This window comes from Microvirga sp. GN3, assembly GCF_055792825.1.
The window spans coordinates 1-45169 of the sequence record NZ_JBVVAK010000054.1; the positions used below are offsets into that span (position 1 = coordinate 1).

Sequence of the window (45169 nt, forward strand, 5' to 3'; positions counted from 1 at the left end):
CCCAGCAGACAGAGGCCGCCATCGGCTGCGCCGTCCTCAACCGCATGCTGGCATGCGCACGCCCGAAATCCGTCCGTCGCATTGGAACCACCGCATAAACGACGGCATCAAAGACCATAATCCGTGAAATTCACGACCCCTGCACCAACGCCAAGGAAAAGCTGTCTTTGGTTTATAATGCCGGTGCTTATGGAGCCCTTAGTGAAAGAAAGCGGCATTCCTGCAGAAGCCTCTGAGGCAAGCGCAAAGCTCGAAGCCGCCTTGGCACGATTCGAAGAGGGTTTTCGGCGAAGCCGAGGCGGGTGAGGGTAGGGCAAAGCCAGATTCTGAAACCGCAAAGAGGGGCAACAATCCATGACAAAACCCATCACGTTTGCTTACCTATGTCCGAAATGCGGAGCTGGACAAGCCACCCTACCACCCAAGATCGAAGCCGCAGGCATTGTGCGGTGCGTCCAGTGTGGCCGACAGCATGGGCACCTTTATGAGGTGCAAAAGGAGTTCGCCAGCAAGGCCCGCGAGGAAAGCTCTCAGAAGATGCAGCAGATCTACCGAAACCGCCCCACAGGGAAGAACCGCTCGCACTGAGAGGGTTGAACAGTCCTATGCCTGACGAGCTGCGCTCGCCGATCAAGCACCACCTCGTGCTCCACAAGCGCGACCCGGAGCGGCGCGTGGCGCGGTTCTACTCGCTCATGATCGAGCGGGACCTGTTCGGCGTCGTACGCCTGGTCCGCAATTGGGGCAGGATCGGCACCAGCGGGCAGGAGAAGGTTGAGATCCATGCCGACGAGTTGGAGGCGGGCAAGGCGCTCAAGGCGATCGCGAAGCGGCGACGGGGCTATCGTGATTTGTGAGACGGAAATTCCGTCATCGAAGACGGCTGCGCCATACCGTTCGACGGGATTTTTGCCGGCGAGGACGAGCAGGGCAGGCGCTGGAAGCCGTCGCCCGGGCGAAGCGGCGGCGAGGGTGCTACGGTCGATTAGACCTTGCGTGCCACCACGCCGCAAGGATTGCCAGCGGAAACGAAATCGGCCAGAGGGCATGAGCGAGCAGAAATAACCCCAGGTTGGGCTTTACATCGGAATCGTCGCTAGCCACCAGACTAATCCAGCCGAGGGTGCAGGCCACGGCTAGGTAGCTCAAGAACAAGAACGTAATCAACTTGTCCTCCCCACTTCCGATGCTATTGCCCTCTCGATGCACGGGATCTGTTCGCGACTGTCTGCCTAATGCGCAACTGAGGCAGGATCGGGGCCAACGGCCAGGAGCTGATCGAGATCTTCGCCAACGAGATCGCGGCCGGCGCGGCGCTGGAGGCCGTCGCCGCAGCGAAGCGCCGGCGGGGGTATCGGGACCTATAACCCATATGAGGTCGTGCGAACTCCGAAAAGACTTATTGAATAAACCTGTATGGACGGCGCCTGCGTGGCAAGGGGATTTTGGTGTTCTGACGATCTGGTCGTGGGCAGCCATGTGTCCGGCCTTGTGATGCGGCCTACCTGACCACGGGCCTTGATGAAGTTCGCGGATCAGGTCCCTAACATTTATGCTGCGTCGGAGCGCAATGGCCTATCATGGGTTTGTCTGATCCCCGGCTCGACCGGTCCGTCATCACACTATCACCACCTCCACCAACCTTGCAAACCTCTCATCCGGCTCCAGCAACAGCTTATGCGGCCGCTGCGGTTGGAGCCCGATAGCCCTGGGTCCCCTGCAAAACGGCCCAAGCGACCCGGGCCAATTTGTTGGCGATGGCAATCTTGACGATGCCGGCTGGGCGACGGGCCAGGAGCGCGTTGATCCATCCCGCGGACACTGAAGCTTTGCCGCGGGCATGCCGCAAGAGTGTCGAGGCCCCGAGCACGAGAAGCCGGCGCAGATATCGATCTCTTTGTTTAGAGATGTGCCCCAGCCGCACCTTGCCGCCTGTCCCGCTCTGTCGTGGTACCAGCCCAATCCAGGCTGCCAAGTGCCGGCCCGAGCGGAAAGAGTTCGGATCCGTGATGATGGCAGCAAGGGCGCTGGCGCTGATGATGCCGACGTCAGGGATTGTCTCGAGGCGCTGGCTCAACTCATTCGTGCGATGCCAAACCAGGATCTCCCGCTCAACCTCAGTGATCCGGCCATGGGCCTCCTCAAGTTGCGCGATGATCAAGCGGATGCAGCGCCACGCCAGCTCCGGCACGGCAGCCCCTCGTGCCTTCTCGGCCACCTCCCTGAGCTTGGGAACGCTCGGCAGCCCTTGAGGAGCAATGATGCCGTATTCGGCGAGGTGGCCACGCAGAGCATTGACCAGCATGGTCCGCTGCCGCACGAGGAGCTCGCGGGTGCGATGGAGCATCAGCACAGCCTGCTGCTCTGGGCTTTTGATGGCCACATAGCGCATGGTCGGGCGGGTCACGGCCTCGCAAATACCCGCAGCATCAAGTGCGTCGCTTTTGCCGCGTTTGACATATGGCTTCACATAGGCTGCGGGCATGAGCCGAACCTCGTGACCGAGGGCCGCCAGCTCTCGTGCCCAGAAGTGGGCAGTGGAACACGCCTCCATGCCAATCAGGCAGGGCGGCAAGCGCCCGAAGAAGCCGATGAGCTCGCCTCGGCGGAGCTGACGGCGGATCAGAACCTGTCCATCCTGGTCAATACCGTGGACCTGGAAGACGTACTTGGCGAGATCGAGACCAACAGTCGTGACATGCATCGGAGCGGCTCCCTGTCTGGCGCTGAGGCAATCACCCTACCTCATAGGGCGCTGCCGGGAGCAGGCGCCGTCCACTCCATCAATTATGGAAATGCACCTGAGATCGATAAGCGCGTCCGCCCGCATCTGCACATGACGAACGGCTCCTGGCGCGTGGATGAAGCTTTGTATTTGATGAGCGTTGCGGGTCATTCCCACAGCACGAGGCCGGGAGAGCTCGAATGAAACGTAAGACCGAAGTCTGCGATGTAGATGGTGCGCCCGGCCTCACCACGCGCCCCAGCTGAGATCGGACGGTATCAAAGGTCATCCCAAGACGGGTAAACCTGCATTCACAAGGTTGATCAGCGCAAGGGGCATTCTCAGTGAGAGGAAGCTCTATGACGGTGTTCTTCGGCATTGATGTCGCAAACGAGAGGCTGGATTGCGCGGCAATCGTTCACGGCCGCGAGCGGCCCATTGGCCAGAGGTCCTTTCCCAATACCCCGGACGGCATCGAGAAAGCGACCGCTTGGGTAATGAAGGTATCTAGAGCCGAGGCTTTGGAAGTTCATGCCGTCCTTGAGCCGACAGCAGCCTATCATGAACTCGCAGCCCGGCTCCTGGCTGCCAAAGGCACGATCGTTTCCCTCGTCAATCCGGCTCAGATCCGCAATTTCGCTAGAGGCATGGCTGTTCTGAGCAAGACCGATCAGATCGATGCGATGCTCCTGGCGCGCTTTGGCTGCCTGGCCCGGCCGAAAGCATGGACCCCTCCCGCCGAGCCGCTGATTGAGCTGCAAGCCCTTCTCGCACGGCTGGATGACCTGGAGGGCGATCTTCGCCGGGAGCAGAACCGGTATAAGCAGGCGTGTGTTCGTGGCTGCTCCGGCGCCATCAAGCGTTCCTTTGTCACGAACATCAGGGCGCTGAAAGCTCAGTGTAAACTTCTGCATGCGGCAATTGCCGAGCACTTTGCCGCTCACACGGATTTGCAGGCAGATCTGGAGAGACTGTGCACGATTCCAGCGGTGGGTCCAAAGACAGCGATGCGAATGCTTGCTCTGCTGCGGAGCCACCCATTCGAGACTGCTCGTCAAGCCGCAGCCTTTCTGGGACTGGTGCCAATTGTGCGACCATCGGGGCGGAGCGTTCGAGGAAGGCCGCGGCTCTCGAAAGCCGGCAACTCCCGGCTGCGCGCTGCGCTTTACATGGCAGCTGTCGTTGCCACAAAGCTAAACCCGGACATCAAAGCCCAGCAACAGCGGCTGCTTGAGCGAGGCAAGGCCAAGATGTCGACCTTAGGGGTCGCCATGCGCAAACTGGCTCATATCTGCTTTGGGGTGCTCAAGAGTGGAAACGTTTACCAGTTCCCGGTTGCCCATCAGCCTTGACCGCTCAGACGGTATCTACATTCGGATGAAGGGTGAATGGGTCTACCTATACCGCGCCGTCGATGCAGCTGGGCAGACGATCGACTTTTTGCTCTCCCGCAGGCGAGATTCGGCTGCCGCTCGGCACTTCTTCCTCAAGGCCTTGGGACAACCGCATACAGTCAATCCGCGGACCATCACGGTCGACAAGAGCGCCGTTTACCCGATGGCGGCGAAAGCCATGAAGCGGGCCGGAGAGCTCTGGCGTTTCGCCAAACTGCGACAGGTGAAATTCTTGAACAACATCGTCGAGCAGGATCACCGATGTATCAAGCGGCTGGTCAGACCTGGATTGGGTTTCGAGATCTTCAGGTCCGCCTCACAGACGATTGCTGGTTACCAGGCGATGGCGATGATCCGCAAGGGACAGGTTGTCAGTGCCCCAGCGAGTGACATGGGAGCCCAGCGCGGCTTCATTGCTACCCTGTTCGGCGCTGCGGCGTAACCTGGGTCCCAGCCCGATCGTCGCTTGCCCCGCGTCAGGAGTTGCAACAGAACCCCCTTGAACGGGTTCTTGTTATTTCGCTTCACCGCCAGCCCTTCTCAGCCCGCTCGTGTCATAGCTCGGGCCGAGCAAGGTTCAAAGCTGCAACAGAACCATCGGAAATCCCTATTAGGTCAGCGGCACGTAGTATCCTGCTGCTCCAGTTATATTAACGGTACGACAGTTCTCAAATGTAGCGGAAGTCATCGACACTGAGACTGGCAGTACCTGCAATTTTGAGGTTGTGAACATCGTTGAAGCCAGCGAGCAGACTGAAATCAACATAGCGAGCCTCATTGGGACCAGATGCATCTACCTCGAAGGTCATTTGACCAATCATCTGGTCAGAGTCGTTATATGCTGTAACTGTTATTTGATTGTCGTCAGATGCAGAAGAGAAGAAAGCTCCCTGAAAGTCGAAGTTGGACCAATCCCCTGGGGCAATAAGCAGAGAATGTGCATATTGCCCCTCCTCGTTGGGAATGAGAACGCTCTCACCTGACGAGACAGTATAGTCCGAGCCCGCTTTTGAGACGGTACCTCCTTGGATGATGAAGTTGTTATAAATGAACCATCCGTTTTCAGCGCTGTATCCGGGCCCATTATCGAAGTTTAGAATTTTAACGCAGGAGCCATTTCCCGTACCTAAAGGGTAGCCGGATTCCGTATAACCAGGGTCATCACGAATTGTGTTCCAGTGCTCGAAGAGCGCCTGATATTGGGTTCCGAGGGCGGTATTGAATACGTTGTCGTTGGAGGCATCTGAGTCGTTGAGGCCATAGACTGTCCTCACGATCTCGGTAATCTCTTCGATGCTATAGAAGTAGCTGGTCTCATCGGCCAACAAATCATCCTCAGACGAGTTCAGTAGTGCAGCAGTGGCCTCGCGGATGAAGGCATTGGCTCCCCCGCCTTGAATGCTAAGCGCCTGCAGCAGCGTCGGGCTGTTGTAGACCATTCCATTTTTCCCGGGCGACACCCAAGTCGAGTTTATTCCAAAGATAAACTCAAATGACTGGTTCCAGCTGTAGTTATCCCAGTCCGATATGTGGTTCTTCCAGAATCCATGGGAGAGACCGTCGTAATACTCGTTGCAGATAACAACGTCTGGAGTAGGCGGTGGAAGGACAATACCAGTCATACTTTTACCTCGCGAGCGGTTCAGCATCAAACCCGAGCTGAGCTATTCACCATGTAACTCCTAGCATCCCACGTAGCCGAGTTCTTTTCCTATTTAGAAGTAGCGCATTAGGTACGATGTCCGCTGAGAGGATAGAGCTGTTAAAGATTGAACTATTCGAGGGCCGGGATGACACAAAGAACGTCTGCGAATGAGCCTTCATATTCACCGTAGTGAGTTCCAACATCCCATCCCTGCTTTGTTTCTCACATACAGGCACTCGAACACACAACGACCAATAATTCGATATAGTGCCTTTAACCCGTTAAACTGGTTCATTCCGATAACAACTTTTAGGGAAGTTTGATCCTTAAGGAGGGTCAGTGCCATGAAGAAGACGCGGTACAGATTGCGTTTGCGCTCTGCCAGGCAGAAAGCGGCACGCCAGTGTCCGGGGTGATCCGCAGGATGGGCATAACCGAGCCGAGCTTCTATCGCTGGAAGAAGCAGTTCACCGGCCTGGGTGTGACCGAGATCCGCCGGATCAAGCAGATCGAGGGCGAGAATGCCCAGCTCAAGAAGCTCGTGGCGAACCTGACCCTGGACAAGACTATGTTGCAGGACGTGCTCAAAAGAAAGTTGTGAAGCCAGCCGTCCGACGCGAGTTCGCAGGCCGTCTGCAGAAGGCCCACTGCCACCCACGAGAGTCGTTTGCGATTGTGCCGCGGGTGACACCCACATTCAGACGTGGGTGGGAACTGGCTTATCCGTTGTCGGCAACGCGACGGTGCGTTGGGAATGGTGATTCTCTTGCTCCATTTTGCGTTTTAGAAGGTCAGCTACTCCATGGAGCCAGAGGAGCATACGGGCGCGCGTCGACGCTTCTGACAACTGAAATGAACCGCCTTTGTCAAGCATCTGTTTCCGGATCATCATCAACAGTCCAATGGTGCGAGCATCAATGTTTGTCAGACCAGAAAGATCGATGTTGAGGTGATCAGTGCGGCTGATCACATTCCTGAATGTCGCTTTCAGTTCTGGGATACTATCGCCGCAGAAGTGGCCTACAATGGAGACCTTCGTTTCCTGTGTTGTCCATTCCACTACAATGCGAGCCTTCTGCCGCCTTACGAGATGCCCAGTGCGTGTCAGCAGGCCCAACAAGACGAGCGGCAGAACTCGCTTCGTCAACAGAGCCAACAATGTGCATGAATCCGTCAAATAGCGTTTCCAAAGATGTGGCTCTTCCATGATGCGCCATAACCATTCGAGGCAAAGTTTTCTAGCGATCGGCGGGGCTCGCTTGACGGTTCCAGCGGTGAACGCGATCGTCGCACCAAGGTGGCTCCGGACGGGAATGTGGATGCTGCGATGATTGGTTTTCAGCCAAGCCTGGCCTTTTGCAGCGCCAAGCGCAACGAGCAAGAAATCTGCTCCACTCGCATTGATAGTATCGATGATGTGAGGCTGACTCATCTCCTCGACGGAGCCGAAGCCTGGGTTGAGCCAGCCGACGCATATGACTCCTCCTGAATCACTGTTGAGCGCTTCAGCCGCAGCCGCGGCCACCCCTTCGCCGCCTCCGAATAGGAACACTCGGAGTGGCTCTGTCGAGTTTCTTCTAGCAACGAGTCTCTCAAAGGTGTCGGAACCTGCGACGCGCTCTTTGACAGGGATGCCCAGCAACCGCGCGAGCCACACTAGGGATATGCCGTCGGGTGGACAGAGATCGCTTGCCCGCAGGGTTTCTCGGAACTCCACACTGGATTGACTCATGGCCAAGAAGTTCAGGTTCGGTGTAGAGAGCAGGTACGACGATTGGGTCCGCATGGCCCCTAATAAGTGCGGCACCGTCTCTTGCATGGTGATTGCATCAATCGGAAACCCTTGCAGACAGTAGGCTTCCCGGTCGAGATCGTCATAAGGAATCGAGACTGATAATGCCGCATCCTCGCCCGCTTCAAGATATAAGATTGCTTTCTGCCCGTCCGAGTATGTGTCATCAAACGAGGGTCGGCCAAGAGCCCCTGGAATAGAGAGAATGTCTGACATAGAGATACCCCCGCAAATTACTCTGCGCTGTTTTAGAGAATACTGATGTGCACTCGGAAGAGAGCGTGTGAAATTGCCAACAGTTGGCCAGTTAGGCCTTTATGCCTGCCAACATATCAGCCGTATACTGTAGGGGATGTTCGGATTAGCCCTGTGCCTTATGTTATTACTGATTATTAACTTAAGCTTGCATGGACGCCCACTAAGCTTCAAAGGCAATTTTGCTCTAATTCCGATGAGAAGGAATTAACTCTTTTTGGGGTTAATCGGCGATAAATAAGGGGAAGTAATCCTATATGCCGGCGGCGGGCCCGCTTGCTCGACATGAGCTCTCCGTTTGGCCTTAGGTGAGATACAAGCCCGTCAGGCTGCTAGGTGTCCTTCTGACATATGGTTGATCAACCAATTTGGGCCTTCGGTGGCCAAGGCCGCCACGTAGTTTTGCTCAATTGACCAAGCCGTCAAAGACCAAGACGTGGACGCCAATGGATCACACCGATCACAGATGAGTCCGGCTCCCTCAACAGGAATCAGGCCGACATCAATGTCTTGGATTGGCCTGTTCAAGCCAAGCCCCCGTGCCTTTAGATAGGCTTCCTTCTGCACCCAGACCGAGAAGAACGCCGCTAGCCTATCGCTTTCACTGAGAGAGTAAAATAGAGATTGCTCGCGCCTAGAGAAGACACTAGCGGCAACTTCCAAAATATCTGGCATCGGACGGATCTGCTCAATATCGACACCCACTTCACTATTGCGTGCAACAGCAAGCATCATCCGATCGCCGGAATGAGAGACGCTGAAACGAAGGCGATGATCTTCAAAGGGTTTTGCAAGCTCCGGTTTTCCAAAGCGACTCGTCCGGTATCGAATATCCTGCGGAGTTGCCCGGAGATAGGACGCCAGAAGCCGCCTTAGGTTTCCTCGGCACCAGATGAAAAAATCTCGATCATCTTGGCGACGGAATCGATCGGCCCGGACCTGTTCGTCTGCATGGAGCAGGCTTACCCAAAAGGCCATATCACGCCCGGAATGATCTAGGGTGAGACACCACAGATGGACATGTCGTTCCGATAACTCCAGCATGTTTGGAAATCCCTCAAAGCATCAAACTAATATGAACAATATGCTTGCAAAGCGCGAGCTTTGTGTAGCGTCCGTCCCGTAGTCATGAGTGTTGTTCCAAGCGGCGGATGAGAAGTATGACGGAAGCGGCATGGAGGAAGGCACGGGCTGAGGTGAGTGTCGCCTCCGGATCCTTCCAGAGGTGCCGGTTGCGGCTGATCCACGCAAAGAACCGTTCAACCACCCATCTTCGTGGACGTACTGCAAAGCCAACCTGATCGGGCGGCTTCTTGACGATCTCGATCCGGATCGAGGTGGCCTGAGCGGGAGCCTCTCCGGCATAGCCGCTGTCGGCGAACGCTTTGACGATGAACGGGAAGGAGCGCCGCGACAGGCGCAGAACCACACAGGCCCCGTCCCGGTCCTGCACGTCAGCCGGCTGGGGCTCCAGGATCAGACCGCGCCCATCGGTGTCGACCATCACCTGGCGCTTGCGGCCCTTCACCTTCTTGCCGGCATCATAGCCTCTTGGGCCGCCACTCTCGGTGGTCTTCACGCTTTGGCTGTCGAGCACGGCGGCTGTGGGGAACGGCTTCCGGCCCACCCGCTCGCGATCCGCCGTGACCAGCCGATGGTTGATGGTCTCGAACAGTCCCGCGTCCCGCCACAGGCTGAACCAGCGGAAGGCCATGCTCTTGGGTGGCAGATCGGAGGGCAACAGCCGCCAGGCGATCCCGCCGCGCAGGACATAGAAGATCGCGTTCAAGATCTCCCGGGTGGACCAGCGCCGTGGCTGACCTCGGGCGTGGGGCTCGGGCAGGAGTGGGGCGATCAGAGCCCATTTGGCATCGGTCACATCGGTTTCGTTACGCAGGCCGTCGCGGCTATACTGCCGCCGAGTGGTCGGGGTCCACATCGCGGGCTTCCAGGTCAGGCTTCAGCACCCTCTTGGAAACACGCCTATCCCGGCCACTCAATCCTTTTTCGGGACGGGCTCTTAGACATTTAATCATATTTCCGCACGGCGCAGACTCCACTATAAATAATGGTAAGTTGCGCAACGATAATTGGGTAAACATCGTTAAGCCTTTGCGAAAATTTGCAGCAACCCAATAATTAGCTCTAATAGTACCTTCTCTATACATCATGAAAGCGATTCTATAATTCATATATATAAGGGAAAGTTGCAAAATAAATTGATGTCGCTTCCAGTTCTATGAAATATTCGCGCCCACACCAAAGCATAATGCCTTTTATATGCTTAACCCTGGCAGTAACTCGGAATCGCAATTGTGACTGGGGAGAGAACGGGCAATCCTTTCGGAGGATGAGTTTCCTGAACGTTCATCCGACAAAACGTGGCGATATTGGGGGCTGACGTGAGGAGTTCGACACAGCTGGATGAACGCTTGGCTTGCGTCCTGATCGGATCCGACAACTTATTAACGGAATGCGGCGAAATTCTCCTGCGGGCAGACCACGAGATTGTCGCTGTAGTCACTCGCACTCAGAAAATTGCTTTATGGGCTGCCGACAGGGGTATATTTGTCATTGATGGTGCTGGGTCTGGCTGGACAGATCAGCTTCGCACTCTAGACTTTGATTGGCTGTTTTCGATCACGAATCTAACGATCATCCCGCCTGATGTGCTTGCCTTGCCACGAAAGGGCGCAATCAACTTTCACGACGGCCCGCTACCGCGATATACCGGCCTGAATACGCCGGCGTGGGCGCTGATGGAAGGGGCGTCGACGTACGGGATCACATGGCACCTCCTCACGGAAGGTGTTGATGAGGGCGACATCGTCGCGTCTCGTACCTTCGAGGTCGATCCGGCGGAGACGTCGCTGTCGATCAACACACGCAACTTTGGGCTGGCTCTTGACGCATTCGAAGAACTGATCGACGATCTCGCCAGCGGCGCAATGAAGTGCGTTCCGCAGGACCGGAGTATTGAGCGCGTCGTCTACCGCCGATCCGATCGTCCAAGGGCACTGGGCTTGTTCGATTGGAGGTGTTCGGCGAGGAAACTTGAGCGCCTCGTGCGTGCTCTCGATTTCGGGCCTTATCCTAACCCGTTGGGACGAGCAACTATACGCCACAATACCGTGGCTCTCGGTGTCACGCGGGTCGACCTTCATCCTGAAATCTGCGGCGAGCCAGGCCAGGTAATCGCCATCTTGCCCGATGAGATCGTCGTCGCCTGCGGATCCGGAGGTCTCGGTCTGAAGGCGTTGGAAACTCCGACCGGAACTCCTGTGGAGATAACACAGGCTGTTCAGGAACTCGGCCTCGCCGCTGGTGATCGGCTCGATGAACATGATGCGCTTGAACCGCTCACAGAGCTCGGAGCCCGATTGGCGAAGTACGAAATGAGTCAGCTCCAGAGGTTGGCCAGTCTAGAGCCAGTGAGCCTGCCCTGGGCCGGGACCGCCTCAAGCAAGCATGAGCCACGTTTTTCAAACTATGACGTGAACGTCCCGGCCGAAGTGTTCAAGACTTTCGATGCACAGCCGGCAGCAGCACTAGTTGCCGGATTCGGTATCCTCCTCTCCCGCCTGTCGGGGAAGGAGATGTTCCATCTTGCGGCAGTCGATCAGACGGTCGTGAACGATATCGCACTAGCCGGGACTTTGGTTTCCTCGTGGGCACCCTTCGGAGTCAACGTGGACATGGGCGCTGATTTCGTCCGAGCCGTTGCCGCTGCCGCAAACGAGCTCCGCCGAGTAGCGAAGGAAGGCGGCTTTCTAACAAACCTTGTGGCCCGCGATCCCGATCTTCGCCGCCAAGCGAGTTCAAGTGCCCTTCCGCTCGTCCCGATCGGACTCCGTATCGACACTTCGGGGCAGCCTGATCACACGATTGTAGCGGAGCTTGTCGTAAACGGCGCTAATTGTTCGCTGCGAGTTGATGAGGAACTCATCGCTTGTGACGATGCCGCTCTTCTGGTCCGCTGTTTCGAGCAAGCACTCGCGAGCCTCTGCGCGGAGCCGACTGCGCCGGTGGGGCAGGTCGATATCCTCGGTGCCGATCTGCGCACGCGGATGTTAGAAGATTGGAATGCCATAAGAACGCCGCTTCCAGATCTGCTCGTGCACCATGCGATCCAGCAGCAGGTGGACCGCTCCCCGGAGTCCATTGCTATCGTCTTTGAGGACAGCGCCATCACGTACAGGGAACTCGACCAACGAGCGAACCAGCTTGCAGCCTATCTGCAATCCCTCGGTGTCGCTCCCGACGATCTCGTCGGCATTCATGTCGAACGGGGCATAGACCTCTTGGTGTCAGTGCTCGCGGTGCTGAAGTCTGGAAGCGCCTATCTGCCGCTTGATCCCACCTATCCGGCCGACCGGCTCCGGCACGTGATCGCCGACAGCAGTTGCCGCGTGATCCTCACATCGAGCAAGGTCGCCCATGCGCTGCCGTCTCTCACGGATGCTACAACCTCAATCGTGCGAGTCGATGGAGATGCCGATGTGATCGGCCAGTTCCCGATGACCCGCCCCGAGAGTGCTGCGAGACCCGGAAGTCTCTGCTATTGCATTTACACCTCAGGCAGCACTGGGCTGCCCAAGGGCGTCCTGCTCGAGCACCGCAACGTCATCAATTTCTTCGCCGGAATGGACGAGCGTATCGATCACAGGCCGCCGGCAACATGGTTCGCGGTCACGAGTCTGTCCTTTGATATTTCGGTCTTGGAACTCCTCTACACCCTGTCCCGAGGCTTCAAGGTCGTTATTTACCGCGACCGTGATCGCGACCCAGGGACGGTCCCGAACGTCGATCACAGGCGCGACGTTGCAAGGTCCAACGGCGGGATCGACTTTTCCCTATTCTATTTCTCCGGCGATGGAGCCGATAGCTCCGGATCCGGTAAGTATCGACTGTTGCTTGAAGGTGCCCGCTGGGCCGATACCAACGGGTTCTGCGCGGTCTGGACGCCCGAGCGTCACTTCCACACGTTCGGTGGCCTTTATCCCCAACCGTCCGTCACGGCTGCAGCTGTCGCGACCATCACACAAAACGTCTCGATTCGGGCTGGGTCGGTCGTTTTGCCGCTTCATCACCCCGTCCGGGTCGCTGAAGCCTGGAGCATGGTTGATAACCTCTCCAATGGCCGTGTCGGGCTCTCGATCGCATCCGGGTGGCAGCCGGATGATTTCCTCCTCATGCCCGAAAACTACGCCGCAGCAAAGGATATCATGTTCCGCGATGCGGAACTGGTGAAACGCCTCTGGCGGGGTGAGAAGGTGGCTTTCCCTGGACCAATGGGAAAAGATGTTGAGGTTCAGACGCTTCCGCGACCGGTTCAATCCGAACTCCCTCTTTGGGTGACGACTGCAGGTAATCCTGAGACCTTCGAGCAGGCTGGACGCATGGGGGCTCACGTGCTCACTCATCTGCTCGGACAATCGGTTGAGCAACTTGCACCGAAAATTGCCGCCTACCGAAAGGCCCGTGCCGAGGCTGGGTTTGATCCTGATGCAGGTATCGTGTCCCTCATGCTTCATACCTTCGTCTCAGATGACGAGGTTGCCGTCCGTGAGATCGTACGTGAGCCGCTGAAAGCTTATCTCGGCACGTCCTTGTCGCTGCTGAAGCACTATGCCTGGGCCTTCCCAACTTTCAAGAAACCAAAGTCAGGCGAGGCTGGCGGCGATGAGCTGGCAGATATCGCCGATGAAGAACGGGATGCAATATTGGAGTTCGCGTTCCTTCGCTATTACGAGACGAGCGGTCTGTTCGGAACACCGGCCAGTGCCGCCAAGATGGTTGAAAGCCTGAGAGGAATAGGCGTTAATGAAATCGCTTGCCTGATAGACTTCGGCATAGACACTGATACGGTCTTGAGCAACCTTCCGCATCTCGGTGTCCTGCACCAGCAAAGCCAACTGGTCCCAGCGGGCAACGAGTTCACCGTGTCGCCGCAACCGGTATGCCATCTCGACCAGTCTATAGCCGCACAGCTCAGCCGCCACCAAGTGACGCACCTGCAGTGCACGCCGTCGATGGCACGGCTTCTGACCTTGGATGACAAGAGCCGATCTGCCCTTGCGAAGGTGCCTAACATCTTCATCGGAGGCGAAGCCTTTCCGGTTGGGCTTGCTAAGGAGCTCGTCGAACTTGTTGCCGGCGGCAAAATTATGAACATGTACGGACCGACGGAGACGACGATCTGGTCCACAACTTGGACGCTGCAAGGCAACGACGAGACCATTCCGATCGGTTCGCCCATCGCCAACACCTCAATTTACATCCTCGATGCGCAGCGCCAGCCACTTCCACCTGGCGTGCCAGGAGAACTCTGGATCGGCGGCGAAGGCGTTGCACGCGGCTATCATCAGCGAGCCGAATTAAACGCGGAACGGTTTGTCCCCGATCCGTTTCGTGGCGGCGCGGCGCGCATGTACAGAACAGGTGATCTCGCTAAATGGCGGCGACTTGAAAATGGGCGCGGGATTGTAGAATTTTTGGGACGCGTTGACCATCAGGTGAAGATCCGCGGCTATCGGATCGAACTCGGCGAGATCGAGGCTCGACTAGCCCAGCATCCGGCGGTGCGTGAGTGTGTGGTAGTGGCTCGACTGGACCCGGCAGGGGATCAGCAGCTGGTGGCATTCCTGTCGGTTCGCGCCGGCAAGGCCGCAGAGCCTGCGCAAATAAAAGCCTATCTTCGCGACCGGCTGCCAGAACCAATGGTGCCAACCCATGTGCTGGTGCTACCAGCCTTGCCACACACGCTCAACGGCAAGATTGACCGCAAAGCACTGCCGGAGGTAACGGAGCCACGCAATAGTCGTCTGACGGTACAAATCCCGCTACTGGCCGAAAGTGAACTGGAGAGGACGGTTCTCGCGGCATGGTATGTCACCCTTGGGGACGATAGCATCCGGGTCGACGACAACTTCTTCGATGTCGGGGGACACTCGCTGCTAGTAGTCCGGCTGCACCGCCATCTTCGGGAGATCCTCAAGCAGCCGATCGCGCTGACCGATCTTTATCGTTTCCCGACTGTACGCAGCTTCGTGCAGTCGATTTCATCCAAAGCACCGGATGCCGCCACTCAACGGGGCATTGATCGAGCAGCACGCCGACGCGAGAGCTTCCAGCGTCGTGGCGCCTATCACTAGGGAGATCTCCGTGGCTGGATTCGACAGCGAAATTGCCATCGTAGGTATCGGTCTCAGGGTCCCGGGGGCGTCCGATCCAGAAACGTTCTGGAACAATCTCCGCGAGGGGCGCGAGAGCGTCCGTCAGCTGACGGAGGATGATCTCCTCAAAGCAGGTGTCTCAAGGGAAACATTCCTTCGTCCCAACTATGTGCGCGCTGCTGCGACCCTCGATCAGATGGAGATGTTCGATGCTGAGTTCTTCGGGTTCTCTCCGAAGGAGGCAGCGATCATGGATCCGCAGCATCGCCAGTTTCTTGAGGTTTGCTGGGAGGCATTCGAGGATGCAGGGCATCCGCCAGAGGCCTTTAACGGCTCGATTGGCATGTTCGCCGGCTGCGGTATGGAGGCCTACTTTGCCTTCAATCTGCTCTCCAATCCTGATCTGGTGCGAAGCGTGGGCACGTTCCTGCTGCGCCATACTGGCAACGACAAAGACTTCCTGACGACCCGAGCAAGCTATCTTTTCGATCTGCGGGGCCCGTCGCTGAATGTACAAACAGCGTGCTCGACATCATTGGTCGCTACGCATCTGGCCTGCCAGCACCTTCTCTCAGGTGAGTGCGATATGGCCCTCGCTGGAGGCGTTACCATAGAGGTCCCGCATGGGCGTGGCTACCACTATGAGCCCGGCGAGATCCTTTCACCGGATGGTCACTGCCGGGCGTTTGATCATAGGGCTGAGGGCACGGTTTTTGGCTCCGGCGCTGCCGTGGTAGTGCTGCGGCGTCTGCAGGACGCGGTGGCGGACGGCGACCGGATCTATGCGGTGATCAAGGCGACTGCCGTCAACAATGACGGCTCGAGCAAGGTCGGCTATCTGGCGCCGTCCGTGGAAGGGCAGGCCGCCTGCATCTCGGAGGCGCTGGCCATCGCCGATATCCGCCCCGACAGCATCGCTTACGTGGAATGCCACGGCACCGGCACCCGCATGGGCGATCCGATCGAGGTCGCGGCGCTCGCCCAAGCCTTCGAAGGCGGTACGGGGAGTTCGGGCTATTGCGGCATCGGCAGCGTGAAATCCAATATCGGCCATCTCGATACGGCCGCGGGCGTGGTCGGCTTGGCGAAGGCGGCTCTGGCTCTCCATCATCGTGAGATTCCCCCGACCATCAACTTCGAGAAGGCCAATCCTCTCATCGATTTCGCCACTAGCCCGTTCTATGTTCAGGACAAGCTCCAAACCTGGGACAGGCGGCTGGGCGTGCCGCGCCGCGCCGGCGTGAACTCCCTCGGCGTCGGTGGCACCAACGCCTTCGCGGTTCTCGAAGAATATGCCGGCGCGACGGCGGGATCCGGCGGCCGTCCATGGCGCCTGCTCACTCTCTCGGCCAGAAACCGCACGGCGCTGGATGCGAATGCCGCCCATCTGGCGCAACATCTGCGAGATCATCCGGATGTCGACCTCGGCGACGTGTCCTGGACGCTTCAGGTTGGGCGCCGGGCCTTCGCGGAGCGCCGTGTCCTGGCTGCTCGCGACCGGGCCGAAGCGATCGCTCTACTTGAGGCGCAGGACGGCCGGCGCGTGTTCACCCACACCGCATCATCGGAGCATCAGAGCGTCGCCTTCATGTTCCCGGGCGGCGGTTCGCAATATGCCCGCATGGCTGCCGACCTCTACGGCAGCGAACCGGCCTTCGCACAGGATATCGACCGTGGCCTGCGCCTGCTGCAGGAGCGGCACGGCCTCGACCTGCGGCCGCTTGTGCTCTGCGAGAGCGACAAACTCGATGAAGCTTGTACGGCTCTCGAGGCGCCCTCTCTCCAGCTGCCGGCCATCTTCATCGTCGAGTATGCACTTGCTCAATTGCTGATGGGATGGGGTCTGAAACCACAGGCGCTGCTGGGCCATAGCGTGGGCGAGAACACGGCTGCCTGCGTGGCCGGAACCATGAGCTTCGAGGACTGCCTGGGTCTGGTGGTCCTGCGTGGGCGCCTGATGGACCGGGTGTCCGGCGGCATGATCGCGGTGCCGGTCTCGGCTGCGGAACTGCAGCCGCATCTCGATGCGCTCGGCCTCGATCTGGCGGCCGTCAATGCCCCAAATCTCTGTGTCGCTTCCGGGGCGGCGACCGAGATCGCCGCCCTGGAGAAGCGGCTCGGCGAAGCCGGAATCGAAGCCCATCGCGTCAAGATCGACATCGCCGCACACAGCCGCCTTCTGGAGCCGATCCTGGGCGAGTTCGGTGCCTATCTCAAATCGATCAGGCTTTCGCCGCCGTCGATCCGCTGGGTTTCAAACCGCACCGGAACCTGGATCACAGACCAAGAGGCGACCGACCCGAAATACTGGATCGACCATCTGCGCGGCACGGTCCGGTTCGCCGATTGCCTAGCAACCTTGGCAGAGGAGCCCGGACGGGTCTTCCTGGAGGTTGGACCCGGCAAGACCCTGTCGTCCCTCGCCAAGGCGCAGCCCGCGGTGAAGGCGAGCCAGGCCATCATCCCGACCATGCGCCATGCGGACGAGCAGGTGCCCGACGACGGCTTCCTGCTTACGGCTCTCGGCCGCCTGTGGGCTTGCGGCGGAAGTCTCGACAGCGAGCGGCTGTTTTCCGGTGAGCAGCGCCGACGGATCGGCCTTCCGACCTATGCGTTCCAGGGGCAGCGCTATTTCTTCGAACCAGGCGCCGGGCCGCAGCATGGCAAGATGTCCGAGGGCATGCTTGTCGACCGGGAGGCTGACGAATCCCGCTGGTATTGGGCACCGGTTTGGAAGATCCGCGAGGCCGATGACGCCGTCGAGGATTCTGGGTCCTGGCTCGTCTTCCTCGACGATTCCGGCATCGGCGCGCGCCTGGTTGAACGCATGAGACGGCGCGGCGACCAGGTCGTGACGGTCCGTGCGGGTGATTCCTATCAGCAGCTCTCCGACGACGACTATGTCATTGCCCCCGAGCATGGCCGCACCGGCTATGATGCGCTGGTGCATGACCTCATCCGGTCCGGACGAGCACCCGACCGGGTGGCTCATCTCGCCCTGCTGTCGCGCACCGACAGCTTCCGCCCCGGTTCGAGCCTGTTCCACCGCGATCAGGAGCAGGGCTTCTACAGCCTGCTGTTCTTCGCCCAGGCTTGGGCGTCCGAAGGGCTGAAGCGGGCGCTCCACATTGTCACGGCAACCGCCGGCATGCAGAGTGTGGGCGAGCAAGATCCGGTTGCACGGCCAGAGCAGGCCACCGTTCTGGGGCCGGTGCGGGTGATCCCGCGCGAGTTCCCGGATATCACAGTGTCCTGCGTCGATGTCGATCCTGCCGCGTTCGTGACAAAGCGCCAGGTCTTGCGGAATCTCGTCGACGGCCTCGCCTTCACGAAGCTGGCGAACGGTCGCACCAGCAATGGGGAGGAGGCAGAAGCCGCCTTGTCGCTGCTCGAAGCGGAACTGCGCGCCCCGGCGTCGAACAACATCGTCGCCCATCGCAGCGCCGTCCGTTACGTGCAGACGATCCGGCGCAAGGCTCTTGCCGATGAAGGATCAATCCCTCTCCGCCAGCGTGGCGTGGTGATCATCACAGGTGGGTTGGGCGGTATCGGCCTGACCGTAGCCAAGGAACTCGCGACCGAGCGGGAGGCACGCATCGTGCTTCTGTCGCGAACGGCGGTGCCGGACCGCGCGCAATGGCCTGACCTGACCCGGAAACTGGGTGCCGACCATCAGCTGTCGCGGGCCATCGCAGGCATCGAGGAACTCGAGTGCCTTGGGGCCGAGGTGATCGTGCTGCAGGCGGATGTGACGCATATCGAAAGCATGCGTACCGCAATGCAGACGGTGCGCCAGCGCTACGGCGCGATCAACGGGGTCGTACATGCTGCAGGCATCGTCCGTGACGACCTTCTGGTGGCGAAGGATCAATCCGATATCGAGGAAGTGCTCGCCCCGAAGGTCTACGGCACGTTAGTGCTCGACGAGATTCTGATGGATGACGATCTCGACATGTTCGTCGTGTTCTCGTCAACGAGCACCATGACTGCACCGCCCGGGCAGGTCGACTACGTGGCCGCCAATGCCTTCCTCAATGCCTTTGCGGAATCGCGCTCCCGAAAAGGGCGTGGCCGAACCATCGCATTGAACTGGGGTGTGTGGAGCGATGTCGGCATGGCGGCCCGCAGCACGGTCCGCATGCTCCACGAGGACAGGGGGGCAGAGACGCAGCTCGCGACCCATCCGTTCTTCGATCGACTCTCCATCAATGCCAAGGGAGTGGCCACGCTTGAGGCGAGATGGTCAGCAGTGGAGCATTGGTTCCTAGCCGAGCACCGGACAGACCGGGGCGATGCGCTCCTGCCGGGGGCCGGATATCTGGAGTTGGCTGCCGCAGCGCTGCGGGAGGTCGGTCTGGCGCAGCCCTTCGAGATCCAGGATCTGCTGTTCCTCAGGCCACTCGCCGTAGACGATGCGGGACGCCATGTGAGGGTGCGGCTCACGCCGACGTCCGAGGGTTTTACGTTCAACGCCGCTATCGCGGTCGATCTCGATCCGTCCCTGAGCGCCAGCGCTAAGGTGCAGACCGGCTGGAGACGGGTAGCGCAGGCGGAACTGATTCTCCGGGAGCAGCACCGGCTGCCGGCCCTCGATCTCGCGGCCGTCGAAGCCGCGATGCCGCGGCGCCTGCCGTTGGTCACGAAGCAGCAGAATCATCTGCGGTTCGGACCGCGCTGGGACGTGGTTGAGCGGGTCGTGGCGGGGGAGGAGCAGGCACTGGCCTCTTTGCGCCTCGCCGACCGCTTCGTGTCGGACCTGGAAGATTTCAGCCTGCATCCGGCCCTGGTTGACCTAGCTACCGGCTATGCCATGGACCTGATCCAGGGATATACCGGCGACAGTCTCTGGGTGCCCGTGAGCTACCATGCGATCCGGGTGCAGGGGCGGCTTCCTGCCGAGATCTGCTCCCTCGTGACGGTGCGCGATGGCAGCACCCAGAAAAGCGGTTTCGCGCAGTTCGACGTCACGATCACCGATCGTCAGGGCAATGTGCTGATCGCGGCCGAGAAATTCACCATCAAGCGTCTCGACGCAGCCTTGGATCTTAGGCACGGTCCGTCGGCGGACGACACCGATGTGGAATACGATCAGCTACCGTCGGCCGATCGAGCCCTTTCGCCGGCAGAACTCGCCTTTCAGCACAACCTGTCGCAAGGAATCACGTCTGCCGAAGGCCGCCGCGCCTTCAGCCATGCGCTCGGCAGATATCAGGAGGCTCAGCTCTATGTAAGCTCCATGGATCTCGGAGCGCTCGTCGCGCAGGCCGATGCAGCCGCAGCTCTGCAGAACACGATGGCCTCGGCGGAACCCTCCTTCGCCAGACCAGAACTCGGCTCGAACTATGTGGAGCCGCGCGACGACATCGAGGCGACCCTGACCGAACTTTGGCGCGACCTGCTGGGGGTGAGCCAGGTGGGTGTCCTCGACAACTTCTTCGATCTAGGCGGCCACAGCCTGATCGCCGTCCGGCTGTTCGCCAAGGTCAAGCGGGTCTTCTCGGTCGAGTTCCCGATTTCCGTTCTCTTCGAAGCGCCGACCATCGAAGCTTGCGCGGCCTTGATCCGTAGCGCAAGGCCGGGCGGGGAGGAGGCGGACCAAGCCTCCACCGTCAGCTCGCGGCCGCGCTACCGGCATCTCGTGCCGATGCATTCTGGTGAAGGCGGCTCGGGGCGGCCATTCTTCCTGGTGGCCGGCATGTTCGGCAATGTCCTCAACCTGCGCCATCTGGCCCATCAGATCGGTCTGGACCGGCCCTTCTACGGCGTGCAGGCCCGTGGGGTTTACGGCGAAGATGCGCCCCATGAGACGTTCGGGGACATGGCCCGCGACTACTTGGAGGAGATCCGCCTCGTCCAGCCGCATGGGCCCTACACCCTGGGCGGCTTCTCCGGTGGCGGCATCGCCGCCCTGGAGATGGCGCGGCAGCTGCGGGAGCAGGGCGAGAAGGTCGATCTCCTCGTGATGCTCGATACGCCTCTGCCACGGTCCGAGACGTTGACCTGGAAGGACAAGATCGTCATGCACCTCCAGAGCATCCAGCGCGCGGGGGCACGCCACGTCCTAGATATCGTGCAGGGCCGGAGGGCGTGGCGGCGTCGCCTGATCCAGGAACAGAACGCCCTTGGATCGGTCGAACAGGGCGGGCTGCACTCCGCTGCGATTGGAGCTGCCTTCCGCCGGGCGTTGGATCGGTACGAGGTGCGCTCCTATGACGGCACCATCACCCTGTTCCGCCCGAAGCTGCAGCCGATCCATGTTTTCGGACCGGGCCGGCAGATCAACGCGGACCGGCGGTTCATCTATGAGGACAACGGCTGGGGCCCGTTTTGCCGGCAGGTCGTCGTGTCCGAAGTTCCCGGCGATCACGATGGCATAGTGCTCGAGCCCAATGTGCGTGTGCTGGCGGCCAAGATGCGGGAGGCGATCAACAGCGCAGGCAAGACGGCGGGCCACATCCGGCCGACCGGGGGCATCGTGGACACGAAGCATGCGCAGGAGGCCGAACCGATCATCATCCGTTCCTTCCCGCGTCAGCCGCACGGCGCTTCCCGGCCGAGGCGTTCGGAGGCCCTCAACGGTCACGTCGTGCCGCCGTACCCGGCGGCCTCGAAGGGGCGGCCGACCGAAGCGGAGGGCCAACGGCAATGACCTTCGCTCGTCAGGAAACCCGTCCACAAGACCCGTCCGTCATGCACGTCGTCATCGTCATCGTCAACTACTGCACGCCCCAACTCACGATCGACTGCCTGAAATCCCTCGAGCAGAGCGGAGATCTGACACCCGGTACTCAGGTGGTCGTGGTCGATGGGGGCTCTACAGACGATTCAGCTGCGATCATCGAGGCGGCCATCGAGCGTCACGGCTGGGCCGGTTGGGCCACCCTCTTGCCGCTGGATGTCAACGGAGGGTTTGCCTACGCCAACAACCGTGGCGTCGAGGCCGCCACGGCCTGGTTCGGTAGGCCGCGCTTCATCTGGCTTCTGAACTCCGATACGGTCGTGCGGCCTGGCGCCCTGTCCCATCTTCTCGCCTTCATGGATGCGAATCCTCGGGTGGCGATTGCCGGCAGCCGACTCGAGGATCCAGACGGAACACCGCAGCATTCCGCATTCCGGTTTCACTCTGTGCTAGGTGAACTGGAATCCACCACGAGGCTCGGCATCCTTTCCCGATTGTTGCAGAGGTGGTGCGTTGCTCCTCCGATTGCCGAGGCTTGCTTTCGGACAGATTGGGTTTCTGGGGCCAGCATGTTCATCCGTCAGGCCGCGATCGATGCAGTCCACGTACTCGATGAAGCGTTTTTCATGTATTACGAGGAGACAGATCTTTGCCTGAACGTCGCCCGCAAGGGGTGGGAATGCTGGTATGTGCCAAAGAGCCGGGTCATTCACCTTGTAGGCCGGTCATCTGGCGTCACAAGCCACAAATCCTCTCCCCGTCGTCGGCCTGCCTACTGGTTCAAGTCCCGCCGGCGCTACTTTCTTAAGAACCATGGGTGGGCATACGGTATCCTCGCAGATCTAGCTTGGACTTTTGGTTATCTATTTTGGCGCATCCGTCGAAGCCTGCAGAATAAGCCCGATAATGATCCTCCCAAATTACTGAGTGACTTTCTGCGGCATTGCATTCTCGCGCAGAACGCCAGGCCAATGAGGTACTGAAGTTTCAACGCGAGAAAATGGTGCGGCGCCATGGAATCTGGACCAACGAAGCAGGTCAATAGGGAAGATCGAAATTTGCATGCATGTCAGGCAGTCGCCCGCTCTTCATGCATGAGTTTGCCGGATCCATCCGGAGGGCACAGCCATTCGATAGAGAGCCCCAACGAGCCTCAGACACCAATCTCCCTGAATGTTCGGGTAGGTGCCGTCGCGATCGGTCGAAATGAAGGTGAGCGTCTCCGGCGGTGCCTGCAATCTCTTCGCAACCTGGTACATCCGGTTGTGTATGTTGACTCAGGCTCTGATGACCACAGCATTGCATTCGCAGTCGCGCTGGGCTGTGAAGTCGTCACGCTCGATCCGAGCCGCCCTTTCACAGCGGCGGCAGCTCGCAACGCCGGTTTCCGCCGCCTACTTGAGATCGCTCCCCAATGTGAATTCGTGCAATTTGTCGATGGTGATTGTGAGATTGTCGACGGATGGATTGCCTCGGCTGTCGCCTTCCTGCGAGAGAACGATGACTACGCCGTTGCCTGCGGGCGCCGGCGCGAGAGGTATCCCGAAAATTCTCTCTTTAACCGGATCTGCGATCTAGAGTGGAACACGCCAGTTGGGGAGACGGACGCCTGTGGAGGCGACGCCCTCATGCGGGTGCTCTCAGTCCAAGACGTCGATGGATTCAACGGAACGCTTATTGCTGGAGAGGAGCCGGAATTGTGCTCGCGGCTCCGCAAGGTGGGCTGGCGCGTTATGCGATTAGACGCGGAGATGACCCTCCATGACGCGGATATGCTCTACTTCCGCCAATGGTGGCGTCGGACCAAGCGAGCGGGCTGGGCATTCATCAACGGTGCCGCGATGGAAGCGCGAACTCATGGCTACCGCTGGGTACGTGAAGCGGTACGACCCTGGGTTTGGTGCCTTGCAGTTCCACTAGGAACGACCGTGCTAGTGTCTCTTAGCGGCTGGTGGGGTCTAGTGATCCTGTTCGTTTACCCGCTCATCGCCTGGAGAGCGGCACAAAGCGCTGTCCAAAGGGGGAGCGGCACCCGTACGGCGCTCGCCTTCGGTGTGCTTTCGGTCGTCGGAAAGATTGCTGAACTCCAGGGTCAGCTCAGCTGGTTGCAGCACCACTTACTTCGCCGCCCCTTGTACCTGATCGAATACAAGAACCCTGGATGATCCCTGTGGCAGTTCAACATCTCTACGTCAGAATATGGCGCCAATCGCCCCTGCGGACGAGCTTTTGGCTAATTGGTGCAGCTGTCAACGAGGTAGTCTCCCAGATTATCCACTCCCATCTACCTCGAATGATGCCGCAGCGATAAGCATAAACCGATAGGATCTTCCACGCTCGACATGGGTCCTCTTTGTACCGGACTCCAATAGCAACAGAACCCAGGAGGATGAACCCTCCCAACCCAATCTGAGACGTGCAATGGAACAGGAATACGGAAAGGATCTGCGATACTACCTTGATTTGATGAAGAGAAGAATTCTGCTCCTGCTGGCACCCATGCTGCTTGTTGCTGGCCTAGGCACTGCCGTGGTGTTGTCTCTGCAGCCGGTCTACCGCGCGGAGGCAACCCTTCTCGTGGAGCCCCAAAGGATGTTGACAGGTGTCGGCGAGGCGTCGGCTTCCGCCCCCCCCGACGAGCCGCTCCGGCTCGCAGAACAGCGCGTGCTGATGCGGGAGCACCTCAACAAGGTTGCAGAGAAACTAAATCTCTTCCCAGAAACCCGCGCACCCATGTCTCCGTCAGACTTATCTGATCAGATGCGCGAGCGCACCAAAATCCAGCGTATCGAAGTTGGACCAGGGGCGCGCCCACCGAGTAGCCCTACCTTCTACTTCACCATTACCTTCGACTACCAGGATGCGCAAAAGGCCGCTGACGTCGTGCGGGAATTCGTCACGACGATCCTCGACGGAGATGTACAGTCTCGCGTCGGCAGGGCGGCCAGCAGCGTTCAAGTTCTGCGGAGCGAGGTACAAAGCTTGAGGGCACAGATTGCTTCGATTGAAGACCAGATCGCGGACTTCACGCAACAGAACATCAGCATACTCCCTGGTCGTCTCGAATTTTATGTCACTCAACTGGAGACCAAGAAGGCTGAGCTAAGCACGAACGATGCCGCAATCAGATCGCTCGACGATGAGAAGCGACTGCTAGACCTTGATCTCCATCTCAAGGCCTCCGTGGGCAGCAACTCGGCGGGTGAAAGCCAGAGTGCGGGCGCAAGGCTCGAGACATTGAAGGAAGAGCTTGCCGCGAAATCGTCTCTCTACGCCGATGCACATCCGGAGGTTCGGTCCCTGAAGCAACAAGTTACCTTGATGGAGGACCAGATCCAAGCCGCGTTATCCCAAATCAGCCCTGGAGGACAGATTGATCCGTCGCGTCTGCCGCCGAGCCTGAGGCTCGTTGCCGAAAGAGTTAAGACACTCGAAGCACGCAGAAGCTTTCTTGCAGAGCGCCGCAGCGAGATTATGAACAGCATTTCCGAGCTTGAGCGTGTTGTCATCCGGGTCCCTGAGGTAGAGGCAGCCTTGAGGAAGCTGCAAGGCCAGCGGGAGGCCATTCAGAGAACCCTTGAGGAACTCGCGGTTCGGTTGTCAGCAGCCGAGTTCAAGGAGCGTGTTGAGAAGGACGAACAGGCACAACGCCTGAGCCTCGCGGAAGCTCCGGTTGTTCCCGAATGGCCTGCCAAACCGAATCGCTTGAAGCTGCTAGTATTGGTGTTTGGTGCTGCAGGTTTTGTTGGAGTTGTAAGCGTTCTCGGCGTAGACTTTCTGGACCGGTCTGTGCGGAGATCCTCCGATATCAGAATGATAGTCCGAAGCGTACCAGTCGTTTGTGTTCCTTATATTCCGTCACGTACGGAGCAGCATTCGAATAGATTCAACCGGCTATTCAGAGTTATGTCAGCTTACGCCTTTGTTGCGGTTGGGCTAATCGCAACTCATGTCTATATCATACCCCTTGGACAGGCTCTCGGAAGCATCAGTGTCTTCAAATAAGAATCCAGATTTATACTTGCAGGTGCGAGCAACAGGTAGGCCTATGGCGCAACGTGTAGAAGCTATCCAGTGGGCTCAATTCAACGAGGTAAAACGCGCTGGCGAGATCAGCAAGCCAACGCAGATCTCGTCTCCCGAACCACCAAATCCTACCGACTACCTGGATGGACTTCATGGTTCTGTTGAAAGCGTTCAACTGAGCCGCGAGCATCTTGAACGGAGGCGGATCGTGTCATTCGATGGGGCAGACGAACGTACACGCCCAATCGATATGCTGCGAGTCCAGGTACTACGCACGATGGAGGAAGAGGGATGGCAGGTTCTCGCCGTAGCTTCTCCCACTTCGAGCTGCGGGAGTACATTTACTGCGGTGAATTTGGCTGCAAGCATCGCACGGCAGCCCGATAAGGATGTGCTACTTGTTGATATGCACCTGGGCAAGCCAGATGTTGCCGGATGTCTTGGATTGAGCCGGCCGTGCGGGCTGTCGGATCATCTGATGGGGCAAGCAGATCTCAGTGACGTTCTCGTCAATGCGCAATACTCGGGGCGAGATTTATGGGTTATTCCCAGCATGACGGCAGCCCGCAACTCGATCGATCTTGTGACATCAAGCCGCCTTCGATTGCTGATGGAGAAACTCAGGCACTACCGCAGAGAAACGATTGTCATACTTGATATGCCTCCAATCCTCACTAGCGCAGATGCCATTGCGATGATGCCTTTTGCCGACTGCCTACTTCTAGTTCTGGCTGCCGGTCAATCGAGCAGTACTGATCTGGAGGCCTGCCGATCCAGGCTCGGGGCCACGAATGTGGCTGCAATCGTGCTCAACATGGATCCTGGAGCAGCGGAGAATGCACGTTGATCCGTTCGTTTCCGCAGAAACCGGTCCATGAACTCACCTGTCAGTCAGCTTGCTCAGAACAGCCCGGAGGACGCAGGGGATGAGCAGTGGAACGGCCGCTCTACCGCTACAAGCACGGGTGCTGCGTGCCAGTGGCTGGATAGTTATCCAGAACGGCGCCTCCCTATTACTCCGTCTAGTCAGTACTTTGCTGATGACCCGCCTTCTGGCTCCCGAGGCATTCGGGATGATGGCAGTTGTCCATGCGCTTATGACAGGTCTTTGGTTGATCTCGGATCTCGGCCTCTCGCAAAGCATCATCGTGCATGAACGCGGCAATGAGGAAAAGTTTCTAAATACAGCATGGACAGTGCAGATCATTCGCGGCTTCATCATCTGGGCCGTGTCGGCTGCTTGCGCGTTGGCCATATGGCTCTTCGCAACGGCGGGTTGGTTCAAGGCCGGCACTGCCTATGCAGATCCCCAGATGCCCTTCATCGTCATCGTGTTCATGCTTTCAGTCGCAATCGGAGGCTTCGAATCGACGAAGATCCAGCAGGCGCGCCGCAGCTTGCAAGTTACGCCAATTGTGCTGATCGACCTAGCAACCCAGGTGATGGCCCTTGCCATCACGCTTGCCTTGGCGGTGACCTTCCATTCCGTATGGGCGTTGGCGGCCGGCGGGCTCTTGCCCTCCGTCATGCGAGTGGTCGTCAGTCACTGGATGCTTCCCGGGCAGAGGAACAGGATTGCCTGGGAGCACGGTGCGTGGCTCGATATCGTCAAGTTCGGCAAGTGGATATTCCTGAGCTCTGCCATTGGCTTCATGGTCACAAGCGGTGATCGCATGATCCTAGGAACGATGGTGGACACTACCGTTTTGGGAGTGTACTCGATCGCCGCGACGTTGCTCACGATGGCTCAGATGATGTTCAACGCGGTGGTCGGGTCCGTTATTTTCCCTGCGCTGAGCGAAGTCGCCCGGTCCCGGCCGCTCGACACCCGGCAAGCTTACACGCGGTTTCAGTTCCATGCGGACATCGCCCTGTTCGGCCTAGCGGGATTTCTGTACATGGTTGGGTCTGACATTGTGCATATCCTCTATGACAGCCGGTACGACGAGGCTGGGTTCATGCTGTCGATACTAGCCTTAGGAATCATTGGCGGGCGCTACATCGTGGCCGAACAGGGCTATCTGGCCTTGGAGCAGGCACATTACCACGTGGTGGCGAGTTCCTCGCGAGCCATATGCCTCTGCTTTGGCGTACCGTTGGCGTTCCATGCGTTCGGCTTCAACGGCGCTCTCGCTGCTATTGTAGCCACCCAGTTTGCTGCCTGGCCGGTAGCCATCCATTTCGAGAAACGCAACGGATTGTTTGGATGGAGGAGGGTCTTGCTGGGTCTCCCGCCGCTAGTGATCGGATCCGGACTCGGATGGGTCGGACACCATGCGTTAAGGATCTTCTAACTGAGCAGTTTAGGCATGACTTCAAGGCGGATCAAGGAGAGCAACGGGACGGCGGCATCTGATAGCACGCCGTATGATGCTCCTCCCCCAAGATTACGATGAAATTGAACGCAGTTTTCGCCGGTCGGCCGTTCAAGTGCGATCTCGGCGGGTAGAGGGAGGTCATACGTGTCGCCATATCGTTCCGGTGAGGCAAGTGCCAAAGATACCTCCTCGACCTCCGTGAGCCTCGTGACATTATCTTACGAGGGCGATCTGCAGCTCTTCCAGATTCTTGCCGGCACGATTGACAAGTATGCCGGCGATGGGATTTCCCATTATGTGGCCGTTCCGAAGAAGGATACCAGCAAATTCAAGCCCTTTCAGTCTAACCGACGCATCATCCTCCCTCAGGAGGAATTGCTCCCCTCAAATCTCCACCGTATTCCGCTGCCGGCAGCATCGTTCCGGAAGCGTCTTGGACTGCCGCATCGAAATTTCTATACCAGCCTCGTGCGGCCCATAGTCGGCGGCTGGATTGTTCAACAAGTCATGAAGATCGCCTTTGCGGCGGCGGTATCCGATGAAGTCATCGTTCACGTCGACAGCGACCTAGCGTTCGTGAAGCCGTTCACCTCAGGGAATTTCGTGAAGGATGGGCGGACGCGGCTGTTCCGCGTGCCTGACCTTCTCCCGTCCTGGCCGTTCCATGGCCAAGCCTTTACGGCCGCAACGGCAACTCTTTCAGTCAATCCAGCCGATGCGCCTTTCACCAACTATATTGGCTCCGTCATTCCCTGGAACAGGAGTTGCGTCGAGAGGCTCATTGATCATATCGAGACAACCCAGTCCGAGCGCTGGTCCTCGGCCCTATTGCGTTCGACCGCATTGGCCGAATACATGCTTTACGGGGTGTTCTGCGAGCACGTCATTGGTCTGGAGCAGGCGGGACATATCGGTGACAACATTGGCTTCTGCGAAACCGTGTGGACTGACAGCCAGTATGAGGACCCCTCCTACATCAGCAAGTTGCTTCTGCCTCAGCAGATCGCAGTCGGCCTGCAGTCCACGCTTCGGCTCGATCTGCCAGAAAGAATGCGTGTTCTTGAGAATGTGAGCCACTCAGTACGCTATGCCTAAAGCATCGTGCGCAAAAATGGGTCTGGTTTCGCGGGAGCGCAACGCGTTGATAACGAGAATCTGGAGCTTCTTGCGGCGGAGTGGATCCGGCGTGCCATAGAAATGTGTCTAGTGAAAGGAGAGCTGATATTAGAAGCTGGTGAGCAATTTTATTGCTCGGCCCAGGTGTCTGGTTCAGAATAGGTTTCATGAGGATTGTGAGGCGGATGCGGGCTGGTTGGCGGTTGAGGAGTCGCGCTGTGGATGCTTGCCCTTATGCCAGCGATCTCACTGATGCCTAATAGGCGCTGCTCGCGCCCCTTATCCCCCGTAGCCATCCGGCCGGCGGCAACAGTTTCATTCCCTACGCTGCATCGTGGACGCGATCTTTTATTTGCTGCGCACCGGGGCGCAATGGCGGATGCTGCCGCACGAGTATCCACCGCGATGTGCCGTCTTCTACCACTATGCCCAGTGGCGCGAGGATGGCACCTGGGAGCACGTGACCCAGGCCCTGTGTGAGAGCTATCGCAGTCGGATCGGCCGGGCGCCGCAGCCGACAGCGGCGATCATCGATAGCCAATCGGTCAAGACTTCTGAGATGGGCGGACCGCGCGGCTATGACGGCGCCAAGAAGGTGAAGGGTCGCAAGCGCCATCTTCTCGTTGATACGCAAGGCACTCTGCTGAAGAACAAGGTGCAGCCCGCCGACATCCATGATCGCGCAGGGGCCGAACTCCTGTTGGAGGGTTTGCAGCATCTCTTTCCGGCCATCGAGCTGATGTGGGCCGACACCGCTTATCGTGGGCTGAAGGACTGGTTGCGCAGAGCACTCGGATGGAAGCTGTCCATTCCGCAACACTGGTGGAGCGGCGGCGTCTGGATGCGCGTGGGTGCGGAGCCGCCAGCGCGGCCGAGTGACTTTCAGGTGCTCGCGCGAAGGTGGGTTGTTGAACGAACGATCAGCTGGCTCACCACCAACCGGCGGCTCGCCAAGAACTACGAACGCCTGATCGAGACTGGCGAGATGCGGCTCTATCTCGCGATGAGCCGCATCCTGCTCCGGCGCCTCACCTCAAAAAGGGGAAAGATAATTGCTCACCAGCCTCTTAGCGGAGAGTTCGCCCTATCGCGCCGTCCTTATCCTGAGTCAGATCCGGATGCAGTTAGAGAGTGTCTGGAAATTTAGGTTGGACCCATCTGAAGAGGCATTACAGCTCCATGCTATGACACCGGACCTGAGTGATGCGGAGTGGACCATCTTTGCGCCGCTACTTGCCCCCGCAACCCGCTGCGGGCGCCCTCGCAAGCACAATCTGAGGCGGGTGCTGAATGCCGTCCTCTACATCCTGCGCGGCGGAGAATGCCAACCAGATTTTCTGTTTTGCCTCAGGGCTGGATTATCGAGCGCATCTTTGCGTGGCTCATGCGCAACCGCCGCCTAGCCAAGGATTGGGAGGGCCTGCCAGCCACACTGAGACGTGGATCTATCCTGCCATGTACCGCCTAATGACCAAAAGATTAGCTCATGCAGCCACTTAAATCTCCATACACTCTCTAGATCGGCGAAAGATTCCAGTAGCTGTCCTCTGCTGCAGAAGCGATACGACAGACGAGGCTGCTACGCACAACCTTGAACGAAGTGCCTATTCTCATCCCGCACGACATTCTTCAAAATGAGCTCAAGCTGAAGGTCCGCGCTGCGCCGGCTTTGAAAGCTCTGGGAAATTGTTTCCCGTCCTGCACACGACAGCCGAAACGCCAGTGAGCGATCGTTCATAAGGCCCAAAATGGCTCCCGCAAGCTGATCCGGCGGCACCAAGATGCCGTTCTTCCCATGCTCTATGAGTTCCTTGACGCCTTCCGACTCTACCACGACGGCCGGGACCTCCATGGCCATCGCTTCCATCACGGCGACGCCCAGCGGCTCATTCAGGCTGGCGAGGGCGAAGACATGGGCAGCCTTGAGGCTAGCGACAACCTCCGCCTCCCGGACCGCACCAAGCAGCTTGACGTGTTCTTCCATTTTGAGGCCGGCGATGTGCTTCTCCAACTCTCGCCTGTAGCCTCCGCCACCCTGCTCATCCTCGCCAGCAATCTCGAGCCTCACGTCCAATCCCTTGCAACGCAAGGCCGCAACAGTCGCGATCAGGCTTGCATGTCCTTTGCCTGGATGAAGTCGGCCGCAGCTGAAAATGCAGCAAGGCCCTTGCCCGTCCCACGGCTGGTAAGGTTCTGATCTCGAGAAGGTTTCAAGGTCGACACCCATCGGCGCGATCTTGACATGGGGCGGGAGGAATCCCTTTAGGGTCTTCGTCACCTGTTCCAAAAGGTGATGGGTGATGACGATAGCGAATCTGGCGTGCCGCCATTTCTCCTTTTGATTGCCACCATAGTCGCCTAAGGGTCCATGAAGAGTAAGGCTGTATTGAAGCCCCGACAGCAGGAATGCGAACAGGGCGATGTTGGCCGAGTCGGCACAGGAGTGGACATGCAAATGCTTCCAGCCTCGCTGACGTCCGAGATGCGCCAGTCTTGCCCCGATGAACGCGAGGGTCACGAGGCGAAATCGCTCCCTGGCAGATCCTCCGGCCCGATTGATGGAACGCCAGCACCGAGCCCACCCGCCGGGTCCAGAGCGGAGGATCTCCCACACTGCGCCTGCAAGCCCCCATCCCATGTCGGCGAGGTAGACAGTCCGCTTCTGGGCATCAGATGCCCATGAATGTGAGACAATACCGCTGGGCGGCCTTCGGGTTGACACGAGATCCAAGTCGACATGCTCGCGCAGGACGTTCATCTCTCGCCAGAAGAAGATATGGGTCTGGCCCGGGAACTCGGGAATCAGGTGCCCAATACGATCTCGTTCAGCCATCTTTACCCTCTATCCTTGAGACGTTGCCTGCAGCACGATGTGGGTCCTTGGATTGAGGACGAGATTGCGTGGCCGGCGCAGGCTGCATGGGGGAATATCTTAAGCTCTGCTGTTATCAGTCAGACCGAGCATGTGGAGTCGGCTTTCGTCCAGTCGCATGATACGACTTGTAAGTTAACCAGAGCTCCGCGCGGCAAACCAAGCATCTTCCGGGTTAGCGCGGATGCGTGCGGATCTGTCGGAGTATCTGTACGCGGCGGTGCGGGCCGCGTTCAGAGATCCAGAACGGGCGTAACGCTCTTCTGAATAATAGCTTTCAAGGCGCTGAGCGAGATCGGTGGATATTGGCGGAGGCGCCGAGCTTCCACCCAAGCGGCTGACAAATCCGGATTACTCCCGTGTAGCTGTGTTTCTGAGATCGGTTTTCTGCAATCAATCGGCTTATCCGTTTCGAGGAACAGCCCGGGCTTGGAACGGAGAGGTCATAGACCGAGGTCAATCGTCTCCTGAACTCGTCTGCGGTCGACACTGCTCCCGACCGAGATCGGGGTGGCAGGCGGTCGGTCCCCTTGACGAGGAATGGACTTCGGAATGTCGGAGAATATCAAAAGTCTGCTTTATGTTCTTGTTCTATCATTGCCAGCCTTCTACATGGCTCGGAGGGTCGCTGTTCCTTTCATCTCCGACAAGGAGTTCAGGCTTTGGCGTAACAGCTGGCTCTGTTGCACGGCTGCCGCCTTTCTTTCAGGCAACTTTTTCGTATTCATCGCCGCTCTGATTGTCATATGTCTGTATGTCCGCTCGCGGGGCAACAAGGTCGGGCTTTTCATCGTGCTGCTATCTGCGGTTCCAATCGTCCAGGTCGACATCGACGGCTTCGGGATCGTGAACCAACTCATCGCGCTCGACCATGCTCAGGTTCTGACGGTTCTTCTGCTCGTCCCCATCCTCACATCGTCATCCAAAGCGCGGCGGTCGATCTCCCAGACGGCCAATGTCGGCAAGATCTGCGACTATGCCATCATCGCCTTTATTCTCGTCCAAACAGTTCTGACCTTCCGGGACGCGTCGGTAACCGCTGTTCTTCGTGTAGCGGTGGTCTATACGCTGACGATAGGAATTCCCTATTTTGCCGTCAGCCGCGCAGTGCGAGGTACGGAGGAGGCGCGCATCGTCTTGGCGGCGTTCGTCGTTGCTGCCCTTCCCCTCGCCATGGTTGGTATTTTCGAGGTTTCGAAGAGTTGGCTGCTCTACCCTTCTGTTCCGACGAGCTGGGGTATCGAACTGCTCACTCCGTACGTCGAACGGGACGGTATGCTGCGCGCGACCGCCAGCACCGCTCAACCCATAGCACTCGGGTACACCCTCATGGTTGCTCTTGGCTGCCTGCTTGCCATCTGGATTCGGGTGCCGGATAAGCGTGGCGCGTGGTTGGCTCTCTTTCTCCTGATCGGTGGGCTCGCGTCCAGCCTTTCCCGGGGACCGTGGCTTGGAACCGTCATCATGGTCCTCGTCCTCGTCATGACGAGTCCGCACAGGTTGAAGAATGTCGGCAAGATCCTGTGCGTAGGCATCTGCATGTTGCCTGTTCTGCTTACTCCAAGTGGGGACCGAATTTTGCGGCTGCTGCCGTTTGTTGGATCCGTCGAACCTGGCAGCGTGGAGTATCGAAACAAGCTCATTGACAACGCTGTGGCGGTAATTCAGCGGAGTCCTCTGACTGGGGTGCCGGACTATACCCAGACGGCAGAGATGCAGGAGATGCTCCAAGGGCAGGGCATCATCGATGTCACGAATACCTATCTCCAGATAGCCCTCAAATTTGGCCTGTTGGGCCTTAGCGGGTTCGTCATCTTTTTCGCAACGTTGGTCATTCGATTGGGCTTGTCGCTCGAGGCCATCTCATCGTCGGCACTGAGTCTCCCGGCATTGTTTGCCACCCTGATTGCCATCCTATTTACGATTGTGACCGTCAGCAGCATCTCGTTCATCCCCTATATTTATTGGATATTCGCGGGGCTAAGTATCGGCCTGCTGCGAAGCCCCGGACGAAGAACGACGCCGGCCGGCGCAGGCGAAGCGACTTCCCAGCACTGCTCTGAAAAGGCGAGCTCTACCGTGTCGACTTTGTCATCGACCATGGAGCCCGCCCGGTACAGGCTTTAGACTTCGCGAAGGTCATCGGCCCGGCATTGTGCCGTCAGAGGATGATCCAGCAAGTAGGCCTCTGGATCCGAGATCCGCTCGAACTCTGCGAGCGCCTGCGCCTAGATTAACAGGATATCTCTCAATCGCGGGTGGAAATTGAGGTACCGAAGTGGGAGTTCTTGACGTGAAAGAATGAATTCTGATTGGATGGATGCTCGCAGGTACAGAGTAATCATACAGCTCCTTAGTCACACGTGAAAGGTTAGCCGCGCATGTCGCCCTCGGAGACAGCCGATTACGCAGATTATGTCGTGGCGGTTCAGGCGCCTGCATATGCAATATCTGAGACAAGTTTCGCGATCGAAAGTGCCTTTGCGGAGCATCTCCGGGAGTTGAAGAGATCCATAGGGCAACGGTTCAGGCGGTTGGTGCTGATTGCTCCCCACCTGAGCGGAGCGGACTACGCGTCTCAGAAGCATCACCTGGGAATGGTCTCACTGGAGGGCGACGGGATTTTGTTCATTCCCGCCTATCCAGTTTCTGCATCGGCGAAAGCCTTCTGGTTCAGCCATGCCGGCCCCTTGTGGAGGAGGATCAAATTGGCGATTTCCGGAGCCAGCGTCGTTCATTCAGGAATGTCGAGCGATATTTGGCGGCCACTGATGGCGATGGTCAACCTGGCGGCACTGCGGACCCGCATTCCGATCATTTTCGTGGTCGACATAGACTTCCGGCAGCACGCCAGAGACATGTATCGTCTCGGCACTTGGAATCTAAGAACCTATCTGGTCAATCGGCTGTTTTACGAGCCCCTGAAGTGGCTGCAGGTCTGGTCCGCACCACGCTTCTGCTCTTTGGTGATGCTTAAAAGCAGCCGGATGGTGCAGGATTTCGGTAGGGGGCAGCCTCACGTCAAGGACTTCTTCGATACCGCTCACTCCGATGAACATGTCCTCTCGGCTGAAGATCTGTCCAGGCGATTGGCGCACCTTCGTGACCGGAACCGACCCCTTCAGGCAGTATACTTCGGGCGGCTGGTCTCGACTAAGGGGATTGATCGTGCCATCGAAGCCGTACGTTTGGCCCGCCTGGCAGCAGCGGACGTGCGACTCTCCATAATCGGAGACGGTCCCTGTCTGTCGGAGTTGCAGAAGCAGGTGGCGGAGGCGCAACTTGAAGATCACGTGTCTTTCTGCCGGCAGGTCAGCTACGGAACGGAGCTGTTCGAGAAGCTGCGTGAGGCCGATATCGCCATAGCGACACCCCTGATCGAGGATACGCCCCGGGCAGCCTTCGATGCCATGGCCCGCGGAATCCCGATCGTCGCGTTCGATATGCCTTACTTCCAGACACTTGCAAAGCACAGTGGCGCTGTCGTGCTGGCGCAATGGCCGAATCCTGCGGATCTGGCGAGGAGGATTGCGGAGCTCGGTCAAAATCGCGAAAAACTGGCTGACCTGGCTATGAGAGCTGGCGATTTTGCACGCAAGAACACACAACGGGCGTGGCTCGACAAGCGGGTCGAGTGGATGTTGCACTATGCCTTGGGTGAGCCACGGAACGGCCTGAGCCGGGAGCCGGTAGGACCCGAGCTGGAGCCATGCCGCTGAAGCTGAACATGGCGCCAATGACGGAACCATCCGAATCCGGGTGAGGAAGTCAGGTCCGCACCAAAGCGATCAGCGCAAGTACTTTCAATCTCCTCATGCTCGTGAAGCTGCCGGTTCGGCAGCTGATGCGGAGGTGGTCTGCCTTGAGCGAGACGTGGCGATATGGGCGCGGGTTGCGACTGGCACCTAGTTGCCGCATGGGCATCGGACCAGAGAATTTGGGATTCCATGGCAACGGCGTGACTCCCTACGACCAAAGAGCATCTCAGGAGAACAAGGAATGTTTCATCGACGTAGATCTCTTCAAGAGAGGCAGGGGCTTTGGACAGGAACGTGCGGGAATCGACGGTTACCCGGTGGCTTGGCCGGTCACCTGCGGGCAAGGTTCCAGCGTCTAGGCTCCGGAGACATTCTTTCGGAGTTTCTCACGAGTCGGTTGCGCCTTTGGATCAGGGTGGTCACCGTCGTTGCTGCCTGCTTCACAACGGACTCATATGCGCAGTCCAGGAAGGTTCCGCTCGGCATCAATCTCACAGGATTATCCTATTGGTCGACGGAGCAACCCTTCACCAATCTGGTGTTGAGCGCTTCGCGATGGCGCGCCCAGCCGATCGGACAGCCATTTACTTGGAACGCTCCCTTGCCTCCATTGACCGAAACCCATTATCCGATGGCTGTCCCTAGCGGTATGGTCCTCGAAAGCTTCCTTCTAGAAACTCCGTATCGCAATCACCTCTCCAAGAGGCTCGTTGTCCGTTACGATGGCGAGGGCAGCCTGAACTACGCCATAGGAGGGCGCCTGGAGACGCGTTCGCCGGGTCGGGATGTAATCACGGATACGGGACATGGTCCGATTGTCGGTCGCCTGACCTCGACGAATCCGCAGAATCCACTACGCAACATCCGTATGTATGAGCCTGAGGCCGAGGCGAATCCCAGTACCTTTCGCAGGCCCTTTCTGGACCGCTGGGCGGGCATGTCCGTGCTCCGGTTCATGGACTGGATGCAGACCAACAATTCAAAGGTCAGCAGGTGGGAGGAGAGGCCGCGTAAGGGGCAGTTCACACTTGCGACCGATGCTGTCGAGAGCGGCGTGCCTCTTGAATACATGATTGAACTGTCCAACATCCTAAAAGCCGCTCCCTGGTTCAACATGCCTCATCTGGCCGATGACGATTACGTCCGTCGCTTTGCCGAGCAGGTGAAGAACGGGCTGGACTCGACGCTGCCTGTCTACGTCGAGTACTCGAACGAGGTCTGGAACAGCATCTTCGAGCAGTCACGCTATGCGGCTCAACGGGGAAAGGAGCTCAAGCTCTCTGGAAACGACTTTGAGGCGCAGCTCCGTTACTACTCCCAGAGGACGACGGAAGTGGTGAGGATATGGGAGGACGTGTTCGGTGAGCAGTCGCCTCGGATCCTGGGCGTGTATGCGGCTCAGGCTCCGAATCCATGGACCAGCGAAACCGTGCTCAGTTGGAAAGAGGCACGGCGTTACGCAGATGTTCTCGCCGTCGCTCCGTACTTTGGAAATTCACTTGGAGATCCAGCGCGACAGGAAGATGTCTCTGGATGGTCGATTGATAAGATCATCCAAGCCCTTGGCCGGGAGGTCGCGAATGAAAACAAGGAGATGATCAAAGCCCAAGCTGCGGTCGCACGGGCAATGAATCTTCGGCTGGTCGCGTACGAGGGAGGGCAGCATCTGGTTGGGTATGGTGGCGCCGAGAACAACTCGAAGCTCGAAGGGCTTTTCCATGCAGCGAACCGTGATCCGCGCATGAAAGACCTTTACCTGACCCACCTGAAGGCCTGGAGCAATGCCGGCGGGGACCTCTACGTCGTCTTCAGTTCCATGGGAAAATACAGCAAGTGGGGGAGCTGGGGATTGTTCGAGACGGAGGGGCAAAACCCTACCACCGCCCCGAAATGGGAGGCACTAAGGCAGTATATGCATGATCCGGTCGCTAACCTGACTAGGTAGGGAACTCATGCAAACTCTTGGCGCAATTTAGGTTTTATCCTCCTGAGTGAGTTTGGCTGATCAGGAGGAGTGCTATGGCGTGCCTGTTTTAGTTATCTGACAAAGCTTGGCATGCGTTAGAACTACACCTGCCGCTGGCGGGACGTGCCGCCCGAGCATGGTCCCGCCACCACAGTCTACAACCGCTACAACAGGTGGTCGCAACGAGGATTGTAGCAGCGTCTGTTTGAGCGGGTGGCCGCCTCCGACCGCGTGCCGCAGAAGTTGCTGATCGACACCTCGCACGTGAAGGCACATCGCTCAGTGGCGGGCGCGCCTCGAAGATCCATTGCCTGGCCGATGATTGCGGCCGAACGATCGCGTTGGGACTGCTGGAATTTCCGTGTAAGGGCCGGCTTCATCATCCCAGCCTGAAGCGGCCATCGAAGAGAATGGCGAACTGGGCTTTCGCCATGCCCCATTCGCGGGGCGGCATCTTCCACTCATTTAAGCGTCTGCCTCAAGACCAGGAACAACAGCTTGATCGCACTCTCGTCGGTGGGAAAGTGGCCGCGGGCCCGCACCGCCCGGCGCAGTTTGGCATTGAGCGCCTCAATGGCGTTGGTGGTGTAGATGATCCGGCGCACCTCGTCGGGGAAGGCAAAGAACGGGATCACCGCCGCCCAGTTGCGCCGCCAGGCGGCCGCGATGGCCTCGTACTTGCGGCCCCAGAGTGATGTCGCAAACTCATCCAGGGCCGCTTGGCCGGCCTCGGCATCCTTGGCCCGATAGATCTCCTTCAAGGCTCCCGCGACGGCTCTGCGGTCCTTGTAGGCCACGAAAGCCAGCGACGAGCGGATCCTTGATCCGGAGGACGTCGAAGAAGACCAGGGCATAGAGGACCTCCAAGGGGCGGTTCTGCCACTCCGAGATCTCTTCCAGCACCACATCGGTGACCGCACTGACCAGATCCGGCGAGACCTCGATGCCATAGAGATCGCGCAGGTAGCCCTGGATCTCGCGCACGCTCATGCCACGGGCGTACATCGACACGATCTTCTCATCGAAACCGGGGAAGCGCCGCTGGTACTTGGCAATCAGCTGCGGATCGAAGGTCGCCAGGCGATCGCGCGGGATCTCCAGGTCGATTCTGCCGGTGTCGGTGAGCACGCTCTTGCGGCCATAGCCGTTGCGGGTGTTGCTGACCTCATTCTCCTGCTCGAGATGTTGGTCCATCTCGGCATTCGAGGCGCTTTCGGCGAGCGCCGTCTTCAACTCATCGAGCAATCCATCCTTGGCAAAGGCCGATTGGGAGTCAGCGCCAGCCAGCAGTACTGACCGCTTCATTCCCGCTCAGCGGACCACCAGGTCAACGCTGACGGTGATCACGATCACCAGAACGAGTGATCATGATCATCTGGAACCGCCGATCACCATCCCTGGAATACGCAGATCGAGCAGGTGGTCGGGAATCCGGGGTTCCTTGCGGCGTGCCATCCGATGTCTCCTCCCAGATCATCGTAAGGGCCCCATACGAAATTCCTGATAGTCCCATCGCGCGCGCTGACGCCCGGCAATGTCGCCGACATCAGCATGGCTCTGCCGCTGCTCAGCGCGGTCACCCAGCCCAAGCGCCTGATCGGCGACAAAGCTTACGACGTAGACAGCCTGCGTGGCTGGCTCAAGGAGCGCCATATCAAGGCGGTCATTCCCTCCTCGGCCAGCCGCACCGTGCCGTATCCGCTTGATCGCACAGCCTATCGCCGGCGCAACCTGATCGAGATGGTCTGATCACAAATGACAAATTCTGCCTAAGTCGCTTCGGACAGCTCAGGTTGAGTTGGTGGCGGATGCCGTTGCACTTGCGCCGGGCCTGTTCGTCGGGTTGCCCTTCGTTGCCGAACTTGTCTGCGACAGGAGGCAACGATGAGGGAGTGGCGGATGCACCGGACATGCCAGCCTCATCCGGACGGGCAGCGCCGGTGGGACCGGACCTATCAGCAATTGATGGCATGGACGCAGGTGTCCCAAGACGCCGCGGTCCCGGCCGGCCCCGAGCCTTCCGCACGGGAGGTGAACCATGAGGACTGGGATCTATGCGCGGGTCTCCACCCAGCGCCAGGCGCAGGCCGACGGCCTGGCTCAACAAATTGATCGCCTGCAGGCTCACGCCCTTCAACAGGGGTGGAGCGTCGCCCCGGAGCACATCTTCCGCGATGATGGCTATAGCGGCGCCAAGCTCACCCGGCCCGGTCTGGAGCGGCTGCGAGACCGTGCGGCTCTGCGCGAACTCGATCGGGTTCTGATCACGGCGCCAGACCGGCTCGCGCGCAATTATGTGCATCAAGTCCTCCTGCTCGAGGAGATCACCGCCACAGGCTGTGAGGTCGAGTTCCTCGACCGGCCGATGAGCCAGGATCCGCACGATCAACTCCTGCTGCAGATTCGTGGAGCCGTGGCCGAGTACGAGCGCAGCTTGATTGCCGAACGGATGCGCCGGAGTCGCTTGCGCAAGCTGCAGGCCGGAATCCTGCTGCCGTGGACGCGCCCACCCTACGGCTATCGGGTGGGTCCCGAGCGACCGCGGGATCCGGCCGGAGTCCGGCTCGATCGGGCTGAAGCTGCCGCGGTGGCCGAGATGTATGGCTGGTACGCGGACGAGGCCCACAGTCTCTTCGGGCTTGCCAAGAAGCTGCAGCAGGATGCCGTGCCGCCGCCGCGGGTGCAGGGGCGCTGGAACGTGACGACCCTACGGGCCATTTTGACCAACCCCGTCTACGCCGGACAGGTGTATGCTGGTCGCATTCAGGCTGCCCCCTACCGCGTGCGCCCGCCGGAGGAGTGGATCGCCGTGGCGCAAGTTCCGGCGATCGTCACACAGGAGCAATTTGATCGCGTGCAGACCAAGATCGCCCAGAACCGACAATTTGCCCGCCGCAACAACACGGCCCATCGCTATCTGCTGCGCGCCCTTGTCAGCTGTGGGATATGTGGTTTGTCGTGTTTGGGCCGCAGCTTGCCATCCGGCTACGGTTACTATTGCTGCCGCGGCAAGCAGTCGGCGCGGCAGTCCTATCGGGAGACCCGATGCCCCTCCCGCTTCATCCCGGCCGAGCAAGTTGATGACCTCGTCTGGAGCGACTTATGTCAGGTGCTCACCCATCCGGAGTCGATCCGGTTTGCCCTGGAGCGGGCGCATGGGGGACATTGGCTGCCCCAGGAACTGCAGGCGCGCCGGGAGGTGCTCTGGCGCGGCCAGACCCATCTTCAGCAGCAGATCGAGCGGCTCACGGAGGCCTATCTGGCCGGCGTGCTTGGACTTGAGGAGTTCCGGCGGCGCAGGCGTGATTTGGATCAGGCCAAAGAGGCCCTCGAAACCCAGATGCGGCAACTGGAGACCCAGGTGGATCGCCAGACCGAGATTGCACGCTTGAGCCTGAGCATCGACGAGTTCTGCCGCCGGGTGCGGGCCGGGCTTGAGCAGGCGACTTGGGAGCAGAAGCGGCAATTGATCGAGTGGCTGGTGGTGCGGGTCATCGTCACTGACGGGCAGGTCGAGATCCGCTATGCCATTCCGACCAGCCCTGCCGGTGAAGCCACTCGGTTTTGTCATTTGCGTTCAGACTATCGAGCGGATGTTCGGACGGCTCAAGAACTGGAAGCGCATCGCAACCCGATACGACCGGCTGGCCATCAACTATCTCGCCGCGATCGCACTCGTCGCGACGATTACTCAATGGCTTGGATGAGTCCCCTACCTAGATCGGAACTGACAGGGCAGCTTCTTTCAGGCGCTCGCTGAGTATAGAGCCAACCCGCAGTGCATTGGCGGCGATCGTGAGACTAGGATTGGCACCACCGCTGGTGGGCATGAATGACGCATCGACAACGTAGAGATTATCCAGTTCATGGGCCTTGCAGTTGCGGTCAAGCACACTCGTGGCAGGATCGTGGCCGAAGCGGCAGGTGCCACAGGGATGGCCGTAGTTGAGCTGCACGTCAAACTGAAGGGACAAGACGCGGAGGCGCCCAAGCGCCGCCTTAAGGAGAGACCGGGCGCACCGTGTCCGCTTCAGCAGTTCATCAGGAATATTGTAGATGACGCGAATGCCTCCTGGATCTGTAGGGTCCAGAATGACCCGGTTCTCGGCACGAGGTAGATCCTCGACGATCATTGTGAAGACTGTCGCTCGCCCGAACAGGAATGCGCCGATCTTCGCCGGAATGCGGAGGAACTGGCGCAGTGGGGCCAGACGCCGGATGCGGCTTCGATCAAACCAGCTGATTAGGTAGCTATATACTTCACTAAACCCAGCCGACAATCCTGTCGACTGGAGCATACCGAGCCGCGTACTATTCCAAACATAGAAGTCGCGCAGACCAATTGTTCTACGGGGGCCCGTGGTCGATATCTTCCGCCCTGGCCAGATGGCAAACCACTCGTTTGCATGCAACATCAGGTTGACGCCAACCAATCCTGATCCGTTGGCAACTCCCTCTGGCCAGGTATAGCTTCTTGACCGGAGGAGTATCGCCGGACTGTGATAGGCGCCCGCAGCCAGGACAAATATGCGCCCTCGCAGTCGGTAAACATTGCCCCTGTACTCGCAGACCGCTGCCTCAATCTGCCGAGGCCCGGCTTCTAAGCGTGTCACTTCGCATTCAGCCAGCAACACGGTACGGCCCGTCCGCAGGGCAGGCATTAGGCACGCTGAGCGTGCATCGCTCCTGCAGTCGCGTTCGCAGCGCTTACCGCCGCATTCAGTGCAGCCGGGCTTGTAGCCAAAGCCGACGTGAAGTCGGTAAGGGTGGAGCCCCGCCTCCGTAAAAGCCTGCATAAAATGATTGTCGACTGCACTGGCGTGAGGCGGGGGAGGAAGGTTTGCCCATGGCTGAGACGACAATGGGTCGGATGTTCCCACAACGCGATAAAGGCGCTCAGCCTCCTCATAGTATCTGACTATCTCCCTCCATGAGGTCGGCCAGCCTCCAGTTGGGTGAGGCAATTCCTCGGTGCTCTCGATATCACTTCGTTCAAACCGTTCGAGAGTGGCAGCATAAAGGATAGAGGATCCGCCTGCTCCACATCCGAGCGGGGCGAAGATATGACTTTTTCTGCCATCGATCTCCGTAGTAATGCGCTTGGGCCAATAGGCGGAGGCAAGTCGCTGTTCAGTATCCTCAACATCGGCGTCCATCGACTCTGGCCCGGTGAAGTTTGCTTTGCCTTTCTCGATGAAGAGAACACGGTGTCCGCTCTTCGCCAGCCTATAGCCTATCGTTGCGCCACCCATGCCCGTGCCGACGACGATGACATCCCAAACCTCGTCGATGACGGATCTGGGGTCAGTTACTATCTCCGATGCATTGGCCATGCAGCTCCTTCCTCTGGCGCACGGGTGGCAAGTAACGCCTACATGTTACAAGCGGACAGGCGAGTTACAACGCCAAACTGGCGAGAATCTCCATAATCTCTTCCAAGCCAACAGTCTGATTTGGTCCGCGCCACCCGTTCACTGATAAGAGGTTCCTCGCATTCTGCCACTGATTGCGTAGCGCCTGTGGCAGGAACCCCAATTCCTACCCGCGCCTCTGACACAGCGAGGCTGGGGCCTCGGAAATCTTAGTACGATGTCGTTCGGTCTTGGCGGTACTACTTCAGAGTCTCGTTACCTATCAAGAATCGGGCACGCTTTCCTATTTTCAGCTTATTGAAGTTAATTCTTGAACAGGTAATCCTGAGTGATGCCCGTCGCATCCTGCCCGACTCAGCCGGTGCTTGTCCCCAAGCAGGAATAGGGCTCTCGGATGGATAGAAGAGTGGAACTAAGCCTCAGCCAAAGACTCCTCAAGAAGGGGGCCGAGTTCCTCAATCTCGCACCGTTTCGAGTGGCGCCTGATCGGCCGCTGCTCAGCCTCACCTTCGATGATTTTCCAAGAAGTGCGTGGCTTGAGAGCAAAGCGCTCCTCCAGGACTACAATGCGCGAGCCACGTTCTATGCCAGCGAATCGTTCCGATGCCAAAGGGACGGTAATGTGGCATTCTTCACCGGAGATGACTTGGTCGAAGTTGCAGAACACCAGCATGAGATCGGCTGCCATACCTACTATCATGAGAGTTGCATTATTCACGACGTAGCCAGAGTGCAGGACTCCGTCGAGAAGAACACCGCTGCACTTCGGAAGATCCTCAAGGAATACGAGCCAAAGACATTTGCCTATCCGTATGGACACGCGTCGCTCTCATCGCGCCGGATGCTCATGCGCCGATATGAGACTTGCCGTGGGATAAACCATCAATGGTGCGCTTCGGTTTCAGATCGGTCCCTCGTTCCAGCACTGGGGCTGGAGCGACATCGAAGAGGGCGCTTTGATTGGCCCTTGGTTGTCGAGCAGGTCGCTGCTCGCAAGGGTTGGCTCGTCGTCTTCACCCATGACATCAGCCCGGATCCGACCGATTACGGGTGCACACAGGAGGAGCTTTATCGCCTGATGGAATTGGCAAGATCCTATGGGTTTCTGTTCCCCACTATGTCTGACGGACTTCGTCTTGCGTTGAAGGTTTCCTAAGGAATACGCTACGCCCTGATCCGGTGAAGCCCCGACGCTCGCCTCTTCGGAAATCCTCGGACAGTCTTCAAGTTGGGCGAGCTGACGTCAACAATGGCGTAGGAATGTATCAACAGACTGGATTACGATCTATCGGTACGGATCCAATGTGAGGGATGGCGTGGACGTCGCAGGTAGATCTGCACCTTTTGGATCAGATACCCCGCCAGCTCCCGGCTGTCCCGCGCGGCGATGATCTGGCGCCCGAACCGCGCCCAGGCGAGCGCGATGCCCATAGTGGTGAGAAGCCCTGCCGCGGTTGCCAGCGCCAGAGGCAAGCTGCTCTGCCCGGCCAGGGCCGCAGCCGCACAGGCCAGCCAGACCAGCCCGATCGCGCCGCCCAGCACACTCAATGGGGGCACCAGAATGTCGAATGCCAGCGCCGCGAGATCCCGGTTGCCGGTGCGGAGCCCGCGCCAGAGCGCCTGCGGCCCCTCCTGCACGAGGGTGCGGGTCGAGCCGATCTCCCAGCGCTGCCGCTGGGTGATGATGCCGGCCTCCGAGGTCGGGAAGGTGCTCTCGATATAAGCGGAGGGGCAGAACAGGGGAGGCCAGCCGCGCGCGGCGAGATCGAGCCCAAGCTTGACGTCCTCCACCAGATGGCCGCTGGCCAGATCCACCGCTGTGAGCGCCTGCCAGGGAAAGGCCATGCCGGTGCCCATGAGCTGGCACGGCAGCCCGAGCCTGGCCAAGCCAAGCGGGCGCACATGGTTCTTGAGAACCCAGGCGAACTCCTGGACACGCCGCCGCGGGCTTAGTGGCGGCGCCTTCATGGCATAGAATGCCTGGGTTGGCCGGCCGGCTGCAAGGGCGGCCTCGGCCAGGGTGAGGATGGAGCCTGGCGCCACGCGGCAATCGGCATCGATGATGACCACGGCCTC

The 45169-nt window shown here is 58.9% G+C and carries 24 protein-coding genes and 10 pseudogenes; 25 read left to right on the plus strand and 9 right to left on the minus strand.

Annotation, left to right across the window (positions count from 1 at the left end; translation table 11 throughout):
* The first annotated feature begins 605 nt into the window (after positions 1-605).
* Together ACS5Q1_RS23650 and ACS5Q1_RS23655 are read left to right on the plus strand one after the other, a co-directional pair.
* Complete coding sequence (locus ACS5Q1_RS23650) at positions 606-857, plus strand: WGR domain-containing protein (RefSeq protein WP_473100468.1); 252 nt, start codon at positions 606-608, stop codon at positions 855-857.
* Positions 858-1253: 396 nt separating this feature from the next.
* The gene (locus tag ACS5Q1_RS23655; protein WP_473100494.1) at positions 1254-1367 is read left to right on the plus strand and encodes a hypothetical protein; all 114 of its coding nucleotides are present in this window, start codon (positions 1254-1256) and stop codon (positions 1365-1367) included.
* Between the two features lie 308 nt (positions 1368-1675).
* On the opposite strand, the gene ACS5Q1_RS23660 is transcribed toward ACS5Q1_RS23655, so the two are convergent.
* A complete protein-coding gene (locus tag ACS5Q1_RS23660; RefSeq protein ID WP_473100469.1) occupies positions 1676-2704 on the minus strand; it encodes an IS110 family RNA-guided transposase in 1029 nt (342 codons plus the stop codon).
* Positions 2705-3084: 380 nt separating this feature from the next.
* Here ACS5Q1_RS23660 and ACS5Q1_RS23665 point away from each other — a divergent pair, with 380 nt between their 5' ends.
* Both ACS5Q1_RS23665 and ACS5Q1_RS23670 read left to right on the plus strand, forming a co-directional pair.
* Positions 3085-4077: an IS110 family transposase gene (locus ACS5Q1_RS23665; protein ID WP_473100470.1), complete on the plus strand. Its 993-nt coding sequence runs from the start codon at positions 3085-3087 to the stop codon at positions 4075-4077.
* 1 nt (position 4078) lies between these two features.
* A pseudogene (locus ACS5Q1_RS23670) lies at positions 4079-4561 on the plus strand (IS6 family transposase); the annotation flags it as partial.
* Between the two features lie 226 nt (positions 4562-4787).
* On the opposite strand, the gene ACS5Q1_RS23675 reads toward ACS5Q1_RS23670, so the two are convergent.
* Entirely contained in the window at positions 4788-5741 is a 954-nt protein-coding gene (locus ACS5Q1_RS23675) for a hypothetical protein (protein WP_473100471.1), read from the minus strand.
* Positions 5742-6086: 345 nt separating this feature from the next.
* Here ACS5Q1_RS23675 and ACS5Q1_RS23680 point away from each other — a divergent pair.
* Positions 6087-6403 (plus strand): annotated as a pseudogene (locus tag ACS5Q1_RS23680) (transposase); the annotation flags it as partial.
* Between the two features lie 58 nt (positions 6404-6461).
* On the opposite strand, the gene ACS5Q1_RS23685 reads toward ACS5Q1_RS23680, so the two are convergent.
* The 3 genes from ACS5Q1_RS23685 to ACS5Q1_RS23695 all read right to left on the minus strand — a co-directional run bounded on the left by ACS5Q1_RS23685 (position 6462) and on the right by ACS5Q1_RS23695 (position 9750).
* Positions 6462-7772: a WecB/TagA/CpsF family glycosyltransferase gene (locus tag ACS5Q1_RS23685; RefSeq protein WP_473100472.1), complete on the minus strand. Its 1311-nt coding sequence runs from the start codon at positions 7770-7772 to the stop codon at positions 6462-6464.
* A 363-nt stretch (positions 7773-8135) separates the two neighbouring features.
* Positions 8136-8855: a 4'-phosphopantetheinyl transferase family protein gene (locus tag ACS5Q1_RS23690; protein WP_473100473.1), complete on the minus strand. Its 720-nt coding sequence runs from the start codon at positions 8853-8855 to the stop codon at positions 8136-8138.
* 82 nt (positions 8856-8937) lie between these two features.
* A complete protein-coding gene (locus ACS5Q1_RS23695; RefSeq protein ID WP_473100474.1) occupies positions 8938-9750 on the minus strand; it encodes an IS5 family transposase in 813 nt (270 codons plus the stop codon).
* Between the two features lie 463 nt (positions 9751-10213).
* Between ACS5Q1_RS23695 and ACS5Q1_RS23700 the strand changes: the two genes are divergently transcribed.
* The 12 genes and pseudogenes from ACS5Q1_RS23700 to ACS5Q1_RS23755 form a co-directional block, all read left to right on the plus strand.
* Positions 10214-14965, plus strand: a complete 4752-nt coding sequence (locus ACS5Q1_RS23700) for a MupA/Atu3671 family FMN-dependent luciferase-like monooxygenase (RefSeq protein ID WP_473100475.1) — start codon at positions 10214-10216, stop codon at positions 14963-14965.
* A gap of 10 nt (positions 14966-14975) precedes the next feature.
* The gene (locus ACS5Q1_RS23705; protein ID WP_473100476.1) at positions 14976-21635 is read left to right on the plus strand and encodes a type I polyketide synthase; all 6660 of its coding nucleotides are present in this window, start codon (positions 14976-14978) and stop codon (positions 21633-21635) included.
* Positions 21632-22648 (plus strand): glycosyltransferase family 2 protein, encoded by a 1017-nt coding sequence (locus ACS5Q1_RS23710; RefSeq protein ID WP_473100477.1) that lies wholly within the window; start codon positions 21632-21634, stop codon positions 22646-22648. The genes ACS5Q1_RS23705 and ACS5Q1_RS23710 overlap by 4 nt, the downstream gene beginning before the upstream one ends.
* A 111-nt stretch (positions 22649-22759) precedes the next feature.
* Positions 22760-23209: pseudogene (locus tag ACS5Q1_RS23715) on the plus strand (glycosyltransferase family A protein); the annotation flags it as partial.
* A gap of 207 nt (positions 23210-23416) precedes the next feature.
* The gene (locus tag ACS5Q1_RS23720) at positions 23417-23830 is read left to right on the plus strand and encodes a hypothetical protein (RefSeq protein ID WP_473100495.1); all 414 of its coding nucleotides are present in this window, start codon (positions 23417-23419) and stop codon (positions 23828-23830) included.
* A 256-nt stretch (positions 23831-24086) separates the two neighbouring features.
* Positions 24087-25670 (plus strand): GumC family protein, encoded by a 1584-nt coding sequence (locus tag ACS5Q1_RS23725; RefSeq protein ID WP_473100478.1) that lies wholly within the window; start codon positions 24087-24089, stop codon positions 25668-25670.
* A gap of 43 nt (positions 25671-25713) precedes the next feature.
* On the plus strand, positions 25714-26538 hold the full coding sequence (locus ACS5Q1_RS23730) for a CpsD/CapB family tyrosine-protein kinase (protein ID WP_473100480.1): 825 nt from the start codon (positions 25714-25716) through the stop codon (positions 26536-26538).
* A gap of 79 nt (positions 26539-26617) precedes the next feature.
* Complete coding sequence (locus tag ACS5Q1_RS23735; RefSeq protein WP_473100481.1) at positions 26618-27985, plus strand: oligosaccharide flippase family protein; 1368 nt, start codon at positions 26618-26620, stop codon at positions 27983-27985.
* Between the two features lie 168 nt (positions 27986-28153).
* Complete coding sequence (locus tag ACS5Q1_RS23740) at positions 28154-29104, plus strand: DUF6492 family protein (RefSeq protein WP_473100482.1); 951 nt, start codon at positions 28154-28156, stop codon at positions 29102-29104.
* Positions 29105-29459: 355 nt separating this feature from the next.
* Positions 29460-30272, plus strand: coding sequence for an IS5 family transposase (locus ACS5Q1_RS23745; RefSeq protein WP_473100483.1), 813 nt, complete (start codon positions 29460-29462; stop codon positions 30270-30272).
* Positions 30273-30309: 37 nt separating this feature from the next.
* Positions 30310-30432: pseudogene (locus ACS5Q1_RS23750) on the plus strand (transposase); the annotation flags it as partial.
* Positions 30433-30458: 26 nt separating this feature from the next.
* Positions 30459-30548, plus strand: a pseudogene (locus tag ACS5Q1_RS23755) (IS5/IS1182 family transposase); the annotation flags it as partial.
* 156 nt (positions 30549-30704) lie between these two features.
* On the opposite strand, the gene epsE reads toward ACS5Q1_RS23755, so the two are convergent.
* Positions 30705-31958 (minus strand): exopolysaccharide biosynthesis GT4 family glycosyltransferase EpsE, encoded by a 1254-nt coding sequence (gene epsE / locus ACS5Q1_RS23760; protein WP_473100484.1) that lies wholly within the window; start codon positions 31956-31958, stop codon positions 30705-30707.
* Between the two features lie 591 nt (positions 31959-32549).
* On the opposite strand from epsE, the gene ACS5Q1_RS23765 reads away from it, so the two are divergent.
* From ACS5Q1_RS23765 to ACS5Q1_RS23780, 4 genes and pseudogenes are all read left to right on the plus strand, one after another.
* Positions 32550-34124, plus strand: a complete 1575-nt coding sequence (locus ACS5Q1_RS23765) for an O-antigen ligase family protein (protein WP_473100485.1) — start codon at positions 32550-32552, stop codon at positions 34122-34124.
* A 644-nt stretch (positions 34125-34768) separates the two neighbouring features.
* Entirely contained in the window at positions 34769-35716 is a 948-nt protein-coding gene (locus ACS5Q1_RS23770; protein ID WP_473100486.1) for a glycosyltransferase, read from the plus strand.
* 640 nt (positions 35717-36356) lie between these two features.
* Positions 36357-37700: a hypothetical protein gene (locus ACS5Q1_RS23775; protein ID WP_473100487.1), complete on the plus strand. Its 1344-nt coding sequence runs from the start codon at positions 36357-36359 to the stop codon at positions 37698-37700.
* Between the two features lie 129 nt (positions 37701-37829).
* Positions 37830-38071 (plus strand): annotated as a pseudogene (locus ACS5Q1_RS23780) (transposase); the annotation flags it as partial.
* A 29-nt stretch (positions 38072-38100) separates the two neighbouring features.
* Here the strand turns inward: ACS5Q1_RS23780 and ACS5Q1_RS23785 are convergent.
* Positions 38101-39026: pseudogene (locus ACS5Q1_RS23785) on the minus strand (transposase).
* Between the two features lie 213 nt (positions 39027-39239).
* On the opposite strand from ACS5Q1_RS23785, the pseudogene ACS5Q1_RS23790 reads away from it, so the two are divergent.
* The 3 pseudogenes from ACS5Q1_RS23790 to ACS5Q1_RS23800 form a co-directional block, all read left to right on the plus strand.
* Positions 39240-39461 (plus strand): annotated as a pseudogene (locus ACS5Q1_RS23790) (transposase); the annotation flags it as partial.
* A 298-nt stretch (positions 39462-39759) separates the two neighbouring features.
* Positions 39760-40812 (plus strand): annotated as a pseudogene (locus tag ACS5Q1_RS23795) (recombinase family protein); the annotation flags it as partial.
* Between the two features lie 493 nt (positions 40813-41305).
* Positions 41306-41428: pseudogene (locus ACS5Q1_RS23800) on the plus strand (IS5/IS1182 family transposase); the annotation flags it as partial.
* 9 nt (positions 41429-41437) lie between these two features.
* On the opposite strand, the gene ACS5Q1_RS23805 reads toward ACS5Q1_RS23800, so the two are convergent.
* On the minus strand, positions 41438-43054 hold the full coding sequence (locus ACS5Q1_RS23805; protein WP_473100488.1) for a GMC oxidoreductase: 1617 nt from the start codon (positions 43052-43054) through the stop codon (positions 41438-41440).
* Positions 43055-43487: 433 nt separating this feature from the next.
* Between ACS5Q1_RS23805 and ACS5Q1_RS23810 the strand changes: the two genes are divergently transcribed.
* On the plus strand, positions 43488-44249 hold the full coding sequence (locus ACS5Q1_RS23810; protein ID WP_473100489.1) for a polysaccharide deacetylase family protein: 762 nt from the start codon (positions 43488-43490) through the stop codon (positions 44247-44249).
* Positions 44250-44371: 122 nt separating this feature from the next.
* On the opposite strand, the gene ACS5Q1_RS23815 is transcribed toward ACS5Q1_RS23810, so the two are convergent.
* Positions 44372-45169 (minus strand): glycosyltransferase family 2 protein (locus ACS5Q1_RS23815; protein WP_473100490.1); only part of this gene is annotated, 798 nt, incomplete at its 5' end.

Coding starts and splice junctions, on each gene's coding strand:
- ACS5Q1_RS23695 (WP_473100474.1), bottom strand. CDS start 9,750: ATGTGGACCCCGACCACTCGGCGGCAGTATAGCCGCGACGGCCTGCGT.
- ACS5Q1_RS23770 (WP_473100486.1), top strand. CDS start 34,769: ATGGCGATGGTCAACCTGGCGGCACTGCGGACCCGCATTCCGATCATT.
- ACS5Q1_RS23720 (WP_473100495.1), top strand. CDS start 23,417: ATGACCCTCCATGACGCGGATATGCTCTACTTCCGCCAATGGTGGCGT.
- ACS5Q1_RS23765 (WP_473100485.1), top strand. CDS start 32,550: ATGTCGGAGAATATCAAAAGTCTGCTTTATGTTCTTGTTCTATCATTG.
- ACS5Q1_RS23665 (WP_473100470.1), top strand. CDS start 3,085: ATGACGGTGTTCTTCGGCATTGATGTCGCAAACGAGAGGCTGGATTGC.
- epsE (WP_473100484.1), bottom strand. CDS start 31,958: ATGGCTGAACGAGATCGTATTGGGCACCTGATTCCCGAGTTCCCGGGC.
- ACS5Q1_RS23805 (WP_473100488.1), bottom strand. CDS start 43,054: ATGGCCAATGCATCGGAGATAGTAACTGACCCCAGATCCGTCATCGAC.
- ACS5Q1_RS23650 (WP_473100468.1), top strand. CDS start 606: ATGCCTGACGAGCTGCGCTCGCCGATCAAGCACCACCTCGTGCTCCAC.
- ACS5Q1_RS23725 (WP_473100478.1), top strand. CDS start 24,087: ATGGAACAGGAATACGGAAAGGATCTGCGATACTACCTTGATTTGATG.
- ACS5Q1_RS23690 (WP_473100473.1), bottom strand. CDS start 8,855: ATGCTGGAGTTATCGGAACGACATGTCCATCTGTGGTGTCTCACCCTA.
- ACS5Q1_RS23685 (WP_473100472.1), bottom strand. CDS start 7,772: ATGTCAGACATTCTCTCTATTCCAGGGGCTCTTGGCCGACCCTCGTTT.
- ACS5Q1_RS23730 (WP_473100480.1), top strand. CDS start 25,714: ATGGCGCAACGTGTAGAAGCTATCCAGTGGGCTCAATTCAACGAGGTA.
- ACS5Q1_RS23810 (WP_473100489.1), top strand. CDS start 43,488: ATGGATAGAAGAGTGGAACTAAGCCTCAGCCAAAGACTCCTCAAGAAG.
- ACS5Q1_RS23675 (WP_473100471.1), bottom strand. CDS start 5,741: ATGACTGGTATTGTCCTTCCACCGCCTACTCCAGACGTTGTTATCTGC.
- ACS5Q1_RS23735 (WP_473100481.1), top strand. CDS start 26,618: ATGAGCAGTGGAACGGCCGCTCTACCGCTACAAGCACGGGTGCTGCGT.
- ACS5Q1_RS23660 (WP_473100469.1), bottom strand. CDS start 2,704: ATGCATGTCACGACTGTTGGTCTCGATCTCGCCAAGTACGTCTTCCAG.
- ACS5Q1_RS23710 (WP_473100477.1), top strand. CDS start 21,632: ATGACCTTCGCTCGTCAGGAAACCCGTCCACAAGACCCGTCCGTCATG.